This window comes from Candidatus Acidiferrales bacterium (genome assembly GCA_036514995.1).
GTDB lineage: Bacteria > Acidobacteriota > Terriglobia > Acidiferrales > DATBWB01 > DATBWB01.
Window position 1 is genome coordinate 1 of record DATBWB010000012.1, and the last position, 52,869, is coordinate 52,869.

The window sequence follows — 52,869 nt, forward strand, 5'->3', positions numbered from 1 at the left end:
GGCCTGGCCGACCCGGAGAAGTGGCTGGCCAAGGTGGCTGCGGTCGGGGTGGTGCTCGAGGCAGACGAGTTGCTCGACGCGGTGACCCTGCTTGAGGCGGCCGATGATCTTCGCCAGACTTTTCGCGAGGCGGCAAAGTCAGCGCCCCGGCTGGCGGAGTATTCCCGCCGCCTGGCCGATTTTCTTTCCGAGCGCAGCGCCATCCGCCGGGCGATCCTTCCGAACGGAGAAATCTCCGACGATGCCTCGCCGGAATTGAAGCGCCTCCGCGCGAGCATGGCGGCCACGCGCGAAAAAATCGAAAAAACGCTCAAGGCAATCCTCCGCGCCGCCGGGAGCGAGTTGCAGGACGAGTTCATTACCGTTCGCAATGATCGTTTTGTCATTCCGGTGCGGTCGAGCGCGCGGCGAAAAATCCCTGGTGTCATCCACGCCGCCAGCGCCACCGGTCGGACGCTTTATGTCGAGCCGCTCGCGACCGTCGAGCTGAACAACAGGCTGGTGCAGCTTGCCGAGCAGGAAGCGGCCGAGATCCATCGCATCCTCGAAGGACTGACCGGGCGACTGCGGGCCGTTCACGCGGCGCTTGAGCGGGCGGCGAGCATTGTGGCGGAAGTGGATCTGGGGTTCGCCCGCGGCCGCTTTGCCCGGGAATTTGATTGCTGCATTCCGCGCTTCAATTCCGAGAAGCATCTCCGGCTGCACGAGGTGCGCCACCCGCTGCTCGAAGAAACTCTGCGGGCAAACAGCGCGCAGCCCGTTCCGATCACGCTCCGGCTCGACCGCGAGAACCACATCATGGCCATCAGCGGGCCCAACACCGGCGGCAAAACCGTCGCGCTCAAGACGGTAGGCCTGGTGGCGCTGATGGCTCGCGCCGGAATTCCCGTGCCGGCAAGCGACGCGGAGGTGCCGCTCTTCGACCATGTGCTGGCCGACATCGGCGACGAGCAATCCATCCAGGCAAGCCTTTCCACCTTTTCGGCTCACATGGGGAACCTCCGGCAGATGGCCGGGGCGGCGACGGAGCAATCGCTGGTGCTGATTGATGAGATTGGGACGGGGACCGACCCGGCGGAAGGCTCGGCGCTGGCGGTAGCGCTGCTCGAACATTTCCGCGGGCGCGGCTCCATGACCATTGCGACCACGCACCATCAGCGGCTCAAGGCCTATGCGGCGGCAACGCCGGGAGTGGTCAACGCCGCCGTCGAATTCGACGAGGTAAACCTCCGCCCCACCTATCGCTTGCTCATGGGCGTGCCGGGAACTTCGAGCGGGATTGACATTGCCGCCCGGCTCGGCGTTCCTGAAGAAATTATCGCGAAAGCCCGTAGCCAGATCGAGGCGCCGGAGCGCGAAGCGGCGGAGCTGATCCGCTACCTCCACGCCAGCCGGGACGAAGTCGAAGCGCTCAAACGAAAGGCCCAGGCAGAACTGGCCGAACTGCAAGAAGAGCGGCAAAAGCTTTCAACCGAATGGGTCGAGCGCCAGCGAAAACGCCTGGCGGAGCTCGAGAAGCAGGTGCAGGAAATCGTGAAACGCTACGAAGCCGAACTGAGGCAGCTTGTCGCCGACGTGAAGGACAAAAAGATTCTGGCGAAACTGGAAAAGGCAGTGGGGCGGCGGGTGGCCGGCATTCGCGGTGATGCGAGGGAGGAATTCGACGCCACCGCGGTGGCGGCTTTGGCCGAAACGCAACAGGAGATCGTTCGAGCGGGCGGCCCGCTTCCCCGCGAAGCGTCGGAAGAAGTCCTCGAGCCGGTCTCGTTCGAGAATCTGAAGCCGGGAGTGATGCTGCGGCTCAAAGGAGTGACGCAACTTGCTCGCTTGCGCTCTTTCGATGGCCGCAAGGCCGAAGTCGAGCTGGGCCGCCTGCACATGAAAGTTCCGGTCGGCGACATACAGGGCGTTTCGCTTAAGCCCGTTTCACCCAAGCCTGTGCGCACGGCTGTCCATGCCGTCGCCCAAGAAGTCCCGAACGAAATCAACTTGATTGGCTTCACGGTGGAAGAGGCACGGGAAAAAGTGGACAAGGTCCTTGATTCTGCCGCGCTTGCCGGCAAGCCGCGCGTGCGCCTCATCCACGGCCACGGCACCGGCGCCCTCCGCCGCGGCTTGGCCGAGTTCCTTGCCACGCATCCGCTGGTGGAGAAGTTCTATGCGGAGGAAATGGACCGCGGTGGGGATGCGGTCACCGTAGTAGAATTGCGGAGCAGCGAGTAATGGGCACAACGAAACTCGAAATTCGAAATTCGAAACTCGCTTCCGATCAGCGGAAGCCGCTGAAAGATTTTACTGATCTGAATGCGTGGAAGCTGGCGCGAGAACTGCGAAAGAAAGTCTATGAGGTAACAAGAAAATCCCCCTCGGATGAGAAACACGTCCTCACGTCACAGGTCCGCCGTGCCGCTCTTTCTGTAACTGCTAACATTGCCGAGGGGTTCGGTAGATTTTCCTACCAGGAAAACATGCCGTTTTGTCGCCTGGCCAGTGGTTCTGCTTTTGAAGTGCGCGACCACCTCACGACTGCATTGGACGCCGGTTATCTGAGCCAACAAGATTGGCGCGAGATGGATGCACTGGCGCAGCGAGCCATTCAGGTCCTGAACGGCTATATTCGCTCGACGCGAGCGCTTCAGAAGCCGAAAGATACGTCGTAGCGCAGCGCGAGTTTCGAATTTCGATTTTCGAGTTTCGTTCTCTATGGCTGAAGCCGGTTCATTTGCCGATCGCGTCAAGTCCCAAGCGGACATTGTCCGCATTGTGGGCGACTACGTGCGCCTGAAGAAGGCCGGACAAAACTTCATGGGTCTTTGCCCGTTCCACTCGGAAAAGACGCCGTCGTTTGCCGTGCATCCGGTGCGGCAGATTTTCCACTGTTTCGGCTGCGGCGTTGGCGGCGATGTCTTCAATTTTGTGATGGACATGGAAAAGTGCGCCTTTCCGGAGGCCGTACGCATCGTTGCCGAGAAGTGCGGCATCCCGATTCCCAGGCAGCGACCGCCGAGCGCCGAACAAGAGCAGGCCACGCGGCAGAAGGCGGCGCTTATGGAGATGCACCGGCTGGCGGCGGAGTTCTTTCAAGAAAATCTGAACGCGCCGGAGCCCGGCCACGGCGGGACGGGCGAAGGTGCGGTGGTGAGGGCTTATCTCGAAGACCGGGGACTCGCTGCCGCGACCATCCAGGAGTTCGGCATAGGCTATGCGCCGGCCGGAGGCGATGCGCTGCTGCGGGCGCTCCGGGCCAAGTTTGCCGACAACTTGCTCGAGGCCTCGGGGTTGGTCATCCGGGACGAGGCGGGACGGCTTTACGACCGGTTTCGCCGCCGGGTGATATTCCCGATTGCCAATGAGTCAGGCAAAGTGATTGCGTTTGGCGGCCGGGCCATGGGCGATGAAATGCCGAAGTATCTGAATTCGCCCGAGACGCCGATTTATTCCAAGAGCCGGGTGCTTTACAACCTCCACCGCGCCAAGAACGCCATCCGGCAGAGCGATTTCGCCGTCCTGGTCGAAGGCTATATGGATACAATCGCGGTGGCAACCGCCGGGGTAGCCAACGTGGTCGCTTCCTGCGGCACCAGCCTGACCGAGACGCAGGCCAAAATGCTTTACCGCTTCAGCCGTCACGCGGTCGTGAGCTTTGATCCCGATTCGGCCGGCGTCGCGGCCACGGAGCGTTCGCTCAGCCTGCTGCTCGAGCAAGGCTTTGACGTGCGGGTGCTGGTCCTGCCCTCCGGGCAAGACCCGGACCTTTTCATTCGCAAGCAGGGTGCCGAGGCCTACCGGCAGAAGGTGGCCCAGGCACCGCCTTATCTCGACTACGTCGTCGGGCGCGCCCGGTCGGCGGCTGGCGGTAGCGGTCTTTCCGCTGCCTCCGGCGGGGCGGAGCGGAAGCTCGCCGCGCTGAACTTCGTGCTCCCTTACATCGCTCGGATTCCCGACCGCATCCTGCGCTCGGAATGGGCCAGCCGCGTGGCCCACGAATTGCAAATTGACGAACCGATCTTGCGGCAGGAGCTCAGGAAATCGGCCGCTGACCGCCGGACAAATATTCAGCCCAGGAAGGAATTTCTACCGGGCGGGGTCAAGCTGGCCGAGCGCCGGCTGGTGCATATCCTCATCGAAAGCGAAGAACACCGTGGCCAACTGGCTGAAGAACTGGCCAAACGGGGCGTCCATCGCGGAACGGAGACCGAAGCTGTTTTGGAGGGGCTGATTGGCGCGGTGCGTGCGGGAAAATCCCTGGATCCTACGGCGGTGGCTGAGACCCTTCCCGAGGTTGACCGGCGAAGGCTCTTCGAGATTGTGTTTGAACCTTCTGCGCCAGCGACGTGGCCGGAGGTGGCGAGCTGCCTCGAAGCGCTGGAGCATCGTCAGGCCGAGCTCGAACTGGGCGAGATGCAGCGCCAAATTGAAGAGGCGAGCCGGCGGAAAGATTCGGTCCGGGTGCGAGAGTTGCTCGAGCGCAAGCAGCAGTTGAGAAAACGGTTGACAGCCGCCGCCGAATAGGCTTATTTTTGATGGGTTTTGGGGAAACCGTCCGCAGCGTCACGGCATCCAATAACTGTGACGGGCGCTCCAACCTGCCAAGCAGGCCCCGATTCTATCGGGGCAGGCGTGAAGTTACGTACAAGACCTTCCCAGGCAAGCAGTTGCGTGCCCCTCGTTTCAGTTCGCATGCACCCCAGCGGGAGTTCATAGATCGTGGGCATTGAGGAAAAATACGATTCTGTCAGGCAGTTGATCATCATGGGCAAGGAGCGGGGCTACCTGCTCTACGACGAGGTCAACGATCTCCTGCCGCAGGAGATCCATTCTTCCGAGGACATTGACGACCTGCTTTCCACTTTTGACAGCCACGGCATTGAGGTGTTGGAAGAAGTGCCCAAGCTGGTCTCGACCGGTCGGGAAGAAAAGGCCGAGCTCGAGACAGAAAAGCCGGAAGAGCCCGCCGAAGAAGTGGAGCTCGACCTGACTCCGGGGGCGCTCGAAAAAACCAACGATCCGGTGCGGATGTACCTGCGCGAGATGGGCACCGTGCCGCTGCTCACCCGCGAGGGTGAAGTGGTAATCGCCAAGCGCATCGAGCGCGGCCAGGTGCGCGTTCTGAAAGCCATGTCGCGCTCGCCGATCGTCATCAACGAGATTCTTTCCCTCGCCGTGTCGCTCCGTGAAGGCTCGAAGTCGGTCAAAGAAATCGTGCAGTTTGACGACGACGAGCTGACCGAAGAAAGGGTGGAGGAGAAAACCGAACAGACGATCGAGCAGATTGAAGCGATCGGAAACCTCTACAAGAGGAGCCAGCAACTCGCCGAAAAGTTTGCTGAAGTGCCCAAGAGCAAGAGGCCGCGCGAGTGGCGGCGGGCCCGCCGTCGTCTGGCCCGGGTGAGGGTCGAAATCAGCCGGAACATCCGGGCGATGGAGTGGAGCCCGTTTGAGCGGAAACGGTTGATTGACCGCATCCGGCAGACGGTGGAGCGGGCGCAACAGCTCGAGCGCGAAATCCACAAACTCGAGCGGCGGGTGGAGCAATCGAAGGCCGAGGTTCAGGCCGAGGCTCGCCGGGAACTCCGCGCGCGCCGCAAGGAATTGAACGATCTGGAAGGGCTGGCGCAAACCAGCGCCATCGAGCTGCGCCGGACCATTCAGGTGATCGCCCGCGGCGATGCCGAAGCCGAGCAGGCCAAGAAAGAATTGATCGAGGCGAACCTCCGCCTGGTGGTTTCCATCGCCAAGAAATACACCAACCGCGGATTGCAATTCCTCGACCTGATTCAGGAAGGGAATATCGGCTTGATGAAGGCGGTGGACAAATTCGAGTGGCGGCGGGGCTACAAGTTTTCGACGTACGCCACCTGGTGGATCCGCCAGGCCATCACCCGCGCCATTGCCGATCAGGCGCGCACCATCCGCATCCCGGTGCACATGATCGAGACGATCAACAAGCTCATCCGCACCAGCCGGCAACTGGTGCAGGAACTCGGCCGCGAGCCGACATCGGAAGAGATCGCCAAGCGGATGGATATTCCGGTGGCGAAGGTGCGGAAGATTTTGAAGATCGCCCAGGAGCCGATTTCGCTCGAAACGCCCATCGGCGAGGAAGAGGATTCGCATCTCGGCGATTTCATCGAGGACAAGGCGGTGGTCTCGCCCTCGGATGCCGTCATCAACCTCAACCTGAAAGAACAGACTTCTTCCGTGTTGAAGACCCTGACGCCGCGTGAAGAAAAAGTGATCAAGATGCGCTTCGGGCTTGACGACGGCAGCGAGCATACCCTCGAAGAAGTCGGCCAGTCCTTTGCCGTCACCCGCGAACGCATCCGCCAGATCGAAGCCAAGGCGCTCCGCAAACTGCGTCACCCCTCCCGCTCCCGCAAGCTCCGTGCCTTCCTGGAAGGTCCGGCGAGGGATTAGTTCCGGCCCGGGCGTTCGAAACTCGAAAACCGAAAATCGTCTCGCCGGCGGCCCGCTTTCCGTCGTTCGGGAACCGAGCCGCCGGTCGTGTTTTATGCAACCTGAGCGACGAACTAAGTCCGACTGGCGAGGAATTGGACCAGTTTTTCGAGGCGGGCGACAACGCGCTCCTTGCCGAGGGTGACCATCGTTTCAAAGAGCGGCGGGGCAACCGCGCGGCCGGTCAGGCCGACGCGGGCGGCGTTGATCAGAAGCGCGGCCTTGACCCCTTCGCGTTCGGCGAGCCCGCGCAAAACGGCTTCGGCGGTGTCGTGCCGGAAGTCGGCGAGCGCCGCGAGCCCGTCGGTCAGAGCCTTCATCAGGCCGGGAAGTTTGGGATCCTTCAAGAATTTGTCCACGGCTGCCTGGTCATAAGAGAAATCGTCCGTCCAAAAGGCGCGGCCCCAGGCGGAGAAATCTTTCAGGCTGCGGGTGCGCGGGCGAAGCAGGTCCACCGTTTTTTCAAACCATGCCCGGCGCGGGCCGAAAAATTCCCCCTGCCAGAGACTGCACGCGCGCAGCTCTTTCTCGACCGCCCGGGCGACGCGCTCGATGGGCATCTGCTGCAAGTATTGTGAGTTGAACCACTCCAGCTTTTCCCGGTTGAAGACGGCGTTGGTGCGGCTGACGGCCGAGAGAGAAAAGCGCCGGATCAACTCATCGGTCGAAAGCATTTCGGTATTGTCGCCAGGCGACCAGCCCAGCAACGCCAGAAAATTGCAAAACGCTTCCGGAAGGAATCCTTCCTCCCTGTAGGACGTGAGGGAAGTAGCCCCGTGGCGCTTGCTGAGCCGCGTGCGATCAGGGCCGAGGATGAGCGGCACGTGGGCGAAGATCGGCGCCGCTTCGCCGAGCGCCCGGTACATCAGCGCCTGCTTGGGGGTGTTGGAGATGTGGTCGGCGCCCCGAATGACGTGAGTGATCTTCATGGCAAGGTCGTCCGCCACCACACCCAGGTGGTAGGTGGGCAGTCCATCCGAGCGCAGAAGAACAAAATCTTCGATTTCGCTGTGGTCCACCTCGACCTGGCCATAAACGAGGTCTTCGAACGAAGTCTTCCCTTCCTCGGGCACGCGGAAGCGGACCGCCCGCTCTCTTCCCATGGACTGGAGCTGTTTCTGTTGCTCGGAACCTAGCCTTCGACACGTGCGGTCGTATTTCCACGGCCGGCCAGACATTTCGGCTGTCTTTCTTTTGGCCTCGATCTCGTCCCGAGTGCAGTAGCAATAGTAAGCGTGGCCGGAGTCGAGAAGCCGTTGGGCCAAGCTGCGGTAGCTCGATAGTCGTTCGGACTGATAGTAAGGACCCTCGTCCCAGTCGAGTCCCAACCATTTCAGGCTATCTAGAATCCCTTCAACAAGTTCCGGACGATTTCGGTCCATGTCAGTGTCTTCAACGCGGAGCACGAAAACGCCCTTTTCGTGCCTGGCAAAGAGCCAATTGAAAAGGGCAGTGCGAGCGCCGCCCACGTGCAGGTAGCCGGTCGGTGAGGGAGCAAATCGAACGCGGACGGTCAAGGGATCAACTCCTGTCCCGCACAGCGGGAGGCTTTAGCCATGAACCGAAACGCCGCATGATAGCCCAATGGGCTCCTAAAAGCGACCCCGTGGCTCCGGGGGGGCGAGAAGTACCCTGGTACCATTGCCTGGGCGAAGCCACAAGACTATTATGGGCGGACGTTTAGGAGGGGAGTGTACCGTTCCCTGAAGGGAACGAGATTGCCCCAGGGAGCTGTTTGGCAAAGCCCGGCCACGGGCTGCGTCCCGCTCCGTCCTGTCCCAGCATTTTTCTGGACCGGGACGGAAGAAGTGAGCCACAAAGCTCGAGTCGATCCCGAAGGTCTGCGCTCGGGTGAGGCGTCCGGATCGCGAAGCTTCGGGAGAGGGTTTTACTAAAGGACCGAAGGCGCAGTGGCGACAGAACACGCGATGACGGCACTGGTACTGGTGGCCGCGACCACCACTGTCTCCGGTTTTTTCTTCCTCGTCTATCGCCTCAAGCGACAGCCGTATCTTCTCTGGTGGACGCTGGGTTGGTTTCTGCTCGCGTTGCACTACGGCGGCGCCTACCTCTACCAGAGCGCCGGTGAGCAACGCCTTTGGGCGCTGGCGGCGAGCCGGTGGCTGCTGGGGCTGGCCGTCTTGCTCCTGCTTGCGTCGGTGCGCATGTTTGCCCGACTGGGGAACTGGCCGCTCGGTTACTTGATCTTTGGGCTGGTCTTCGGCACCTGGTCGTTCCTGCAGACAGCGCCGGTGAGCTGGCACCTGCCGCTTAATCCGGAGGTGGGCGCGGCAGCGGTGAACCTTTACATCGCCTGGCTGTTTTGGCGGGAAAGCCGGCGGCGCGATTCCTTCGCTGAGGCTTTGCTTGCTTGCGCCTTCGGGCTGTGGGCGCTGGCGCTGGCGGCGCAAGCCGCGTCGGCGTCGTTCATTGTGGATCCTTCCTATCGGTTGCTCAGCGCCAACCTGCCGCAACAACTGATCGCCGTGCTGATGGTGATGACGCAGTATGAGGATGAGAAACGCCGGGTGGAGCGCAACATGCTGGCGCTGTCCAGTTTGAACCTGGCCACCAGCAGCTTCGGCGCGGCCGGCGAAATGGACAGCATGATGCGGCAAGCGCTCGACCGCATCTTGAATGTCGTGCACGTGCAGGCGGGCTGCCTTTGGCTGCGGCACACGCCTCCCTTTCACGGCCGGGCTGCTTTCCTTGGGCTGACGGAGCGCTTCATCCGGGAGGTGCGTTCCGGCAGCCTCGACGGCTATCTGGTGGATACGGTGGCGCGCCTCGGGGGATTGATTGTCTTTCGCGATCTGACGCGGGATGAAAGTTGGAGCGCGCTCGAGCGCGAGCCTGAATTTGGACGCTTTGTCCAGGCGGCGCAGCGGGAAGGCTTGCGCAACGTGGTCGGGATCAGCCTGCAAGCGAAAGAACAGGTCTTTGGGCTGATGATGCTGGGCACCGGCGAGAGCCGCTGTTTTTCGCCAGCTGAGTTGCGCCTGCTGCTGGCGCTCGGTCACCAGATGGGAATTGCCGTGGAAAACAGTTGGCTCCTCCAGCAGACCACGCGCCGCACCGAGGAATTGAATGCCATGCGGGAGATTGGCCGCGTCTTAAGCTCCACGCTGGCGACCCCAAGGCTTCTGGAAACCATCTATTCCGAGATTCGCAAGCTCTTTTCCGTGGACAACTTCTACATCGCTTTCTACGACGCTGCTCAGGAGATGCTCCATTTCGCCTTCGAGGCGGTGGCCGGGGTGGTGCAACCCTCGCGCAGCCGGGCGGCTGGCAATCATCTGACCGAGTACATGTTGCGGACGCGGCAGCCGGTCCTCATCCGCGAACCCTTCGACGAAACCCTCGGCGAAATGGGCCAGGAGCCGGGCCGCTCCTTCCGGTCCTTCTGCGGGGTTCCCCTCGTGCTCTACAATCGGGCCATCGGCGCCATGGCCATCTACCACGAACAGGAGCGCCAGTTCGATCCGGGCCACCTGGATGTGTTGAAGATTCTCGCCAGCGAGGCGGCCATCGCGCTCGAAAACGCCCGCCTCTTTGCCGAGGAACAGAAGAGGTCGCGCCACCTGGCGGTGCTCAACAACATCTCCCGGCGGGCGATTACCACGCTCGAACCCGCTGCCATGCTGGCGGAGATCATGCAGGAGCTGAGCAGCGGACTGTCCTACGACCACATTGGCATCGGCATCCTCGACTACAACGCCAAAGAAGTTTCCCTGCAAGCGGAAGCGGGAACCCATCGTGGCGAGATTCGCCGCCGCGTGCCGATTGGTTCCGGCGTGATGGGAGAGGCGGCTCGCGACGGCAAAATGGTCATCGCCGAGAAAATCAAACCGGAAGAAAATCGCGCCCTGCTGCCTGACGCGCGCTCGGCGCTCGCCTCACCCATCGCCTACGCCGACCAGGTCATCGGGGTGCTCAACATTGAGCGGCGGCACCCGGGCGCCTTTTCCCCGGAAGAAATTCTCCTCTTCCAGACACTGGCCGATCAGCTTGCCGGCGCCCTGCACAACGCCTATATGTTCCAGAAGGCGCAAGAACAGGCGATCACCGACGGCCTCACCGCGGTCAAGACCCATCGCTACTTCATGGAGGCGTTGCAATCGGAGTGGAAGCGTTCGACCCGCACTTCCCGCTGCTTTTCCCTCGTGCTGCTGGACCTCGACCGCTTCAAATTCGTCAACGATTTCTACGGTCACCTTGAGGGCGACGTCGTCCTGCAACGGATTGGCCGCATCCTGGAGCAGAATTGCCGCCGCTCGGACGTGGTCGCCCGTTACGGCGGCGACGAGTTTGTCATCTTGATGCCGGAGAGTCCGGCCGAGCAGGCGCGGGGATTGGCCATCAAGCTGCGCGCCTGGATTGCCGCTGACCCGCTGCTCCACGAGAAAAACATCACCGCCAGCTTCGGCCTGGCGACCTTCCCCATGCACGGCAGCACGCCGCAGGAATTGATCCAGGTGGCCGACGCGAGCATGTACGTGGCCAAGCATCAAGGCGGCAATACCGTCAGCAGCACCGACCATCCCCGCTTCGGTCCAGCTCATCGCTGGAACAAGGACGTCGTCGAGGCTTACCTGGGGGTGACGCTCAAGCGCCTGTTTGCTACCGGCCCGGAGGCTTTCGACGAAGTCTACCAGCGCCTCCAAAAATTCATGGAAGGTCTGCCGGACGACAACGGATCCCATGGCGTGCCCGGGGCGGTCATTGACACCGTCACGTCGCTGGCCTTTGCCATTGACGCCAAGGACCATTACACCCAGGGCCATTCGCAGAAGGTGGCGGAGTACGGGGTCCGCCTGGGCCGGATGCTGGGGCTATCGGAGAAGGAAGTGGAGGAGATTCGCCTCGCCGGGTTCGTTCACGACGTCGGCAAGGTGGGCATCCCCGAACGCATCTTGCACAAGCCGGCGCGGCTTGACCCGGATGAGTGGGAAGTCATGAAGGCTCACGCTTATCTTGGGGCGAAAATTCTGGAGCCGCTCCGGGGCATCACCTGCATCCAGGGGATGGTGAAGCACCACCACGAATTTGTGGACGGCAGCGGCTATCCCGATGGCCTGCGCGGGACGGAGATTCCACTGGGCGCGCGCATCCTGGCGATTGCCGACGCCTACGATACGATGACCTCCGACCGCACCTACCGTCCGGCGCGCTCGCCGGAAGAAGGACTGGCCGAACTGGAACGCTGCGCCGGTTCCCAATTTGATGCCCACCTGGTGAGCCTGTTCGCTCAAGGTATTCGTTCGGAGCCCGCCGTGGAGGTTCCGGCGGCGACTCCCTCCGGCAAGGAAGAAATCCACTGACCGAAATGGAGCGGGCGTTGGTGGAGAGGATTTATTCTCACTCGCCGGCGCTGCCGACTGAGAAGCCCGGCTTGACGGTGGTCAGGACGCGCATGTTGACTTCCTTCCGGCAGAAGTCGCATTCGTCCGCATAGACGCGCTTCATGAGCAGTTCGAACATTTGGTCCGGTCCGGGATAGATGGTGTAAACACGCTTGCATTCCGGACATTCCACCTGTAGAAGGTTTCCGCTCACGCCTGGCTCCCTGGGAAGACCACCGGAAGCAGTCTAGGCGGCTCTTCGAAGCATTGTCAATGTTTGGCGCCGGGTAGCGCCGGTGGGCGTCCCGAAGGTTCGGGATTCACCCGGGCTACCACCAAACGGTGACCCAGGCCTGGAGGAACCATGCAAGAAGCGAGAGTTCGCTGGGTAGAGGACGACCGATTTCTGGCCACGACGCCGAGCGGCCACGCCGTGCCCTTCGATTCGAATCGCCAAACGAACCTGGCCCCCGGGCCCATGGAGATGCTGCTTGTTGCTCTGGGGGCCTGCACCGCGACCGACGTGGTCACCATCTTGAAGAAGAAACGGCAGCCTTTGGCCGGGCTGGAGGTTGCCGTGCGCGGCGAACGAGCTGCCACGCCGCCTACCGTGTGGACCAAACTCGAAATCCACTACCGCGTTCGCGGCCGCGGCCTGGACGAAAAAGCGGTGCGCGACGCCATCGAGCTCTCCGAAAACAAGTATTGCTCGGTCGCGGCCATGCTGAAGAAAACCGCCCCCATTCGCTTTGATTTCGAGATGACCGAGGCGTGAATTCCGAGCGAACAAGCAGGGCCGGCGGGCATTGACCAAACCGGCTGCCGGCGCTATTCTGGCGCGGTAAGTTACACTCCCTCTCCTGGAGGAACTCATGTTGCGCGGACAACAGATCGTCAAGAACCGCGAAGAGATCGTTCGACTGCTGAACCAGGCTATGGCAGCGGAAGGACTTGCCGCCTATCGCTATCTTTATCTTTCTCGATGGCTGAGCGGGCACGGCTCCCACGAAGCCGGCGAATTTTTTTCCAAGGCGGCTGCTGAAGAAAGCGGGCACGTCGCCCAGCTCATGGAGCGCATTATTCAACTCGGCGGCGTCCCGTTGACCACACCCTCGGAGTGGGAAAAACAGACCTACGCCAAGTACGTACCGCCGCCGAAGGATCCCACCAAGGTGGCCGAAGCCATCGAGCAGAGCATTGACGCCGAGCGCCAGGCTATCGATTTCTACAACAAACTTTGCGAAAAGGTACAGCACACCGACCACGTCACCTATCAACTGGCCGCGCAGCTTCTGGCCGACGAAGTCGAGGACGAGCATACGCTGGAGACTTTTCTCCGGTAGCCCGGCTGCGCCGCGCCACGTTTTTACCGCCGGTGCTTGATTTTGACGTTGTGCGGGCCGTAGAATTTCCGGTTCTCGATCTCTCGCTGCGATCAGCTTGGGTGCCTGGAAAGGACTCGGATGGCAAAGCGCATTCCGGCGAAGATTACCGGCGTCGCCAGCTACGTTCCGCCACGCCTGCTCACCAACGCTGACCTCGCAAAGATGGTGGAGACCTCGGACGACTGGATCCGCGAGCGCACCGGAATCCGCGAGCGCCATATGGTGGACGACGGCGTCGCTGCTTCGCACCTGGCTACCGCAGCGGCCAGGAAACTCCTGGCCCAGACCAACACTCCCCCCGAAGAAATTGAAATGATCATCGTGGCCTCGGTGACGCCGGACATGATGTTTCCGGCCACCGCGTGCCTGGTGCAAGATCGGCTGGGGGCAAAGAACGCCTGGGGATTCGACCTTTCCGGCGCGTGCGCCGGCTTTGTCTATGCCTTGACGGTGGGCGCTCAATTTGTGGGCGCCGGCAGCCACAAGAAAGTGTTGGTGATCGGCTCGGACGTCATGACCTCTATCCTTGATTTCACCGACCGCGCCACCTGCGTGCTCTTCGGCGACGGGGCGGGCGCCGTGCTGCTCGAACCAGCCAACGATGACCGCGAGGGGATCCTCGATTTCATGCACGATGTGGATGGTTCCGGCGGATGTTTTCTCTACATGCCGGGCGGGGGAAGCCTCCATCCGGCCACCCAGGAAACGGTGGAGAAGCGCATGCACTGTGTCCACCAGGAGGGGCAGCAGGTCTTCAAATACGCCGTCCGCCGCATGGCTGACGTTTCCGCCCAGCTCCTCGAACGCAACGGCTTCACGGCCAGCGACCTCAAGCTTGTGATTCCCCACCAGGCCAACGAGCGCATCATCCGCGCCATGATGGACCGCCTCGGGGTGGACGACTCGAAAGTCGTCATCAATATCACGAAGTACGGCAATACCACCGCCGGCACCATTCCTCTCGGCATGAGCGATGCTCTCGCGGAAGGCAGATTGAAGAAGGGTGATCTGGTTCTGTTGATCGCCGTCGGGGCCGGGTACACGACCGGGGGAGTGCTGCTTCGTTGGGCGTACTAGAGGGTGCTCCAAAAAGCCTGAACCAGCGATACCGATCCCCATCAGCCGCTATCTTGTGCTAGCCAGCCACGCCGCAATCTGCCTGCGGTCTTCCTCGGTGAGCTTGGGGAAAGATTCCGGCATGGGTTCTTTTAGGCCGTAGGCGCGCGGCCCCTCCAAAATTTTCACGATGTCGGCTTCGGTGCGGTTCGGCTTCAGGGTGATGCCGATCAGCGTGGGGCCGATATTTCCCTCGGCGTTGGGCCCGTGGCACATGGCGCAGGTCACCAGGAAGACCATTGGCGGGCCGCCCCGACCTGTCGGCACGCCGGCCGAGGTGACGGACACGGGAATGGGAGAGTCGAGCGCGCGCAGAAACTCAGCCAGCAAAACGCGGTCCTCTTCCGCCAACTGAGCGAACGCGGGCATCGAGTTGGGTGAAGGCTCGCCCCGATGCAATCGGGGCGAGCGCCCGTGGCCTTCCAGGAAGCGCACCAGGAATTCTTTGCTTCGCCCCCGGCGCCGCGCCAGGCCGGCCAGGGCTGGCCCCAAGGGACCGCCGCGCGCATCGGCACCGTGGCAGTTCGCGCAGTTGGCAAAGTAGAGGCGCAGCGACCGTGGCACCGCCGCAACCGGGTTCATCGCCATCGGAGCTTCCATCGGAACCGTCCGGCCAAGCTGCTGGGGTTCAAAAGGCGCGCGGGCGAAAGCCCTGGCGTCTCTTGCCTGCTGCTCGAGCTTGGCGCGCAGGGAAGGGTCCCGGCGGTCTTCAACCTTGGCCAGGGCAATGAGGCTGGCGGCAAGGGCCAGCGTCCCCGCCAGCAGGATCGTCGCAACGGGGCGGCGCAAGGGATGGCGCTCGCTCTTTCGATCGAAGAATGGCAGCAGGATGAGCGCCGCGAACAGGATTCCAGGAAGGATCACCGAGGGAATCAGCGAGAGCTCTCCGGGAAAATATTTGAGCAATTCAAAGAGCGGCAAGAAATACCACGCCGGGCGAGCGAGGTAGTCGCTGGTCGGGTCGGCCAGCGGGCCGAGCGGGACGGGCATGGCAACGGCCAGCGCCGAAAGCAGAACAAACAGCGCAAACACAAAGGCGGTGTCATAGAAGAATTGCTTGGGATAGAACCGCCCCGTTTTCGGGTCGTGTTCATGGTAGCTGCCGGCCGGGCCGGCTTTGCGGAACAAGAACAGATGAGCCACCACGAAAATCAGGATCAGCCCGGGGACGAAGAGGATATGAAGCACAAAAAAACGCGAAAGGCTGATCGTCGTCAGCTCCCTCCCGCCGAGCAGAAGCCGAGCGAGCCATGGGCCTACTACCGGAACTTCGGCGGCGATGTTGGCCCCGACCTTCGTTCCAAAATAGGCTTCCTGGTCCCACGGCAGCAGGTAGCCGGTGAAACCCAAAAGGAGAACGAGCGGCAGCAAAATCAATCCGGAAATCCAGTTCAGTTCGCGCCGGCCCTTATAGGCGCCAAAGAGAAGCGTCTGCGCCAGGTGGAGCGCCAGCACAAGGATCATGGCGCTGGCGCCGTAGTAGTGGAGGCCGCGAAGAAAACTCCCGCCGGCAACCGCCTTCTCGATGTAAGCGACGCTCGAGTGAGCATGGTCGGAGCTGGGGACGTAATACATGACCAGAAAAGCGCCGGTCACCGCCTGGAGCAGAAAAAGGAAAAGCAAACCGCCGCCGAAGACGTAGGCCCAGCGCGGCCCGCCCGGGATGGGCTCGTCCGAGACAGCGCGGATCAACCGGCCGAGCCCGGTGCGCTCCTCGAACCAGCCGGAGACGGACCTCAGCTTAGGCGCCACGTCTCCACCTCAGGCAACGGCAATCTTTTCCTCGATGCTGGGTTTGAAGTATTGATAGCGAACATAGACCACTCCCTCGCGCACCTCATATTCCAGCGCATCCAGTCCACGCCGTGCTGGCCCGCCGATGCGATCGCCTTCTGCGTTCCAGGCGCTTCCGTGGCACGGGCAGAGGAACCCGTTCGGCGCCGCGTTCACGGTGCAGCCGAGATGCGGGCACGTGGCCGAGAAGACCTCGAGCTTTTCTCCGCGGCGCACGATCCAGATCAACCGCTGCACGTTAAATTGTCCCCAGCCGGCGATTTGAGAGATCACGACGCTCCGCTTCACCGGCTGGCCGTCCGGGATGTCTTCGAGCAGGCCGGCATCCGTCCACGGCGTCCTGCCGCCCGGACCTTGCTCGAGTGCCGGGTGGAGCGTGTAGCGCCCGGCAGCAAAGGCCACCACCGCTGCCATGGCGCCCATCATCAGCCCGGCCAGCTTGCCCAGAAACGAGCGACGTTCAAGCGGGCCAGTCGCGCTTGGTGCGTTCATCTCCAGTGGACTCATTACGAGATTTCTCCCGGATGGCGCCGCCGGTGGGCGGCGATCCCGAACCTTCGGGACACCATCTTGAGCGAAAGCCGGATTTTTATTCTTGCCGGAGCAAAGGTCTCGAGTCAAATCCCCTGGCCCCGGCTACCCGGAGTTGAAAGAGGGTATGAGACGGGAAAAGGAAATGGCGGACGGTGAGCCATCGAACATGGATCCGAATATGGATCCGAACATGGATCAGGCGGAGCCGGGCACGCCCTGCCCCGGCGGAGGCGACCAATGCAATCCCCAGAAATTATCTTGTCCCATGATCTCGACTCCCATTTGCCAGGCCCGCGATGGCCAACTTTTCTTCCGCCACACGACGTGCGCCCGGGCGACCTGGCCACTGGCCACCATGGCCAGTTGGAACTCGTCGCCGATCATCAGATCCTGCCGGGAGACGACCATGGCGCCGTACCGGCTGATCACGCGGGTCTGCGCTTCTTCTTCCTCCAGCGCACCGCCTTTCTGCACGCGGATGTAGATGGGGATTTCGAGAAGAATGCGGTTGCTTCGCCGTTTCCGGGAATAGTCCATTGAAAAGCTCCCTGCGGAGGGGATGGCACCCTCTATTTTAGTGCATCGAGCCGAATAGTTCCCGACCAACTTGGCTTCTGTCAGTAATCAGTTACGTGCTCCCAATATTGCTGTGGCCCCGGCCTCTGCTCGGCCATCTTTCTCTCTGTTGTGCTTCCTGAACCTCCTCTGCTTTCCTGGTCGTTTCCTCGCGTTGACTCGGCTGCCGCGGCGTCCCGCTGTGAGCCCGCTCGCGCTCGAACCATGAACCTTCCGGGAGGGCTAGGCCGGGGGACTCCCATGCCTGCCCGGTCGCCCTGGTCGAGCCCCATCAGCCACGATTACGGTGCGAGGATTCGCCCAACCGGAGCTATTCGTGCGAGGTATGGCGCATGGTATCGCTCCCCTGGCCGAGCCCGCCCCGTAAAGCGGGCTCTCCTAACCTGTGGCAAGCGATTGAATAATAAGGACTTCTTTTGATCTAGGAGCGATCCCCGAAGGCATTTGCCAAATTGTTCCGCGAGGCAGCGGATTTGCTCCCTGTGGGGGGTTGTCTGTATATTTGAGCTGATGCCGATGCTGGCCGCGCTATACCGGGGCAGCCCGCAACTCACTATAGAAGACTGGCCCCGACCCGTGCCCGGGCCGGGCGAGCTGCTCGTGCGAGTAGCCGCTTGCGGTATCTGCCATACCGACCTCCACTATCTCGACCACGGCGTGCCTACCTTCAAAAAGCCTCCTCTCGTTCTCGGCCATGAAATCAGCGGCACGGTGGCCGGAGCGGCGGCCGGGGTAAAAAATTTTCGCGAAGGTGATCGCGTCCTGATCCCAGCCGTTCTGACTTGCGGGCAATGTCACCTGTGCCGGAGCGGCCGCGAGAACATTTGCGAAGCGATGCGCATGCTCGGCAACCACGTGGATGGGGGTTTTGCCGAATGGGTGGTGGCGCCAGCCAAGGACTGCTTTCCGGTGCCGAATGAAATCCCGCTGGACGATGCGAGCATCATCGCCGACGCTGTCTCCACGCCCTATCATGCCGTCAAGCATCGCGCGCAAGTCCGCACCGGCAGCGTAGTGGCTGTTTTTGGTTGCGGCGGGGTAGGGATGAACGTGGTGCAATGCGCGGTGGCCGCCGGCGGGCGAGTGATTGCCGTGGACCTCGATCCGAAGAAGCTCGAACTGGCTGGGAAGCTGGGCGCGGCCTTGACCGTGAATCCCAAAGATGTGGAACGAGTGGACAAAGAGTTGAAGAAAATCACCGGCGGCGGCTGCGACATCGCCATCGAGGCCATCGGCAAACCGGAGACCATTCGCCTGGCGTATGAGTCGGTGCGTCGCGGCGGGCGGGTTTGCGTGATCGGCTATAGCGCCGAAGAGGTGACGCTGGCCGTCTCCAAACTGATGTTCTACGAGCTCGAGATGGTGGGCAGCCTGGGATGTCGCCCGGTGGACTATCCCGAAATTATCGAGCTGGTGCGGATCGGGCGATTGCAGCTTGCGCCGATCATTACGGGGCGGATTCCGCTCGAGCGGATCAACGATGGCTTTGACGCGCTCCGGCAGGGCTGTGCGCTCCGAACCATCGTTCTGCCGGCCCCGGCTTCTTAGGCGGGCCCCTTGAGGCTTGCCTGCATTCGGTCTTGTCCGGATTCGGACGTGGCCGGCAACTGATTTCTTAACGCGAATCTACTCGAGGAGGAGGCACGATGGCGAAAGCTGCTCCTGCGCCCCGGCCGGAGAACTTTCAATTCATCCTTTATGAGAAGAAAGAATGGGTGGCGCGGGTGACGATCAATCGCCCGGAAGTGTATAACGCCTATAACACGCCCTGCCTGGCCGAGATGCATGCCGCCTTCCGCGACGCCGCCTGGGACGATACGGTCGCCGTGGTTGTGCTCACCGGGGCTGGCCGCGATGCCTTCTGCACCGGTGGCGACGTCAAGGAGTACGCTGATCTCTACACCCGCAAGCCGCGCGATTACTGGAAGTATATGAGCCTCTTCCAGGAATGCCACGACGCGCTGCGGAACATAGGCAAACCGACGATCGCCCGGTTGAACGGCATGGTCGTAGGCGGCGGCAATGAGTTCAACCTTGCCTGCGATCTGGCCGTTGCCGCCGACCACGTGGTCATCCGCCAGGTCGGCACGCGAGTGGGCAGCGTGGCCGCCGGCGGCGCGACGCAGTGGCTTCCCATCGTGATCGGCGACCGCCGCGCCAGGGAAATGTTGTTCCTGTGCGAAGAGGTCCCGGCCAGCAAGGCGCTCGAGTGGGGATTGGTGAATCAGGTGGTGCCCTACGACCAGCTTGATGGCGCGGTGGATGCCCTGGCCCAAAAGCTCATCGACAAATTTCCCGAATGTACCCGCTACACGAAAACGCAGGTGAATTTCTGGAAAGATTTCGCGTGGCACGCCACCATCGGCCATGCCCGCGACTGGCTCGCCCTCCATTTTGCTTCGCTCGAGCCCCTTGAGGGGATGAAGGCTTTTGTCGAGAAGCGCAAGCCGAGGTACCGCGAACTGCGTCAGAAGGCTGCGAGCGGTGGGTCGAGCGAATTTCTCTGGGGACCCTATACGCGGACCTGTCCCAAATGCGGCGCCAAGGGGTTGCCAGAAGACTTCAAGTTCTGCGGCGAGTGCGGCGCGCCGCTGGACAAAACTTAGTGCCGCACCAACAGGATCGGATACCTACCCGACCCGAGTGATGGTCGGGATGGCGGATGGTCGCTTTCCTTTCTGGTCAGAGACATGAGCGGGAACGGCACTAAGCTCGGACGCGTTGTGCTCATCACCGGCGGCATGTCGGGCATTGGCCTGGCTACTGCCCGGCGCTTTGCCGAGGCGAACGATGTGGTTTCGGTGATTGATCGAAAAGCAACCGCAGAAGGCAAGGCCATTGTCGAGCGTAGCGGCGGCCGGGTTTTCGAGGCCGATGTCTCGGATTTTGCCCGCGCCGAACAGATCGTGATGGAAGTCACTGCCCGGCACGGCCGGCTGGATGTACTCATCAACAATGCTGGCATCGCCCGCGACCACGTGCTGTGGAAGATGACCGAAGCGGAATGGGACCAGGTCGTGGCCGTTCACCTGAAGGGGTCTTTCAATTATCTGCGGGCGGCTTCGGAAATTTTTCGCAAGCAGAATGCGGGTCGGGTGGTGAACATTTCCTCCATCAACGCGCTGCGAGGGCGCTGGGGGCTGGCGAACTATGCTGCCGCCAAGGCGGGCATCATCGGCCTGACGCGCTCGGCGGCGCGCGAGTTGGGCAAGTACAACGTGACGGTCAATGCGGTGGCGCCGGGGCTGATTGACACGCCGCTTGTCGCCGGCCTTGGCGAGGAAGAGCGCCAGCGGGCGAAGAGGGAATCGGCGCTGGGCCGGATTGGAACCCCCGGCGACGTCGCCGCGCTGATCTTTTTCCTTTGTTCCGAGGGCGCTGGTTTCATCACCGGCCAGGTGATCGCGGTGGACGGCGGGCAGACCGCGTGAGCGATGGGAGGCGCGTGCGCCCCGACTTCAGTCGGGGCGAGGGGGCTATGCAACTCGAGGGAATTCTCGAACAGTGCCGGCGGTTGGTGGAAGATGTTTCCTTCCGCAGCGTGGCGGAGTGGAAGAAGGCTCACCCCGGCAGCAAGGTGATTGGCTGTTTTCCGGTCTATGTGCCGACGGAACTGATCGCCGCAGCGGGAATGTTGCCGGTGGCCATCTTTGGCGCGGGCGGCAAGATTGAGATTGACCACGCCGACTCGCGCATCCAATCCTTTATCTGTTCGATTGCCCGCAGCACGCTCGAACTTGGCCTTGCCGGCTATCTCAAGGATTTCGACGGCTTGATCTTCCCTTCGATCTGCGACGTGGCGCGGAATCTTTCCGGCATCGCGCAGCGCAATTTTCCCGGTCTGTGGGTGGAATATCTCCACCTGCCGCAAAACGTCAACTCGCCGGCGGCGGTGAGCTACTACCGCGGCGAGCTCGAGCGGGTCCGAGCAAAACTCGAGCGAATGAGCGGCAAGGCGATACCTTCCCACTCGTTGCGCGCGGCCATCCACGAGTTCAACGAAAATCGCAGCCTGATGCGCCGGCTCTACGCCATGCGGGCGGCGGCCCCGGGGAAACTCAAGAGCAGCGAACTCTATCTTCTGGTGCGGGCCGGGGCGCTGCTCCCGAAATCGGAACACAATGCCCTGCTTAAACTGGTCCTGCCGCTCATCGAAGGGCGCCAGGAAAAACTCCGCGACAATATCCGCGTTATCGTCGAGGGCGCATTCTGCGAGCAGCCACCTCTCGAAATGCTCGAGGTGCTGGAAGAGGCTGGCTGCTATATGGTGGACGACGATTTCCTTCGCGGCCTGCGCTTTTTTTCCGGTGATATTTCCGAAGAGGGCGACCCGGTCGACGCGCTCGCTCGCGGCTACCTGGAGCAGAGCGTGGTTTCTTCGGTGATGCATCCGGGAAGCAGGGACCGCGGCCAAGCGCTGGTCGAACGGGTGCGCCGGCTCAAGGCGGACGGCGTGGTGTTCGCCTCGCCCAAGTTCTGCGAGCCGGCGCTCTATGACTACGTTTTGATGAAGGGCGCGCTCGAGCGAGAGCAGATTCCGTATCTCCAGTTCGAGTACGAGGAAAAGACGAGCGCGTTCGAGAACATCCGCTCCCAGATGGAGACCTTTATCGAGTCGATCTTGTTCTTTTCCGCCACCTAGCGCCGCAGGGAGAGGAATGAGCGGTTGCATCCCGGTGACTTGGGCGATCGGAGGGGTGATGGGATGATGGCAGCAGGGGAAATCGGTTAGAACGGATCGAGTGGAGGGAGGGATGGAAAACAAGTACCACCATCAGGGCGTTGGCCGGGAAATGCAGAAGGCTTTGCTCGGCCAGTGGTACGCCCGGCTTTCGCGGGCCAAACAGGAAAACATTCCGGTCGCCTACCTGTTCATCAGCGGAAACATAGGCGAGCTGCTCCGCTCCTTTGGCTTCGAGCTGGTTTTTCCGGAGGTCAATGCCCTCCAGTGCGGGATCAAGAAGGTTGCCGGCGAAATGATCTTGAAAGCCGAAGACACCGGCTACAGCTCGGACGTCTGCGGTTACGTCAAGAACGACATCGGTCTCGCGCTCTCGGGTAATGCCGGGCCGTTCGGGACCCTGGCCCCGCCGGACTTGCTGGTCTGTACCTACTCCGGCTGCAATACCTACATCAAGTGGTTTGAAGCGCTGGCCAGCCTCTTCAAGGCGCCGATCTTCATGCTCGATGTGCCCTACACCCGCGAAGGCCGGTTCCGCGAGGAAGACAAGCAGTACGTCATCGCCCAGCTCAAGGAGCTGATCACGGTATGCGAAAAGCTGACCGGGCGGGCGTTTGACGAGAAGAAGCTCAAAGAGCAGCTCAGGAACGCCGCCGAAGCCGAGGAAATCTGGGCTAAGATCTTGCAGTCGGCACGGCACCGCCCCTCGCCCATCGATGCCTTTTTTGAGGCTGTCTTCTTTATGGCGCCCATCTACGTTTTGCGCGGCACCCCCGAGTGCGTGCGCTATTACCGGGCGGCGTGGGAAGAGATCGAGGAACGTCTCGGCCATCGCCTCGGCCCGGTGAGCGAAGAACGCTTCCGGGTTGTGCTGGAAGGCCCGCCGCCCTGGCCCTACTTCCGCGCCTTCTGGGAGCTTTTCAAAAAGTGGAATGTTTGCGTGGTGGCTTCCACCTACTCGAAGGTGGGAGGCATTTGGGATTTTGGTTTTCGGCACGATCCCTCGCGGCCGCTCGAATCCATTGCCGAGTACGCCTTGAATTGCTACACCAACCTGAACTGGCCGATGCGGCAGGAGATGATCCGGAAGTACATTGAGGAATACGCTGCCGACGCCCTCGTCATCCATTCGGTCAAGAGTTGCCGGTCGTTTTCGGTGGGCCAGGCCGACGTGCGCGAGTACTTCACCAAGGAGCAGGGCTTGCCCACGCTCTTCTTGGAATCGGATCTGGTCGACTCCCGCTATTTTTCCGAGGCGCAAATGCGCAACCGCATTGACGCCTTCTTTGAGGCGCTCGAATCCCGCTTCCAGCGGGAGTCCCGCCGGGGCGGGGTGCCGGATCCGGCCCGGGCTTGAGGGGAGCAGAGAAGTTCAACCCGGTGGCCGGCCACCGGAGAATGCGATTGTTTCTGGAGATCGGGCATGCTGGTTGCCGGAGTGGACATGGGCTCAACGATGACGAAGGCGGTCATCGTGGATGAGAACCGAAATCTCATTGCCCAGGCCATGGTGTCCACCGGCGCCAACGTGGTGCGCGCCGCCGAGCGCAGTTTCCAGCAGGCGCTCAAGAATGCCAAGCTTGAAGAGTGGGACGTCGTGTTTGTGGCCGGCACCGGCTACGGCCGCTATCGCATCTCCTTTGGCGATACGCAGATGACGGAGATTGGCTGCCACGCCCGCGGCGCCAATTTCCTTTTCCCCGGCACACGGACGATCCTGGACATCGGCGGCCAGGACACGAAAGCCATCCGGGTAGGCGAGGGCGGCGAGGTGCTCGACTTCTGCATGAACGACAAGTGCGCTGCCGGCACCGGACGCTTTCTCGAGGCGGCCGGGCAGGTCATGGGCCTGTCGCTCGACCAGTTGGGGCCGCTCTCGCTCGAATCGCTCGAGCCGCTCAAGATCACCAACGTCTGCACCGTCTTTGTCGAATCGGAAATTGTTTCTCACCTGGCTCGCGGCCGCCGGGTGGACGACATCCTGCGCGGCGTCCACAACTCGATTGCCGGCCGAGCCATCTCGCTGCTGCGCCGCGTCGGCATCAACGAGGAGCTTACCTTCACCGGCGGCGTCGCCCACAACGTGGGCATGGTGAAGGCCATCGAAGAACGATTGCGGACGCAGCTCAATGTTTGCGCTCAGTCCCAATTCATCGGGGCCATCGGCGCGGCGCTGTTTGCGCTGGAGCGGGCCGAGGCGGGAGCGCGAAGGGGGAACCCAGGTGGCACTGGTAGCGGGCATTGACGTCGGCACACGCATGACCAAGGGCGTGCTGGTGGACTACCCCGGGCGGCTTCTGAGCCGCGTCGCCGTTCCGACGGGGGCGCGCCTGGAAGAAGCGGCGCGAGCTGCCCTCGAACAGTTGACCGCTGCGGCCGGGGTCATGACCTCGCGGGTGGAATACGTCGCCTCGACCGGCTACGGTCGCTACCAGGTTCCCTTCCGGCACGTGCAGATTACCGACGTCACCTGCCATGCCGTGGGAGCCCGCTATCTTTTTCCCGAGACCCGGAGCGTGCTGGATATCGGCGCCATGAACTCGCGGGCGATGCGCATTGCCGAGACCGGCCGCGTGGTCAGCTTTCGCATGAATGATCGCTGCGCTTCCGGCGCCGGGCGGTTTCTCGAGCGGGTGGCCAAGGCGCTGGAGGTGGAATTGACGGAGATCGGCGAACTTTCTGACCGCTCCGATGACCCGCAGCCGATCTCGAGTGTCTGCGCGGTGCTGGCGGAATCGGAAGTCATCAACCATGTCACCGCCGGCGCCAAGGTTGAGGACATCCTGCGCGGCGCGCACAATTCGATTGCCGAGCGCATCGTGGCGCTGCTCCGCCAGGTGGGCGTCGAGCCGGAAATCACCCTCACCGGCGGCGTCACCAAGAACAGCGGCATGGTGCGCGCTCTCGAGGAACGCTTGCAGGCGCGAGTCAACGTAAGCAAGGATGCGGAATTTGCCGGAGCGATTGGCGCCGCCCTTCTCGGCGGCTCGCGCCACGAACGCCTGGCCCGCCACGCCGCGAGCTAAATCCATCGCTATCGTCGGGCGCTGCTGCGCCGCGTTTCGAGATCGCTCGAAAAGGCCCCAAGAGCCGGGTAGCTGCGCTCCCGAAGCTTCCTGAAGCGCCCGGCCACGACTCTTTTTAGCCCTTACCCGGACTCGGGAAGACCTGCCATAGGCAGCAACGAAGGTGGTTTATGGAACTCCTCGCCCTTGGCGCGCTCTGGTACCTCGTGTTCTTGCTCTCGACGACATTTCACGAGGCGGCTCATGCCTACGTGGCCAAGCTCGGGGGTGACCCGACGGCTTTTCACGGCGGGCAGGTAACGCTCAATCCCATCCCCCACATGAGACGGGAGCCGATCGGAACCATCTTCGCGCCCATCATCTCCTATCTGGTCGGAGGCTGGATGATTGGTTGGGCGAGCGCGCCCTACGACCCGGACTGGCAGCGGCGTTATCCTCACCGGGCCGGCTGGATGGCGCTGGCTGGACCGGCGGCGAATCTTTCGCTCACGTTGCTTGCCGGGCTGATGATCCGGATGGGAATGGCGGGCGGTTTTTTCGCAGCTCCCGAGAAAGCTTCCTTCACCCGCATCGTTGAGGCCACGGGGTCAGGAGCAGCCGCCCTGGCGGCGACTTCTCTGAGCATCCTGCTGATGCTGAATCTTCTCCTGTTCGCCTTCAACCTCTTGCCGATTCCTCCTCTCGACGGCCACACAGGCATCACCTTGCTCATGAGCAAAGAGACGGCGGTGAAGTTCACGACGTTCAGCCGGAGTCCGATGTTCACATACATCGGATTGCTGGTTGCCTGGCAACTCTTCGGCCGCATCTTCGATCCGATCTTCAAGCTGGCGCTCAGGCTTCTCTATCCCGGGAGCGAATACCGCTAATGCCGTTCCAACTATTTGGGGCCACTTTCCGCAAGTCACACGGCATGCTTTATTGATCATATAGGATCGAGATGTATAGGCTCATCAAGTTGGAACGGCACTAGCGCAGGGCGTGGCAACCCGGTCGTGGGGCTCCGGGGGCGCCCCAACCGCCTTCGTTCGGCGGTGCCGTGCGGTCGCACTGGTAAATGAGCTTCTGGTTCGTGTAGAAGTGGCGCGTGGCGAAGCTATTCGATGGGTTCGCTGGTTGCTGTCGCGGCCGCACCATCGTTCCAACGGAGCAAATTGGATTCATCTACGAAGTAATATCTGGTCCCGCCGCTCCGTGGAGAAGCCGGTTCAGCGGTCGCATGCCACGTGTCGCGTCCGGCGGTGCTTATGTTGAAGATATATCCCCTTCTCGTAAAAGGGGAGACGGCCATGTTGGGGTTGGATAGGAAGGCCCCCATCGTGTTGCGATCGAAGGAGGCGGGGTAGCGGTTGTGGTCGGCTCGATAGGCTTCCATGGCGTCCCGCAACACGCGCAGATCGTTCACCGCCGAAGCCTGATTCGCTTGAATCCGTTGCTTCACCGCGTAAGGGACTGCGAAGGTGGCAAGGATCATGATAATGGCCACGACGATCAACAACTCAAGAAGCGTAAACCCCTTTTGCCTGTTTCGCATGGGGACCTCCTTCTGCTGGAAACAAGTCCGCCCCACCTGCGGTGCCAAACGGAGCGAATGCGAGACCTGGAGTTTGATTGGGCCGCTCGAAAGACTTACGTCGCCGCCGATAGTCTAAGCCTTTTGCCCTCATCGGACAAGATGGGACAGGCCCACGCCTCACCGCACCAGTGCCCGCTCGAGCTTGTTCAGGAATTCATCCACCTGCGCGGGCTCAACAATGTAGGGCGGCAAAAAGCGCAAAGTTCTCTCGTGAGCGCAATTGATGAGCAGTCCAAAGTCGCGTGCGCGATCCACGATCTTTTCGCCGGCGCAGTCCAGTTCCATCCCGAGCATCAAACCCGCCCCGCGCACCTCTTTGACGTACGAAAATTTCCTCCGGAGTTCATCGAGGCCGCTCAGGACGAGTTCTCCCATGCGGCGAATGTGTTCGAGCATCTTCCTCCGCCGCACGATGTTCAACACCTTGGTCGCCACGGCGCAGGCAAGCGGCCCGCCGCCAAATGTCGTGCCATGAATTCCGGGCGAAAAGACATTGGCCACTCTCTCCGAAGCGAGAAACGCTCCCAGGGGAAGGCCGCCGGCGAGTGGTTTGGCCACGGTGATGACGTCGGGGCGGCCGCCCAGTCGCTCGAAAGCAAAGTGTCGCCCGGTGCGGCTCAGGCCGCACTGGATTTCATCGGCAACCAACAGCGCGCCACGCTTGGCTGCCAGCCGCCGCGCCTCGCGATAAAATTCGGCGCTGATCGGCCGCACACCGGCTTCGCCCTGGATCGGCTCCAGGATGATGGCTGCTACCCGTGAATCAAATTTCCGTCGCAAGTCATCGAGATCGTTGAAGCGCACGAACCGCGCCCCGGCCAGCAGAGGAGCGTACGGCTTGCGATATTTCCCGGGAAACGTGATGGAGAGCGCGCCAAAGGTTCGGCCGTGGAAGGAATGCTCCACCGCCAGAAAATGCCCGGGTGGCCCCGCCCTGGCGGAGCGATGGGTTTTCCGCGCATAGAGCCGGGCGAGTTTGAGCGCGCCTTCGATCGCCTCCGTCCCGCTGTTCGTAAAGAATACCCGCTCCAGACCGGACATGGCGCAAAGCTGCCTGGCTGCCGATACTTGAAACTCGTTGGGATACAAATTGGAAAGATGAATGAGTCGAGCGGATTGGAACTGCAATACCGCCAGGATGCCCGGATGGGCGTACCCCAGTGCATTGACGCCAATCCCCGTGATGAAGTCCAGGTATCGCTTGCCCTGGTCGTCGAAGAGATAGCAGCCCCGGCCGCGGCGAAAATATACCGGCGCCCGCCGGTAGGTGGGGACCAAAAGGCGCGATTCTGCCCGACGCAGTTGAGCGAGATTCATGTCAAAACCGAAATTCGAAAACCGAAAAGCGAAAATCAGAAAACAAGAAAATGGAAAAGAGAAATTAGAAAATAGGCCTCTTTTCTCTATTTCTGTTTTCTAATTTCTTAGTCTACTCGAGTCCCGCAGGGTGCTTTCCGTAAAATCGTTCTTGTAAACCGCGCCGGCCTTCATCACGAAACGCACATTCTCCAGTCTCCGAACATCCTCGAGGGGATTACCTTCGACGGCGATCAGGTCGGCCAGCTTGCCGGCCTCAATGGTGCCGATTCGATCTTCGAGTCCGAGCAGACCAGCCGCGTTCAAGGTGGCAGTCTGGATCGCCGCCAGGGGCGTCATGCCAAGCCGCACCAGGACGGCAAACTCGCGCGCGTTCATGCCGTGGGGATAGACGGCTGCGTCGGTGCCAAACGCGATCTTCACGCCGCTACGAATGGCGCGGGCCACTCCCAGCTCATGCACCGGGCGAACAATTCTGAACTTCGCCCGGGCGTAGTCGGGCAGATTGATCTTGCTTTCGTTTTCTTTGATCCACTCCTCGAGAAAGATCGTCGGCACAAGATAGGTGCCGTGCTCGCGCATGAGCTGCGCCCCCTCGTCGTCAAGGAAGCTGCCGTGGTCAATCGAGTCCACTCCGGCGCGAACCGCGTCTTTGATCCCTTCGGCGCCGTGCGCGTGAGCCGCCACCTTGCGCTCGAGCTTGTGCGCCTCTTCAACGATGGCCTTCATTTCTTCCAGCGTGTATTGCTGCCCGCCGACCGAATCCCCCTTGGACATGACCCCGCCGGTGGCGCAGATCTTGATGAGATCGGCGCCGTACTTGACGTTTTCGCGCACTTTGGCGCGCGCTTCCCAGGGACCATTGGCCACACCGGCCGACTGGTGGCGGAATTCCAGGGCGAGGAGGTTGGAATCGCAGTGGCCGCCGGTAATGCCGAGCGAGGGCCCGGAGGCCAGAATGCGCGGGCCGGGAAGCAGCCCGTTGTTGACGGCATCGCGGAGGGCGACATCCGAGTATCCGTCGGCGCCCACGTTGCGCACCGTCGTGAATCCGGCAAGCAACGCAAGGCGAGCATTCTTGGCGCCGACGAGCGCTTCATAGGGGTGCGAGCGGCCGAGCGCTTGCCAACCGATGTCGCCCGGCTCATACGTCAAGTGCGTGTGCGCATCAATCAGGCCCGGCAGCACCGTTGCCTGGCTCAGGTCCACCAGCGTGGCGCCATCCGGAAGGACGACGTTTGGTCCTACCGCTTGGATCGTGTCGCCTTCAATGAGAATGGTTTGCCGCTCGAGCATCCGGCCTGATCTCACGTCGAGCATCTTGCCGGCTTTGATGGCGATTCGTTTCAGCGCTTCCGGCTTCTTCTCTTGCTCCGCGCCGGATAGTACAGGGCTTGCCGCAAAAGCGACCGCCGCTACGGCCAGCAGGAATCCCCACCACAGAATGTGTCGCATGGAAGTCTCCCTCCGGCCCCACCGTGGCGGGGCCGGCTCGCCCGATTGGAGTGTCTTGCTCCGAACACGAGAACGAAGGACATCGGTTGTGCAGCAAAACTGGTGAAGATACCACTTTTTTATTTCGAGACAAAGCTGCCGGCATGGTTGAAATAGCCGATTCACCTTGGGCCATCCAGCGCCGTGGTTTCGAGGACTCGAATCAGCGCCTCCAGAGTGCTGTTGACCGGTGTCGGTACACCGTATTTCCTTCCTGTCTCGGCGATATAGCCATTGAGCGCCCCGATCTCCGTCCGTTTGCCGCGCAAGATATCCTGCAAGGTTGACGAGAGGGCGTCGCCCACGGACTGGGCAAAGTTTATGGTCGTCGAAACCAGGTCTCCCCCGGGCAGTTCGACGCCCGCGGCGCGGGCGACGGCCTCAGCCTCGCGCACGACTGCGGCCATGACCTCCCGGCCGAACGGGTGCCTTGAAACCTCACCATAGCTCGTCCGCGCCAGTGTGGTCACACCGTTCCCGGCCGCATTGAGGATGAGCTTGAGCCAGAGCTCGCCCCGGATATTTTGCGAAACGCGGCAAGGTACGTGAGCCGACTCAAAGAGAGCCGCGACGCGCTCCACCTCGCCGGTTCGCTTGCCCTCCAGGTCGCCCATCACAAGGTCGCCGCGCGCTTTGTGTCGCACGCGGCCCGGCCCCACCAGCTCCGCGGCGACATAGACCACCGCAGGAATCGTCCAGTGTCGGGTCACTGCCGAAACGATCTCAGCATTTTCGACGCCATTTTGCAGGCTGGCGACAAGCGTGTCGCGCCCGAGATGCGCCGCCATTTGACCCGCCACCCCCGCCGTGTCGTAGCTCTTTACGCAAAGCAGGACAAGATCGGCATCAGCGACGGCGGCGAGCTCCGTGGTCGCTTCAACGCGGATATTTTCTTGAAACCGGACCGAGTCCAGAAAAAGTCCGCCGGCGCGGATGGCTGCGACGTGGGCGTCGCGGCCGATGAGCACAACCTCGGTGCCGCTCCGGGCCAGCATCCCGCCAAAATAGCTTCCCACCGCGCCAGCGCCGGCCACGGCTACTTTGTGAAAAGCGGACCGAAGGGTCACCGCTCACTCCCCCAGCACCGCCAAGAGCCGGTCGATGTGGCGTTCCACGTTGTAAAGGTGCGGGCCGATGCGCAAACCATTCTCGCGCAAGCTGACGTAGATCTTTTGCTCCTGAAGTTTTTCCCAAAGCGCCTGCGTCTTTTCCGGGGAACGGCCAGCGACGGCGAGAAAATTCCCGCGTTGATTCGCATCCCTTGGGCTCTTGAGCGCGCAGCGATCGTGCGGCAAGTGCTCCACGAGATAATCGAGCAACGACCGGCAGTGCCGGTAGATTTTCTCGACGCCAACGCGAAGCAAAAATTCGACCGAGGCCTTCATGGCGGCAAGATTGAAAAAGTTCGCTGTCTCGGCGGAGTCCCAGCGCCGCGCGCCGGGAGCGAGCTGCCAACCCTCTCGCGGCAGGGTATTGAAGTTCCGCGCCCCTTCAATGGCCTGCCAGTAAACCTCGCGCAGGGGCAAACGCTCGATCCAATCTTCGCGGACCCAGAAGAAACCTGTGCCGTAGGGCGAGAGCAACCACTTGTAGCCGCAGCAGGTGAGGAAGTCACACTCCAGGTCGGCCACACCAAACGCGATCCCGCCCACCGCCTGGCTTGCGTCCACCAGGAGCCGGGCATCCGCGCGGCGGCATTCCCGGCCAATGCGGGCGATGTCGAGCCGGTTGCCGTTCGAGAAATGTACCCAGCTTAACGCGACGAGCCTGGTCTTGCCGGAGAGTTCGGCAAGGACGTCGTCGGCGGTCAGGAACTGCCCCCGCGCTCGCGCTCTTCGCACTCGAACGCCGCGCGCTTCCCAGTTTCGCCAGGTATAGTAGTTCGATGGGAATTCGCCTTCAGCAATGACGATTTCATCGCCGGGTGCCAGCGCCATGGACGCCGAGACGGCATTCGTTCCGTCTGAAGCTCCGTTGGTCAACGCGATTTCCTGCGGTTTGGCGCCGATCAACTCTGCCAACAAGCGGCGCACTTCGTCCGGAAAATCAAAATAGAAATCGTTGGTGAGGCGCTGGGGGAATTTCTTGAGTTCGAGCGCTTCCTGAACGGCCTTGACGCTCGCGCGCGGCATCGGTCCCTGGTTGGCGGCGTCGAGGTAAATCCAATCTTCAAAATCGTAGAATTCGGCTCGATAGTCAGCCATGGTCAAAAGTACCTGCTCAAGTGCCGGAAGCAGCGCACGACGATCAGTTTGCCTTCGCCGCTTCGCACCGCTTCCTGCTCAAAGTCCCACGGCATGGTGGAAGGGACGAACACGGCATTCAGTCCCGCGCGCAGGGCCGGGTTAATATCCGACCGCGGACTGTTCCCCACCATCCACCCGTGCCGTTTCAAGATGCGATAGCGGTCGATCATCTGCTTGAAGGCGCCAACACTTTTTTCGTTTGCGATTTCGACACCTTCAAAGAATGGCCGCAAGCCCGAGCGTTCAATTTTTTCCGTTTGCTCGGCCGATTCGCCTTTGGTGAAGAGGATGAGCCGGTGGCGCGAGGAAAGATAGGCGAGAGTTTCCGGCACGCCCTCAAAGATCTGCGTGGGCGCTGCCCCGAGCTCCTGACCGAGCCGAGCGATCTCGTCGAGGATGCTGCGGCGCCAGCGAGGGCCGGCCAGGGCCCGGTAGGCCTCCTCCATGGAGACAACAAAGCTGCGGGTGCCGTAGCCGTGCCGAGGAATGTTTTTCTTCTCGGTTTGGTCGAGCCGGGCCCGGACCGCTTCCCGCTCCAACCCCTCGCGTCCCATCAAGAGCAGGTAGCGGCCGATCGCATCCTCAAAAAAGCGGTTGTTCTCCCACAAGGTGTCATCGGCATCGACCAGTAGAGTTTCCCGGTGCATGGTTCGGGTGGTGGCAGAGCCTGCCAATATAGCACAGGCGCAAGAGAACTCCTCTGAACCTTGCCTTAGGCTTGCGGTTGCGTCGGCACGGGCAACGGACTAGACTGGGGCGAGCCTCCAGCCCAGCCTGAGAAATGGAATAGGCCGTGATAGGGCGCGATTTCGCCAGCCGTAAAGCGGCGCAAGCGAGCCCGCATTCGGTCGAGGAGGAAGGGAACCTTGGAAAATTTGCAAAACGCAAGTCGGCGCGCCAGGTCCGGGGTTGGCCGGGTGGTTTTGGCAGCGGTTGGCCTCTTCTTGCTTGGCTCGGTTTCGTTGATGGCCAAGGGAAAGGGCCGCCCGGCCTCGTTCTTGCCGGAAGAGCGTCAGATCATCATTGAATTTTTTCATGGCTACTCGAGTGGTTTACCGCCGGGACTCGCCAAGCGCGGCGGCAATCTCCCGCCCGGGCTCCAGAAGCACTTGCAGCGTAACGGCACGCTTCCGCCGGGCCTGCAAAAGCGCTTGCAACCCTTCCCGGTGGAGTTGGAGCGGCGCTTGCCGCGGCTTCCGCGGCTATGGGTGCGGGTGATTCTCGGAAGGCACGTGATCCTGCTCGAGCGGCGCACGAACCGGATTCTGGATCTGATTGAAATCAGCATCGCTGCTCGGTAGCCCCGAAGCTTCGGGATTGGCGGAGCCGCGTCGGTATGTCTCTGGAGCAGTCTATCCGGAGGAATGCGCCGATGTTCCAGCCCGGTCAGCGAGTCAGGGTGAACCTGTCCTCGATGCAGTTTGGCGCCGTTGGTTTTGGCGCGGCGGTCACCGACGCCGTCGGCACCATCGTCAGACAAACCTCGACCGACCCGCCGAAATATCTCGTCGAACTCATCTTCGCGTTCAAGGGGCTCAAAGAGGTCGAAGTCCCGGAGGAACGGATCAAGGCAGGGTAGAACTCCTCTCACAAGTGGTCAGATTTGGAGTGGGCCGGCTCGCCGCCACTTTCAGAAGGCGGGATCAAGCTCCCACTCTCCAAACCGATCAGCGCGAGTGGGTCAACACAAGCGGAATCGAACTACTGCTTGGGCTCTCCCACGGCAAGCTTTTCCAGAATCTGGCGCGCAATCTTTTGCGTCTCGCCGAAATGGGAGAGATAGTTTTGAAACTCCCGGTTCACTTCGAGCGCGCCGGCGGGATCGAGCTTGGTGCGCAGGATCATATCGCGGAGCTTGACCGGGTGCGGCAGCACGGCGTCCTCGTTGAGTTCATCGAGCGCGGCTCTGGGATCATAGCGGTCGCTCACGTTCCCTCCCTCGCTTCTCCGTGGGGCTATTGTACAACGTTTCCGGAGCCGCCAACCCGCCCGCCTCGGGGACGCAGGCGCCGCACAAAGGCCGAAAATCGAAACTCGATCCCGAAGCTTCCAAACGAAAAGTGAAATTCGCTATGCCCGAGAGGGGTTTCGATTTTCGGCTGTAGTTTCTGTCCTTTGCGTCGCTGCGGTGGAATATGCAGATGGGACGGACAAGTATGAGTTGAGAAACCGAAAGGGAGGCTATTCCATCGGCAGGAATTCGTACCGTTCGATGATAGCGGCCACGCCCACTTTCTTGTCAGCCTGGGGCTTTTCCACCCTTATGACCCGGCCCTGGCAGCGGATGTGGACATCGCCCGCCATGGTAATCTCTTTGGGCAAGGTGAGGACGAATTCGACCGGGGCGCCGGGGGCCAGCTCACGCTCAATCATGAAGTAGAGGCCACGGAAGCTGACGTCCCTGGTTTGGCACGTCTGTTCGTCTTTGGCGCCCTCTGGTTCGGGAAACCTGACCACGAGGGGCAGGTTCATCTGGAAACGCCGCGAAGTCCGTCGCTCAGCCACCGAGATTCCTCCTGAGCTGGGCCTGCCGGGCTGGTTACGAAAAAGTATCATGATTTACCCAAGGAAGCAATCGAGTTGGCGAAGCTTGTCGGTGAGGGGGCGGGAGGGTGCGGCCCGACCTTGTGCCTGCCATGAATTCTTGTTACTTTGCATTCTTGGGGCGTGCACGTTATGACTCGCCGAGTGCACCGGCGCCTGATTCCTGGTCCGGCAGGGTTCGAGATGGATCGCCATCAATCGGACTTCACTTCAGGGGGAGCCTTCAGTGCTCGCCCCGATTGGATCGGGGCAGGCAGCCGGGAGCGGAACCATGATCTGCTGTAATAATCTCGATCAAGCCCTCGACCTCGAAATTGTTGTGAAAACGGAAAAGCATCTTCTCCACGATGGCCGCATCTTGAACGACGTGGACAGCGAGTATTTCGTTCGCGCCTCTTACGGTAGCGACCGGTTCAACTACTTGGCAATCAACTATTGCCCCTTCTGCGGGCGGGTGCTCAGCCGCGGACTGTGGAATGCCGAAAAAAAGAAATAACCCACCGTCGGATGAATGGATTTATAGATTTGGGGCAGTTGCATCATGAAAGACAAAGCCCTCCGCATCCCCCGCGACCGGGTTCGGGCCGGGATCGCAAGGTGTCTAAGCAAGGCAGAAGTCCTGCTCGAAGACGCGAAGGTACTGCTGGGAAGCTCAGAATGAAATCGCGCATGCCGGGCTAGAAGCCCGACAACCCTAGACAGCGATGATTTTGCCTAAAGTGGTGAAATCAAAGTCGGGCTCGCGGGCGAGCAAGCGGAGCCAAATCTTGATGGCGTCGTCTGTGCGACCGGTGTGGAAGAGCGCCAGGGCAAAGTTGTGAAACAGGCAGGGCTCTTCGCGGTACATCAGCGCCTCTTCATAGTGCGGCACCGCCTGAGGAAAATTCAAAAACTTCAATGCCTGATGGCCCTGCTGGCAAAGCATTGCCCAGCGGCCAAGCGATTCCGGAACTTCCGTCTCGAACGGCACATCGCGCAACTGGCGCATCAGCTCGCGCACGCAGAAAGTCAATTCTTCGCGAGCGGGCGATTCGGGAAAGATGGCGATGGACTCGAGCAATTCTTTGAGCGCCAGCGCCGCATAGCTCGCCGGTGGTTGCTTGTCCTTGAGCAAGCGCAGCGCATCGCGGAAATGCTGGCGGCTTTCCATGAGCGACATCGCTCGCACCAGAAACTCTTCCGCCTTTTGGTGTGAGGGATCGAGCTCGAGCGTGCGCCGATAACAGCTTGCCGCCCGGTCAATGTCGCCGGAGCTGCCGACGGCCGAACCAAGCAGGTAATGCGCTTGGGCATTATCCGGCTCGACCGCCACCGCCTGCTCGAGCGTCTTCACCGCTTGCGGCAGATGGCCGGTTTCGAGATAGCAGACCCCAAGCTTCAAGAGCGCATCGGGAAAATCGGGGTGCTCTTTGGCGATGGCTTCGAGGTGCTCGAGGGCCTCAAGGAACTCAGCGCGGTCGAGCGCAGCCTGCGCTTCCGTCATGGCGTCTTGGAGTTGGTCAGCGTTCATCGTCGCTTTGGGGACTATCTGGCTTTCAAAGCATCTGAAAAGGTATCCCCGCCGAGCCCGGTGGCACCCGCCACCGGGTTCCATTTTCCTCCCCCAGGCAGGTGCCTGGGGGCTCGGCGCCCATAAGTTCACGTTGTCGAAAACAATTTCATCAAGTCCTCGCGGCTGGCGGGCGGGCGCTCGAGCAACGCCAGGTTTTCCGCCAGGTGGTCCGGGCTGGTCATGCCGACGAGCGCGGTGGCGATACCCGGGGTGGAGCGGACAAATTGGAGAGCGCGCTGGGCGTCCGTTTCGAGCCCGCCGAGCGCTGCGCCCACAAAATGGGGCAAGTTGCGCGTCACCTGACCCTGCATGATGGACGCGCTTGCCATAATCGTCACGTCGAGTGCCCGCGCGGCGTCGAGGATGGTGCGCGACTTCCCTGCCAAAGGCTGATTGGCCACGAGAAAGGCCTCCGGCATGGCGAGGTTGTAAGGAAGCTGCACCACGCGGAAATGATGCGCTTGGCCGGCGACGCTGCGGGCCACGTCGGCAATTTCTTCAAGCGAGAGATAATCGTGACTGCGCTCCGGCCGGCGGTAGCCGTCCCAGGTGGCGGTACCGTACATCCGTATCTTGCCCTGGGCGACGGCTTCTTCCAGAGCGGCGAACGCCGCCCGCAGCCGTGCGAGAAATTTTTCGCGCCCGATGAGGGGCAACTGCGTCTCCGGGTTGTGGACGTAGTAGATGTCAAGGCAGTCGAGGCCGAGGTTCCGCCGGCTCCGCTCGAGCTGATCCAGGAGATAGCGAGGGGCCATGCAATGCATCCCGCCGGCAATTTCCTCAACCGGCAGAATTCCGGGACGGATATAGTGCTGCTCGAAGTAGGCGGCGGGGTCAGCCGGCAACTCGCCATCGGGCGTCAAGAAACCGCCTTTGGTCGCCACGATCACCTCTTCACGGGAATAGCCGGCCGCAAAAAGTTCTTTGAGCGCGGCGCCGATCGAGCGCTCGCTTCGCTGGAAGCGATAATTGATGGCGCTGTCCACGACGTTGATGCCGCCTGCCACCGAACGGCAAACCGCTTTCCGGTAAGCCTCATCCGTGCTTGCGTCCGGCTCGCCGAGGTAGGTGCCTAGCCCAAGCGAGCTCATCCACAAACTTTGCTCCTGCCGGAAATGGCCCCGGGCCACGCTGCCCTCGAATCGCGCGGCGTACTTCCTGGTGCCAGCCGGTGTTGCATATCCTGGCTGCATGGAACTCCCCAAATTCAAGCGAAGGTGGAAAAGACACTATACCAGACTCTCAGACCACTTATACTCGACGGTGACAGTTGGGAGCGTTACGAGAGGCGGCCAGCCCATTCGTGCGAGATCTCCAAGTGATAGGGCGGGGCGGGAAAGAAAGGGGTTGGTGGTGCAAGAAATTGTGGGCTAGATAGAAGTCGCACCAATTGGGCAAATTGGGATCAAAAGCTACTCTTTTGAGCGAAAACCCCCGAGCTTCGTCCCTTGCTTGCACCAGCAACCTTGGATGACGTTCTCTGGTCGTTGCTTCAGAGAACGTGCCGGTTAAGGTGCTGGCGTCGCGGCAAGCGCCGCGTCGCCCTGGATCAGCCCCGCTCCAACCGGGTCACAGGCGAAGCTGCCGCACATCGTGTCCCAACTAGGGTTGAAGAAGCCCCCGACGAGGAAGGGCTCCAAGACGCCTACCCGGCTGTCGTTGGCAGCCATGGGAAGCGCAGTGGCCTTCAGGATATTTTCGACATCGGCCTGGGTCAGGTTCGGGTTCTTCTCGATCATGAGTGCCGCCACTCCAGCGGTCAGCGGCGATGAGAAGCTGGTTCCAGCCCAGAAGAAGAACCCAGAAGTTCCCATGGCTCCCCCCGGTGCTACCGTCCAAATGCCGGGGGCCAACACGTCCAATTCCTGCGGGTCCACACCAAAGGGAATGCTACGGGCAGGGATGGCCCGGCTGCTGAAGCCCGCCACATAGGACTGCAACTCCTCGGAGGTGCCGGAACCATCAGGGTCGTTGTCCACATCGCGTGTCCACCAGAAGGCTCGGTTCGGAGCGGCAGGCGTGCCCGGAAGGAACTGCTTAGTCCAGCCGACAGCGCCCACGGAGATGACCTCCGGGAACGCTCCCGGCCAGCTCATCCCGCGCTCACCTCCGTTGCCAGCGGAAACGACGATAATCAGGCCATTGGCGATGGCGTCCTGAATTGCTACCCGCTCCAGGAAAGTGGGTGAGCCGCCGCCGATGCTGATATTGACCGCGAGGGGGCCGACCACGCCGTTGACCTTCAACTCAGTCGCGTAAGCGATGGCGCCAATGATGCGCGAGCTCCAGGTGAAAGCTGCCCCGTTGGGGAATACTTTCAACGGGATGATCTTCGCGCCAGGAGCCACGCCGTCAACGACAAGTGGCGTCCCGAGTACGGTTCTTTTGAAACCGATAATGTGCGACGCGACGGCGATCCCGTGGCTGTTGGTGTCGCGTTCCCACAGATTCGTGGGATTCGAGATATTGAATTCATCGGGCGGCACAAAGTTCTCAGCCACTGCGCCGCCGCCCATGAAGGCCCTGGCGAGATCGGTCCGGACACGGCTTGGGATCAAGAAGTCGCGCCAGTTCTTGATCAAGCCGGTGTCGATCACGGCAACGTGCACACCCGCGCCAGTCTGAGCGATCTCGCGCGGGTCTGGATTCCCGATGCCGGCAAGCCCTGTACCTGACTCCTCGACATCGACGACATCAATGATGTCGCGGTCCCAACTGCCCACATCGGTGAGGTATCGGGGCTGATCGTTCTCCACTGACTTCACGAACGGAAGCCCTTCGATGGCCAGGCGGGCATTGATGCCAGACGGGGTGACGACTATGGTGTTGTAGCGGTAGATCACCCCGTGGACGGTGCCATAGTTGCGTAGCTCGGCCACCATGGCATCGGTCACCCGGCGATTCGCGACCACAATCAATCGGCCCCTTTGCTGGGCCGGTCCTTGGTTATCTTCGGTCAAGATCGGCTGGAAGCCCGCCACCTCGTCGGTTGCGCGCGACGGTAACTGGCCGAGCATGACCTGCGCAAACACGACGATGGTAACGAAGACGACCGCCAGTCCAAATCCCACTCGAGAAAGAACCCATTTGCTCATGATTCGCCCCCCTCTCTACTCATAGGGACATTCTTGATTATGGACTTGCCTGCGGGACAACAACGATACATCACTTGGACGACCGCAACCAGTCCTTTTCGCCGTTCAAGCCCTGCCAGCGGTCGAGCTTTCACATAGCAGTCGGTGTTGCATATCCTGGCTGCATAGGACTCCTAGGACTTGTGGAAACGTGGAATCCACACTATACAACAGAATAACGGACCGCAGGCAATCCCCCGCAAGTTGAAAGATTACCCGGGCCAAGGAGCGATCCCGCTTCCGCTTGACAATGAGAAGAACTGCAGTATGCTATGGAATACCTCGACACTCCGCAGTGGAATCCTGGGGGCACTATGTGCCCAAGTCAACTTATGCCTAGGGAGGCAACCAAGATGATTTTCTCACTCAAGCGATGCGGTAATTTTCTCCTGTTCAGCTTGCTCGTCGTTTGTGTTGCTGTGGCAAGCCAGGCGGCGGCTGCCGAAAACGATGCAGAGGCCGCGGCCGAGCCATCGCTCGAGATGCCTGCGTTGTGGTTCGTGGAGTTGCAAAGCGCACCGGTGGCGGAAGCCAGCGCCAACGATGAAGCAAAGTACCGGGCTAAGCTCCAGCAAGAAAAGCAGGCCTTTCGCGCTGCCGCCGCTGCTGCCGGAATCCAGTTCAAGGAGCGGTATGCCTACGATGTGTTGTGGAACGGGTTATCGGTGGAGATCGCGCCGCGCGACCTTTTGGCTCTCTCGCGGGTTCCCGGCGTGGCTACTGTCTATCCAGTCGAAACCGTAGCGATTCCTGACCCGCCGGTAGCCATGGATCCGGGCGAGAGCGCACCGGAACTCTTAACGGCCATCAAGATGACCGGGGCTGATGACGCTCACGCTGCGGGCATCACCGGAACAGGCGTCAACGTGGCGGTGATGGATACCGGCATTGATTATAACCATCCCGATTTGGGCGGTGGCTTTGGGCCCGGCTTCCGCGTCGCGGGAGGCTTTGACTTTGTGGGCGATGCTTTCAATTCCTCTGGCACAACCCCTGGAGAACTCACTCCAGTGCCGGACCCTGACCCAATGGATTGCAATGGCCACGGAACTCACGTTTCCGGCATCGTAGGGGCCAACGGCACAGTGAAGGGCGTGGCTCCGAACGTCATTTTCCGGGTGTACAAGGTTTTTGGCTGCACGGGAACTACCACGGCTGACATTATGCTGGCCGCGATGGAGCGCGCGCTGGCTGATGGCAACCAGATACTCAACATGAGCATTGGTGCGGCATTCCAGTGGCCGCAATATCCCACCGCGCGCGGCGGCGATAACCTTGTGAACCGCGGAGTGGTGGTGGTGGCATCGGCCGGCAACAGCGGTGCCAATGGGCTCTACTCGATGAGCGCTCCTGGGGTGGGCAAGAAAGTAATCGGCGTGGGTTCGGTGGACAACACCCACCTGAACGCGCTCGCGTTCCGGCTCGCCACGGGCGAACTGGTTGGCTATATCCAAATGAGCAACGCCAATCCGCCTGCGCTCTCCGGCACAGAAGCAATTGTCAACGCTGGCCGGGCCTGCAATGTCGATCTGCCTCTCCCACCCGCTGTGGCAGGCAAGGTAGCACTGATTACCCGTGGACTCTGCACCTTCCGGGAGAAAGCACTCAACGCTCGAGCGGCTGGAGCCACCGCGGCATTGATCTACAATAATGCGCCCGGTATTTTCCAAGGCACGGTGGGAACGCCGCCGTTGGCTTTTCCCGTCGCCAGCCTGTCCCAAGCAGATGGTCTTTTGATTCTGGGCAAGTTACCCACAACGATAACTTGGACGAACCAATTGGTTAGTCTTCCCAATGCCAGCGGCGGACTTTCGTCCAGTTTCACCTCGTACGGGGTCAGCCCCGACCTGGTGCTGAAGCCGGACATCACCGCGCCAGGCGGCTTGATCTTTTCTACGATCCCGCTCGCTCAGGGTACCTACGGACTGAATAGCGGCACCTCGATGTCATCGCCGCATGTGGCTGGCACGGTCGCGCTCCTGCTCGAAGCGCATCCAAATACACCCAGCCAGGTAGTTCGCGACATCCTGCAGAACAGCGGCGTGCCTCGGCTCTGGTGGGGCAATCCCGGGCTCGGGTTGTTCGACAACACCCACCGCCAGGGGGCGGGCCTGGTGGAGATCGACGCAGCCATCAACGCCACCACCAAGGTGACCCCTGGCAAACATTCGCTCGGCGAAACGGAAGGGCTTCCGGTGACGCGCACCTTGCACTTGGAGAACAACGGCATTGGCGGGGTCACCTACGATCTCTCCCACCAGCCGGCGCAGGCAACAGGGCCGAACACCTTCTCGGTCGCCTTCTTCAACGCGCCCGCGACGGTGGCCTTTAGCAGTCCGAGTGTCTTCGTGTCGGCGGGGGGGACGGCCAACGTGAACATGACCTTCACCGAACCGGCCGGGCTGGCCAACCGGGGTCTGTTTGGCGGGTTCATCGTTCTGACTCCGCAGGGCGGCGGCCGGGCGCTGCGTGTGCCATACTCGGGCTTCAAGGGTGATTACCAGTCAATTCTCGTCCTGAATCCGGCGGCCTCCAGCTTCGGTAATCCGCTCCTGCGTCCATCGCCAATGTTTGGGGCAAGCGGGCCGATCACCATCAACCTGACGAACGCCTCGACGGCCGATGACCTGGCGTTCATATTGGTCCACCTCGACCACCAAGTGCGGCGCGTGCGCTTGGAGATTTTCGATGCTAGCACCGGACGGGCTTTTGGTCGTGTGGGTGAATTCAATTATGTCGGACGTAACAGCTTGGCAACCAGTTTCTTCCTGTTCACCTGGAGCGCAACCGACCGCTTTGGCGCGCCGGTGCCCAGCGGCACCTACGTCATCAAATTGTCGGTTCAGAAGGCGCTGGGGGATGATGGCAATCCAGCCCATTGGGAAACTTGGACGTCGCCCGTTGTGACAGTGATTCGTTAGCGGGCAGGCAACTTTGGTCATAACTCTGGGTGCCCTGGCCTGTGCGTCGGCCAGGGCACTTTTCTTATGGGACGGCCTAGCGCCCCGCAGGATGGCCACGCCCCTAATTTCCGCGGGAGTGGGGCGCCGCGGTTTCTGACGGGGCTGGCCGCTAACCAGTTGATGTTGCTTACAAAATCGCGGGCCAATGCTGGCCGGACAGTACTATTCACAGAAAGCATCCTGTGTGCTAGCCTGGCTTGGCTTCAGCGAGTACTCCCAGCCAGAATCCAACCCAGCCCAAAAGTGACGGAACCATGAACCATGTGAAGCAGCGTCGCTATCCCCGCGTTCGTTTCCCGGAGGGATTGCTTTTGGCTTGGCGATCTTGCGGCCGCCAGGAGGTTTCTCGGGCCACCGTATTGAGCGCGGGCGGGATGTTTGTTCCCACCCGCCAACCGGCACCGGTGGGCAGCATCGCGCAGATCATCCTCAAATTGCCCAAAGACGATGTGCGCATGCTGGCCGCGGTGCGCAACGTTCCCGACGGGCATGGGATGGGAATGGAAATTATTTCGATGCAGCCGGTAGCCCGAGGCCGCCTCAAGAAGTTCGTGGAGGCGCAGCGGGAAATGTTGCCCACCCTGAGCACTCTGGCAAGGAACCAGGGTTCGCCCTGAAGGGCTAGTCGCGAAAGCTCGGGAATGGGCTGCGAGACAAGGCAGCGGAAAGCTTCCCGACCAAGGCCGCAGGATCAATTGGCTTGCATGCCGGCTGCGGCCACGCCGGCTTCCGAGAGAACCTGACGGCCTTCCGGCGAATCGGCCGCCAGGCCCTTGAACTGCATCGGCGCCTCATCCACGCCGAAGTTGATCCGGTACCGCTCTTCGACTCGCTCGAAATCTTGACGTGTCAAATCGGCTTTGTCCGGCGCGGCGGCAAATTCCGCCAGTTGCTCCTCGTTGTAAATATTGGGAACCACCGACGCCACCAGCGGCTCGCCCAAGATGAACTTGATGGCTGCCTGGCCGAGGGTCATGCCGCGCCCCTCATGGAGAAACTTCAGGGTATCAATCTTTTTCAAGCCATTGGTCAGCCAACTCTGGGGCCGATGGCTCCGATGATCGGTTTCTGAAAACTTGGTGTCGGCGGTGTACTTGCCTTCCAGCATGCCGGAACTGTGCGGGACACGAATGAGGAACGAGGTGCCGACCGGGCGGCCGGCGGCAATGAGTTGCCGGCCCGGGTTCTGCTCGAGCAGGTTATAGATCATGTGCATGACACCGATGTTTCGCTCGCGGATAGCGGCCACGCCCTCCACCAGCCAGCCAATCGCCGGCCCCAGGGCCACCCCTCCGGCGCGAATTTTTCCTTCGCGTTTCAGCTCGTCGAGCGCCGCAAAAAGCTCGTCGTTGCGGATATCCGCCAGGCGGGGGTTGTGCGCGAGATAGACATCAATGTAGTCGGTCGCGAGTCGTTCGAGCGATTGCTCGCAAGCGAATTTGATGAATTTCCTGGAGAAGTCGTGGGGCAACTCCTGCTGGCCGCGGCGCTCGCCCGGCTGGGAATAGAAATCGTAGCCAAACTTGTCCACAATGGCGATTTTTTGGCGGACGTCGCGGAGGGCCGCGGCAACCAGGGTTTCGCCGCGCCCGTTGGCGTAGGCGTCGGCCGTGTCGAACAAGGTCACTCCGAGGGAGTAGGCGCGCCGCAGGAGCTGAACCGCCGCCTCGTCGGTGAATTCACCCCACCATCCGGTGGAAACCGTCCAAACCCCAAAGCCTACCTCGGATACAGCGACATCCGTCCCCGGAATCTTGCGATAGCGCATGGCCTCTGCCTCGTGCGTGCTGAATTGCCCGAATGCGGGCTTGCCCACCATCAAGCTAGGCGGGCTTGCCTTGACCGGAAGGGGAGATTTTAGCACAGGGCGAACCATCCCTTCCGGGTGAAACCCTCCGGGAGAACCCAGCCGGGACCACGGTGCCACCCAGCCGGAGGTCATGGGTCACAGTTGGATAGCGTGCCCCGATCCCCAGGGGCCACACCAACTACCTTCTTGAAAGGTGAGCGGACGTTTGACCTGACCCCCGAAAGCCCGTCGAACCAAAATGTAGCTCCTCCGGGTATACTACCGCTGGAAAGCGCAGTACGGCGGGCTGGAAGTGAACGAGGCGCGGCAGCTGCGGCATCTCGAAGAGGAGAACTGGCGGTTGAAGCAGATGGTGGCCAATCTGACGCTGGACAATTAGGCGTTCAAGGCGGTGCTGGGAAAAAAGTTCTGACGCCCGCGGCTCGGCGCGCCACGGTCGAAGAGGTGCGCGAGAAGTTTCCATTGAGCGAGCGGCGGGCCTCTGGGGTGGTAGGAGTCAGGTGATCGAGCATACGCTATCGCCGGCGCCGGAGCGGATTTCTTCCCGGCCAGCGGCGTTCTGAACGGCCTTGAAACCTCAGTAGGGATCGTAATCTATTTGAAGTAGTGCCTACCCGGGGGCGACGCCAACATTAAGGTCGTTTGCTTAGGCTTCGCAGGGAAGCCGAGAGCAGAATGTACTTGACCTCAGTTACCGGTTCTGATGGCGGCGATGGGGAGGGTCTGAGATGAAAATGGCAAGCGTTCTTCTCACTTGGATTGGACTTCTTGGAATCTCGGCCGCGCAGGCGCAAGAGCCGAAGCAAGAAGTCGCTTTGTCTGGAGCTCCGGAGGAGCGCACCCTGTTCCCCAAGAACTTCGCCCGCGGCTTTATTGATTTTTCGTTGGCGCCCCCCCACAACGAACCCGATCTGGGCCGCTGCGCCGGGCCGTTCGGCCCGCAGGGAGGAGCCAGCGCGCCTTGCACCGCCTTCGCTCGTTATGTCTGGAGCGGCTATCTAGAACTCCAGCCCGTGGGGCGGGGCCCCCTGCGTCACGTCTTTCTGTTCCTTGAACCGAAGTTTTTCTTCGGGAACAACGTCCCGCAGTACAAATACACCGCGTCGTCCGCGCCGATTGCATTTGAACGAGCCATCGGGGTTGGCCTGAAGTTGCCGAAGAACTTCGAACTCCGGGTCACGCAACACCGGGTGGAATGGCTGGGGCGCTTCGGCCAAGATTTGGGATCCGCCGACCTGAACACGGACGGCCCCTATGGCCTCTATGCCACGGTCGGAGTGCGCTGGTATTTCGGCGGTTGGGGTGGCAGCCGTGGGGGAGCGTGGTAGGGAGCAAAGCGCTTTGGATCATCAGATGACTGCCCCAAAATGGTGCATCCCGGAAGCGTCGGCCCGCATCGAATAAAGCAGATACCATAGACTTGACCGAGGCTCCGTCCCGAAGCGTCGGGATGGAGGAACACAGGGTCCGGCGGCGCTCCCGGGGCAACCTACCCAAACGGAAACCTAGCCCCCGCCGCTGGGCCCTTTCTTTTGCCCGCCCGTTGCTTGCCTCTGCCCTTGCTCCTGGCTAAAACATCGTGCATCCATGCGCCATGCAGGTGGATGTGCTGTTTGAGTTAGACGAGCCCCGATTCTATCGGGGTGAGCGCGAGGCCCGGTTCTCCCCCCAGCCGGGCGGCCAACTCCCGCTTCCGCCTCTCACTCATGCACAAAAACTTCGCCAGGGGGATACGATGTGAGTAGGCTATTCCACGGTCCGGTAAGACTAGTGCCCCCGGCCGTTTTGTGCTATTTTGGCATCTCCCCTCCAAATTCGGCACGGAACTCAAAGCCAGGGAGGTAGCCGTGAGGACCATCCGAAATATCTTGGAGAACCGCGAGATCTTCTCTCTTTCACCAACCATGAGCGCTGAGGAAGCGGCCCGCTACATGGCTGAACGCAACGTTGGCGCAGCCATCGTCCTGGAGCGGGGGCAACTGGTGGGTCTGCTTTCCGAACGCGACATCCTGACCAAAGTGGCGGCCACGGGTCGCGACCCGAAGAAAACCCGGGTCAGCGAAATCATGGCGGAAAATCTGGTCATGGTGGAGGCTGATCGAACCTACGAAGATTGCCTGGCGCTCATGAAGCGGAACGGGATTCGCCACCTCCCGGTCGTGGACAGCGGCAGGCTGCTGGGCCTGGTTTCCCTCCGCGATCTCCTCCAGGTGGACGTGAGCGAAAAGGAAGACGAGATCAAGATGATGCGCGCCTACATCCACGGCGTCCCGCCCGGCAGCCAATAGTCCGCCAATGCGCGCCGGAAGCAATATTGCCCTCAAAGAATGGGCCAGCGTGGTCGCGGCGCTCGCCCGCGGCCAACAGATCTTCCTCCTGCGCAAGGGAGGGATTGCCGAAGAAAGCGGCGAGTTTCACGTCCAGCATCGCGAGTTCTTCCTTTATCCCACCTACGAGCACCAGCACCAGAACCTGCTCCAGCCCGAGTATTGCACCAGTTTGCGCGAGATTTTGGACACCAGCTCGCCCACAGCCGAGTTGGCGGTGGCGTGCTACGGGATCGTCCAGGAATTTCTTGTGGCCGACAGCGAGGAGCGCTTCCTCGAGTTGCGCGAGCACTACATCTGGAACCAGTCGTACATCAAGATGCGCTTCCACTACAAACCCCACCTTCCCCTCTATGTGATCTTTCTTCGCGCCTACCGACTCCCCCAGCCATGGAAGGTTCCGATTCTCCCGCGTTACGCTGGCTGCAAATCCTGGGTCGAGTTGGATCAGGAGCTGTCCACGGCCGGCGCCACCCCGGTGCTGGCCGACGACGACTTCCTGCAGCGGAAGGAAGCGTTGAAAAAGTTTCTTGCCGGAAAAGAGTAGTTGCCTGCCTTGCGGTTGCTCGCCGACGGAACCGATCTAAGGGTGCGCTGCCGCGGTATCGGAGAAGGAACAGCCGACGCGAAACTCCTTCTCGCCGCTCGGCACCCGGTAGATGCGCCGCAGAAAGACCCGCGCCTCGGGCAGGATGGGGACGTGCAACTCGGCGTGGAACCTCTCGGGGAGCTCGATGCCGTCAGTCACCGACAGGGCCAGCCCGCCACGACTCAGATCCAGGACGGCCAGCTTGACCTCGGGGGCGGGAGGAAGAAGCAAAGCGAAGGAGGAGGATTGGCCGAGGGAGATGCGCTCATGGCGCCGTTGTTCTTTGGCCCCTTCAGCGGGCTCTTCCGGCGCCATCATCTCGGGGGGAATGCCCACGCCCGTGCGGACGGCCTCCTTGAGTTGATAGAGGCGCGTGTCGGCCTGCTGGAGCAGCGCCTCCTCGGTCTGGCCTACTTCGGGAAAGGTAGCGATCCCAAAGTCCAAAGAAACCGGAAGATCCAGGCCGAAGGGGCGCGCGGCAGCTTCGAAGTTGGAACGGACGCGTCGAGCCAGGATATTGGCCTGCTCCAAATCCGCCTCCGGCAGCAACAAAGCAAACTCATCCCCGCCGATGCGAAAGGCAGAGTCAGAACTACGTACGGATTTCAGCAACGTGCCGGCGGCGGCCTTGAGAACCTTGTCGCCCATCATGTGGCCATAGCGATCGTTGACCTCTTTGAACCGGTGCAGATCAAGCAACACAAGCGAGAGTTGGGCGCTGTAACGCTTGGCGCGGTTCAATTCCTTGGAGAAATTTTCGCCAAAAAGCCGGCGGTTGTACAGGCCCGTCAAATCATCGGTAGCGGCGTTGATCTGAAGCCGTTTGAGATCTTCCCACTCCACCAGGATCGGCTTGCGGATGAGATTGGCGCGAGTAAGAACGTCGAGCACCACCATACGCAGCGATACCGGGGCTTTGAGCTCTTCCACCAGTGCGCGCCGCCGCTCGACAGTTTCATCCCAGAATTTCTGGCACTGCTGCTCAGAGAGTTCAATATGAACCAGCGCCTTGAAAAAGCGGTGCAGGAAAGGAGCAGCAACATCCGGCGCCGACCCGGCGAGCGTCTCGATCAAGAGTTCGACCAGAGGGGCTTCCGGATAAACTTCACTCCAAGGATATTCAGTTCCCTTTTCAGGCATAATGGCCTAGCAGCCTGCTGAATCAGCCGGAGATGGCGAGTGGCGGGTGGATCGGGATGGAACTCAGTGATTGGTTTGTTCCCGCTCGCCTTGCGGGAGGCCAGTTCAAACCGCCGTCCCGGAGCTTCTTGACTGCCAGCGCGCTTTTTTGTGCACCCTGCTAGGAGATCCCGACGGGCGCTTCACACACCCCCGCCTCTCGTTGCAAGCAAAAGCCATTCCAAGCGGCCAGCGAGATAACTTCAATGGGATGCTAGAGAAGGGCAAGAGGCGTGTCAATCGAAAGAGGCGGGTGAGAAAGGAGCGGGATAAGAGAGGCAAACTATTGCGCAAGCATCTCCTGGCGTACTGAAAGTTCCATATCCTCAAGCGATCGGAGGAATTGCACAGCAAGGAGATGGAATCCTTCGAGCATTCCTGAGCGCTTTACGCGGGCGCGCAGGGTGGGGTTCCCTTCGCTTCCCGGCCACTGCGGCCCAGACGGCACGGGAACCGTCACGTAGAGAAGCGCCTCCAGGGGCACGGGGTGAGAGGAAACAATCAGTGCCCCGATGGAACTAATGTTGAAGGTCTTCTGCAATTCCATGAACTCCTGTCCGTAGGCATCAGTACCCCGAATAAAGACAGGAATCTGTAAGCGAAGCCGCGAGGCGGCGCGCCGTTCATGCTCAAACGCTCCCATAGCCCTCTCCAACCAACCGGGCAAGGGATACTAATGCTCCTAGTACCACCAACCCAACACATAACGGTTTGCAATCACTTGGCCAGTAAGGGCCCGCTGCCGCAGGTCAAGCCTACGTCACGCCAATTCAATGAGATCGGGGAATTGCTCCCCGTCCAAGAAATCACTTCCGGGTACTATAGTGTTGAAGATTTCTGCGTACTAAGGGAACCTGTGTAGCTTTTTGCCTTCAAGCCGCAGAGAATTTCTTGACAAAGGGAAGAACGATACCTATAGTGCTTGCCACAGCCTAGGTTTCTCCGCAGTTCTTACATCCCTGACTTCTGTGGGCGGGATAGGGCAAGTGTCTTTCGCCGCAACGATGATGAGCAGTAGCGTCCAAACCAGCGAAGCGAATGCCCTTCTAAGCGTATTGGGAGAATTTTGGAATTGCCCGGTAATGATCTTGGATTTGGAAGGCAAGGTACTGGCCTATGACCAGACAGCAGCCGATTTCCTGCCTAAGCCGGCTGAGCAAACGACGGGGCGGTGCCTGCTCGGGGAGGGCTTCGGGTTTGACTCGCGTGCCAGCCAGCAGTACCTGGCAGAAGCGCAGGCAACCGGCCACTGCCAACTCCCGTTATTCGGGACGCCGTCGGGCGATATCAGGGTCGAGTTGCGGTCGTCACCGCGAGCCGGCTTCATCCTGGCGCTTTTCCAGAAGTCTCGGCCGGCAGAAGAGGCGGAGGATCCGCAAGTGGTGCGGGCCCGGCTTCGCGAGGCGTTGCAGGAACGCGATATTGCCTACCGGAATCTGCTCTCTGCTTACTTGCGTTTGCAGGAACTGGACCGCCAACGGACGGTCTTCCTCGGCTCCGCCGCCCATGAACTCAAGACCCCTCTTTCGGTGGTCAAAGGCTATCTTGACCTCTTGCTCAGCAGCTCGTTGGGTCCCCTCACCAAGCAGCAAACGCAGATTCTTTCTGAGTCCAAGGAAAGTTGCGAGCGCTTGATCCGCCTGGTCTCAATGTTCCTGAACTACTCGGCGCTACAGAGTGGCCGGCTGGCGCTTAATCTTCAGACCAATGACCTGGAAGATTGCATGGCCGAGCTGGTGGCTCGCTGGCAGACGGCCTTTGCCCGCCAGCAAGTTCACCTGGAAACTCGCAGCACGGACGCCCTTCCTCTGTTTCCCTTTGATTGGCAGAAAGTGCAGCAGGTGGTAGGCAACCTGCTTGACAATGCCCTCCGCCACGGCCCGAGCGGGGGCAAAGTCGTGCTCGCGCTGGAACCGTACTTTTGGGAACGACGCGTTGGGGTAGTGGCGAGGCATCAGGAACGGCGGCAACGAGTTTCCGAGCAGACAAACTCGGCTCACATCTCGGTGAGCGATGTCGGGCAGGGAATCGCCGCTGAATACCACCAAGAAATCTTTGAGGAGTTCGTCAAACTTCACACCGCCAGTGCGATGGGCATGGGACTGGGATTGGCGATTGCCAAGCGTCTGGTGCAGGCCCATCGCGGCAAAATCTGGGTGGAAAGTGAGCCCGGGCGGGGCTGCCGGTTTTCCGTGCTCCTGCCTTTCCGCGCCGAGTAGATCACTGGGGGAGAAGCAGAATCAAGGAGAGATTCATGGCGACCAAGGGAACGGTGCTGGTAGTGGACGATGAACCCAGCATTCGGCGCTATCTTCAGACTTTGCTCGAGGTGGAAGGCTATTCGGTCCTTGCCGCGGCCAGCGGGCGGGAGGCGTTGGAAATCGCTCAAGGAGAGCAGCGGCCTGACCTCGTCATTCTGGACGTGCTCATGCCCGAAATGGACGGGCTGGAGACCCTCCGCAGCTTGATGCAGGTGGACGGCAGCCTGAGGGTGGTGATGCTTTCCTGCTCGGGCGAGGTGGCCACCGTCGTCGAAGCCATCAAGTTGGGAGCCCAGGACTATCTCACCAAACCGTTTGAGAAGAGCGAGCTGGACGCCGCCCTCCTCAAATGCAAGAAACGCTCCGAGCTCGAGAGTGAGAAGGAACGGCTGGAAGAATATTGTGAGCAGATTACCAAGGATCTTTCCTTCATCGCCTCCAGCGCACAGATGATTCGAATCCGCGAGCAGGTTCTCCAGATTGCTCCGGTGGACGTGCCCGTTTTTCTCTATGGTGAAAGCGGCGTGGGCAAGGAAGTGATCGCCCGCATGATCCATCTGCGCTCGTCGCGCGCCAACCAACCCTTCATCAAGGTCAATTGTGCGGCCCTGCCTTCGGAGTTGCTGGAGAGCGAGCTGTTTGGGTATGAACCGGGCGCTTTCACGGGCGCCACCCGCTCCAAACCCGGCAAGTTCGAACTGGCCAACCACGGCACCATCTTGCTCGATGAAATTGCCGAGATGAGCACTCACTTGCAGGCGAAGCTCTTGCACGTCTTGCAGGACCAGCAGTATTCCCGTCTGGGGGGGCGGTCGCTGGTGACTCTGGACGTTCGCGTCATCGCCGCGACGAACACCGATGTTCACGAAGCGATACGTTCCGGCCGTTTCCGGGAAGACCTCTACTATCGGCTTAACGTCTTTACTGTCCATGTTCCGCCGCTGCGCGAGCGCACCCGGGAGATTCCGATCTTGCTGACCCATTTTGTTACCAAGTACAGCAAAAAACTCCAGAAGCATGCGCCGCCTATCTCCGGCCAACTTATTGAAGCCACCATCAATTACAACTGGCCGGGAAACCTGCGCGAACTGGAAAACTTTGCCAAGCGCTACGTCATCCTCGAGGACAGCGAGGCCATGATTCGGGAATTGACCGTGCTGCGCGCTCGGGAAGAGGCTGCCGAACCAGCACCCACGGACGCCAACTCCGTCCGTCCGCCACAAGGGTTGAAGTCGCTGGTGCGCAGCTTGAAAGATCAGGCCGAGATGCAGGCCATCGCTCAAGCTCTGGATCAAACCAATTGGAATCGGAAGGAAGCAGCCAGGCTTCTTTATATTAGCTACAAAGCTTTGCTATACAAAATCCGTCAATTCAACCTCGACCCGGGGCGAACGCCTCGTTCGCGCGGCCCCCGCCCCTCGGTCGAAAAGCTGGCCGAATAGCCGAGCAGTAGTATTACGGTGAGGACTGCCGCGGAGGTTGACTCCCCGGCAAGGTTTTGCAGCTTTTGGTCAGCTTGGGGCGTGGGTCGAGACCCATCGGGGAAGGAACTGCTTCCAGACTTGGCGGGCGTCCCTCTTGCTTCTTCCCTTCTGTTTCCCTGTCATCAAGTTGCAAACAGTGGCTTGCCGCTCGGCCGTTGCTTTTGCCCACCTTCCTTTGGCAAGATAAGTGCAACCCTGTATGCCGATTAGGTGTGTGTCCAGGGCCCTGACGAATCTAGTTCTGGGAGGCATGGCATGAACGAGCGGCGCAACACTCGGCGCTACGAGCTGGCATTTCCGATCAGGCTCCGCCTCGGCCAGGGAGCCCCGCTGCAACCTCGGGAAGGTGTGACACGAGATGTCAGCGCCCGTGGATTGTTCTTCGTGGTGGATGCCGACCTGGCGGTGGGCAGCAATCTTGAATTTATCCTTACCTTGCCGACCAGTGTGACCCAGTCCACCGACGTGCAGGTCCGTGCCAGGGGCAAAGTGGTTCGCATCGAGCGACCCCGGCTGGAAACGGAAGAGGTGAGGGTCGGAGTCGCCGCCGTGATTGAAAGCTACGACATTATTCGCGCCGAGGGATAGTGCCGTCCCAGCCGCGACCAGTCGGAGTGTTTTTTTTCCTCTGCACCGCGGCGGTTTTTCTGCGTTGCTTGACCGGCCGACAGCCTGAATCTTTCCTACCCATCCTGCATCCATAGAAGTGAGGCGATGGGGAGGGAAAAGTGCTCGTCGGAGTACTCATCGGAGCGGTAGGGTTGTTGTTCGTGGTCAGCCTGCTGGATCAGAGCGAGTTCCGCGCCTGAGGCGGGAAGTTCGATTGCCGCGCTTGGCCTTTCTCTCGCCCAGCCGTTCTTAGGGCAACCTGTTCACCTCCGAACAAGATTTCGACATCTCTTCTTGCTGCCCATGGGTTTACGACGCAATCCGGCAGGTCGGAGCCTTCCTTCGTTCGGAAGACTGAAGGGTAGGTTTTCTGTGTTTCCGGTGGCGTGTCGCTATAACGCGAGAAGGTAATGGCAGCGCCGAGAGAAAGTGTTTGCGTTGAGAGCGACAATTTGTCTTCGAATCATGTGCCCAGTCAGAATAACAGACAAATTTTCCGAAGAGGCAGCCCACCAGGAGCACCCGGGTATCCTTGCAATCTATTGAAAAGCCAAGGACTAATTCAGCCTCGGCCGGACCGACCTTTGGCAGCCTTTGTGCTCGACTCATGGCGGAGAAGGAAGCACTGGTTTACGATTACTGGTTGATCTGGACCAGAAGGACTTCTCCAGGGGCCGTTGTGGACGAAAAGGGCGCGGCGACACAACGGCCCTTAATTATTTGTTGTTGATGCGGCGCGCCGAACTTAACGCTCGTCCCAAGCGCGGAAGCCCGTGGGCTGAGCGACGCGATATCGTTCCAGTCGGTGAATTCAGACGTTCCACCCCTCTGCTTGCTTCCGCTTTCGTTCCTTGGCTATTCGTATCTCTCTCGC

General features: G+C 61.0%; 46 protein-coding genes. 27 read left to right on the forward strand and 19 right to left on the reverse strand.

Features of this window, described 5'->3' with window-relative positions; all coding sequences use genetic code 11:
- The 4 genes from VIH17_00650 to rpoD all read left to right on the forward strand — a co-directional run.
- On the forward strand, window positions 1–2,223 hold a 2,223-nt coding region (locus VIH17_00650), incomplete at its 5' end, for an endonuclease MutS2 (GenBank protein HEY4681741.1).
- The gene (locus tag VIH17_00655; protein HEY4681742.1) at window positions 2,223–2,660 is read left to right on the forward strand and encodes a four helix bundle protein; all 438 of its coding nucleotides are present in this window, start codon (window positions 2,223–2,225) and stop codon (window positions 2,658–2,660) included. The genes VIH17_00650 and VIH17_00655, both read left to right, overlap by 1 nt.
- A gap of 43 nt (window positions 2,661–2,703) precedes the next feature.
- Complete coding sequence (gene dnaG / locus VIH17_00660) at window positions 2,704–4,512, forward strand: DNA primase (protein ID HEY4681743.1); 1,809 nt, start codon at window positions 2,704–2,706, stop codon at window positions 4,510–4,512.
- A 195-nt stretch (window positions 4,513–4,707) separates the two neighbouring features.
- Window positions 4,708–6,417, forward strand: coding sequence for an RNA polymerase sigma factor RpoD (gene rpoD, locus VIH17_00665; GenBank protein HEY4681744.1), 1,710 nt, complete (start codon window positions 4,708–4,710; stop codon window positions 6,415–6,417).
- A gap of 113 nt (window positions 6,418–6,530) precedes the next feature.
- Here rpoD and gltX read toward each other — a convergent pair whose 3' ends face one another.
- A complete protein-coding gene (gltX, locus tag VIH17_00670) occupies window positions 6,531–7,973 on the reverse strand; it encodes a glutamate--tRNA ligase (protein ID HEY4681745.1) in 1,443 nt (480 codons plus the stop codon).
- 411 nt (window positions 7,974–8,384) lie between these two features.
- On the opposite strand from gltX, the gene VIH17_00675 reads away from it, so the two are divergent.
- A complete protein-coding gene (locus VIH17_00675; protein HEY4681746.1) occupies window positions 8,385–11,777 on the forward strand; it encodes a diguanylate cyclase in 3,393 nt (1,130 codons plus the stop codon).
- Between the two features lie 37 nt (window positions 11,778–11,814).
- Here the strand turns inward: VIH17_00675 and VIH17_00680 are convergent, their stop codons facing one another.
- A complete protein-coding gene (locus tag VIH17_00680) occupies window positions 11,815–12,012 on the reverse strand; it encodes a hypothetical protein (protein HEY4681747.1) in 198 nt (65 codons plus the stop codon).
- A 150-nt stretch (window positions 12,013–12,162) separates the two neighbouring features.
- Here VIH17_00680 and VIH17_00685 point away from each other — a divergent pair, with 150 nt between their 5' ends.
- The 3 genes from VIH17_00685 (at window position 12,163) to VIH17_00695 (ending at window position 14,260) form a co-directional block, all read left to right on the forward strand.
- The gene (locus VIH17_00685; GenBank protein ID HEY4681748.1) at window positions 12,163–12,573 is read left to right on the forward strand and encodes an OsmC family protein; all 411 of its coding nucleotides are present in this window, start codon (window positions 12,163–12,165) and stop codon (window positions 12,571–12,573) included.
- Between the two features lie 97 nt (window positions 12,574–12,670).
- A complete protein-coding gene (locus VIH17_00690; protein ID HEY4681749.1) occupies window positions 12,671–13,141 on the forward strand; it encodes a ferritin-like domain-containing protein in 471 nt (156 codons plus the stop codon).
- 120 nt (window positions 13,142–13,261) lie between these two features.
- On the forward strand, window positions 13,262–14,260 hold the full coding sequence (locus VIH17_00695; GenBank protein ID HEY4681750.1) for a beta-ketoacyl-ACP synthase III: 999 nt from the start codon (window positions 13,262–13,264) through the stop codon (window positions 14,258–14,260).
- Window positions 14,261–14,308: 48 nt separating this feature from the next.
- Here the strand turns inward: VIH17_00695 and VIH17_00700 are convergent, their stop codons facing one another.
- From VIH17_00700 to VIH17_00710, 3 genes are all read right to left on the reverse strand, one after another.
- Window positions 14,309–16,051, reverse strand: coding sequence for a cytochrome b N-terminal domain-containing protein (locus tag VIH17_00700; GenBank protein HEY4681751.1), 1,743 nt, complete (start codon window positions 16,049–16,051; stop codon window positions 14,309–14,311).
- A 9-nt stretch (window positions 16,052–16,060) separates the two neighbouring features.
- Window positions 16,061–16,585 (reverse strand): Rieske 2Fe-2S domain-containing protein, encoded by a 525-nt coding sequence (locus tag VIH17_00705; GenBank protein ID HEY4681752.1) that lies wholly within the window; start codon window positions 16,583–16,585, stop codon window positions 16,061–16,063.
- A 237-nt stretch (window positions 16,586–16,822) separates the two neighbouring features.
- Window positions 16,823–17,164, reverse strand: a complete 342-nt coding sequence (locus VIH17_00710; GenBank protein ID HEY4681753.1) for a PilZ domain-containing protein — start codon at window positions 17,162–17,164, stop codon at window positions 16,823–16,825.
- Between the two features lie 555 nt (window positions 17,165–17,719).
- On the opposite strand from VIH17_00710, the gene VIH17_00715 reads away from it, so the two are divergent.
- The 8 genes from VIH17_00715 to VIH17_00750 all read left to right on the forward strand — a co-directional run bounded on the left by VIH17_00715 (window position 17,720) and on the right by VIH17_00750 (window position 25,779).
- Complete coding sequence (locus VIH17_00715) at window positions 17,720–18,751, forward strand: zinc-binding dehydrogenase (protein HEY4681754.1); 1,032 nt, start codon at window positions 17,720–17,722, stop codon at window positions 18,749–18,751.
- A 98-nt stretch (window positions 18,752–18,849) separates the two neighbouring features.
- Window positions 18,850–19,809, forward strand: coding sequence for an enoyl-CoA hydratase-related protein (locus VIH17_00720; GenBank protein HEY4681755.1), 960 nt, complete (start codon window positions 18,850–18,852; stop codon window positions 19,807–19,809).
- A gap of 84 nt (window positions 19,810–19,893) precedes the next feature.
- Window positions 19,894–20,634 (forward strand): SDR family NAD(P)-dependent oxidoreductase, encoded by a 741-nt coding sequence (locus VIH17_00725; GenBank protein ID HEY4681756.1) that lies wholly within the window; start codon window positions 19,894–19,896, stop codon window positions 20,632–20,634.
- A gap of 47 nt (window positions 20,635–20,681) precedes the next feature.
- Window positions 20,682–21,845 carry a 2-hydroxyacyl-CoA dehydratase gene (locus VIH17_00730; protein ID HEY4681757.1) on the forward strand — a complete coding sequence of 388 codons (1,164 nt, stop codon included), beginning with the start codon at window positions 20,682–20,684 and terminating at the stop codon, window positions 21,843–21,845.
- 112 nt (window positions 21,846–21,957) lie between these two features.
- Window positions 21,958–23,241, forward strand: a complete 1,284-nt coding sequence (locus tag VIH17_00735) for a 2-hydroxyacyl-CoA dehydratase family protein (protein ID HEY4681758.1) — start codon at window positions 21,958–21,960, stop codon at window positions 23,239–23,241.
- Between the two features lie 66 nt (window positions 23,242–23,307).
- Window positions 23,308–24,129 (forward strand): acyl-CoA dehydratase activase, encoded by an 822-nt coding sequence (locus VIH17_00740; GenBank protein ID HEY4681759.1) that lies wholly within the window; start codon window positions 23,308–23,310, stop codon window positions 24,127–24,129.
- Window positions 24,107–24,910: an acyl-CoA dehydratase activase gene (locus VIH17_00745; protein ID HEY4681760.1), complete on the forward strand. Its 804-nt coding sequence runs from the start codon at window positions 24,107–24,109 to the stop codon at window positions 24,908–24,910. Before VIH17_00740 ends, VIH17_00745 begins: the two co-directional genes overlap by 23 nt.
- 170 nt (window positions 24,911–25,080) lie before the next feature.
- A complete protein-coding gene (locus tag VIH17_00750) occupies window positions 25,081–25,779 on the forward strand; it encodes a site-2 protease family protein (GenBank protein HEY4681761.1) in 699 nt (232 codons plus the stop codon).
- A gap of 227 nt (window positions 25,780–26,006) precedes the next feature.
- Here the strand turns inward: VIH17_00750 and VIH17_00755 are convergent, their stop codons facing one another.
- The 6 genes from VIH17_00755 to VIH17_00780 all read right to left on the reverse strand — a co-directional run bounded on the left by VIH17_00755 (window position 26,007) and on the right by VIH17_00780 (window position 32,190).
- Window positions 26,007–26,444, reverse strand: coding sequence for a type II secretion system protein (locus VIH17_00755; GenBank protein HEY4681762.1), 438 nt, complete (start codon window positions 26,442–26,444; stop codon window positions 26,007–26,009).
- Window positions 26,445–26,603: 159 nt separating this feature from the next.
- Complete coding sequence (locus VIH17_00760; GenBank protein HEY4681763.1) at window positions 26,604–27,803, reverse strand: aspartate aminotransferase family protein; 1,200 nt, start codon at window positions 27,801–27,803, stop codon at window positions 26,604–26,606.
- Between the two features lie 99 nt (window positions 27,804–27,902).
- Complete coding sequence (locus VIH17_00765) at window positions 27,903–29,258, reverse strand: amidohydrolase family protein (GenBank protein ID HEY4681764.1); 1,356 nt, start codon at window positions 29,256–29,258, stop codon at window positions 27,903–27,905.
- A 161-nt stretch (window positions 29,259–29,419) separates the two neighbouring features.
- Window positions 29,420–30,364, reverse strand: coding sequence for a 2-dehydropantoate 2-reductase (locus VIH17_00770; GenBank protein ID HEY4681765.1), 945 nt, complete (start codon window positions 30,362–30,364; stop codon window positions 29,420–29,422).
- A 3-nt stretch (window positions 30,365–30,367) separates the two neighbouring features.
- Window positions 30,368–31,501, reverse strand: a complete 1,134-nt coding sequence (locus VIH17_00775; GenBank protein HEY4681766.1) for an aminotransferase class V-fold PLP-dependent enzyme — start codon at window positions 31,499–31,501, stop codon at window positions 30,368–30,370.
- A 2-nt stretch (window positions 31,502–31,503) separates the two neighbouring features.
- Entirely contained in the window at window positions 31,504–32,190 is a 687-nt protein-coding gene (locus VIH17_00780; GenBank protein ID HEY4681767.1) for an HAD family hydrolase, read from the reverse strand.
- 219 nt (window positions 32,191–32,409) lie between these two features.
- Here VIH17_00780 and VIH17_00785 point away from each other — a divergent pair, with 219 nt between their 5' ends.
- Together VIH17_00785 and VIH17_00790 are read left to right on the forward strand one after the other, a co-directional pair.
- Window positions 32,410–32,844, forward strand: coding sequence for a hypothetical protein (locus VIH17_00785; GenBank protein HEY4681768.1), 435 nt, complete (start codon window positions 32,410–32,412; stop codon window positions 32,842–32,844).
- A 71-nt stretch (window positions 32,845–32,915) separates the two neighbouring features.
- Window positions 32,916–33,122 (forward strand): hypothetical protein, encoded by a 207-nt coding sequence (locus VIH17_00790; GenBank protein ID HEY4681769.1) that lies wholly within the window; start codon window positions 32,916–32,918, stop codon window positions 33,120–33,122.
- 122 nt (window positions 33,123–33,244) lie between these two features.
- Here VIH17_00790 and VIH17_00795 read toward each other — a convergent pair whose 3' ends face one another.
- Both VIH17_00795 and VIH17_00800 read right to left on the reverse strand, forming a co-directional pair.
- Window positions 33,245–33,472, reverse strand: coding sequence for a hypothetical protein (locus VIH17_00795; GenBank protein HEY4681770.1), 228 nt, complete (start codon window positions 33,470–33,472; stop codon window positions 33,245–33,247).
- A 252-nt stretch (window positions 33,473–33,724) separates the two neighbouring features.
- Window positions 33,725–34,048: a PilZ domain-containing protein gene (locus VIH17_00800; GenBank protein HEY4681771.1), complete on the reverse strand. Its 324-nt coding sequence runs from the start codon at window positions 34,046–34,048 to the stop codon at window positions 33,725–33,727.
- 310 nt (window positions 34,049–34,358) lie between these two features.
- Between VIH17_00800 and VIH17_00805 the strand changes: the two genes are divergently transcribed.
- Window positions 34,359–34,583 (forward strand): hypothetical protein, encoded by a 225-nt coding sequence (locus tag VIH17_00805; protein HEY4681772.1) that lies wholly within the window; start codon window positions 34,359–34,361, stop codon window positions 34,581–34,583.
- A gap of 198 nt (window positions 34,584–34,781) precedes the next feature.
- Here VIH17_00805 and VIH17_00810 read toward each other — a convergent pair whose 3' ends face one another.
- The 3 genes from VIH17_00810 to VIH17_00820 form a co-directional block, all read right to left on the reverse strand.
- Window positions 34,782–35,597, reverse strand: coding sequence for a tetratricopeptide repeat protein (locus tag VIH17_00810; protein ID HEY4681773.1), 816 nt, complete (start codon window positions 35,595–35,597; stop codon window positions 34,782–34,784).
- A 128-nt stretch (window positions 35,598–35,725) separates the two neighbouring features.
- Complete coding sequence (locus VIH17_00815; protein HEY4681774.1) at window positions 35,726–36,730, reverse strand: aldo/keto reductase; 1,005 nt, start codon at window positions 36,728–36,730, stop codon at window positions 35,726–35,728.
- A 417-nt stretch (window positions 36,731–37,147) separates the two neighbouring features.
- Window positions 37,148–38,734, reverse strand: coding sequence for a S8 family serine peptidase (locus tag VIH17_00820; GenBank protein ID HEY4681775.1), 1,587 nt, complete (start codon window positions 38,732–38,734; stop codon window positions 37,148–37,150).
- Between the two features lie 392 nt (window positions 38,735–39,126).
- Here VIH17_00820 and VIH17_00825 point away from each other — a divergent pair, with 392 nt between their 5' ends.
- Both VIH17_00825 and VIH17_00830 read left to right on the forward strand, forming a co-directional pair.
- Complete coding sequence (locus tag VIH17_00825; GenBank protein HEY4681776.1) at window positions 39,127–41,694, forward strand: S8 family serine peptidase; 2,568 nt, start codon at window positions 39,127–39,129, stop codon at window positions 41,692–41,694.
- Window positions 41,695–41,990: 296 nt separating this feature from the next.
- Complete coding sequence (locus VIH17_00830) at window positions 41,991–42,353, forward strand: PilZ domain-containing protein (GenBank protein HEY4681777.1); 363 nt, start codon at window positions 41,991–41,993, stop codon at window positions 42,351–42,353.
- A 74-nt stretch (window positions 42,354–42,427) separates the two neighbouring features.
- Here the strand turns inward: VIH17_00830 and VIH17_00835 are convergent, their stop codons facing one another.
- Window positions 42,428–43,612 (reverse strand): aldo/keto reductase, encoded by a 1,185-nt coding sequence (locus VIH17_00835; protein ID HEY4681778.1) that lies wholly within the window; start codon window positions 43,610–43,612, stop codon window positions 42,428–42,430.
- A 749-nt stretch (window positions 43,613–44,361) separates the two neighbouring features.
- Between VIH17_00835 and VIH17_00840 the strand changes: the two genes are divergently transcribed.
- From VIH17_00840 to VIH17_00850, 3 genes are all read left to right on the forward strand, one after another.
- Window positions 44,362–44,874 (forward strand): hypothetical protein, encoded by a 513-nt coding sequence (locus tag VIH17_00840; GenBank protein HEY4681779.1) that lies wholly within the window; start codon window positions 44,362–44,364, stop codon window positions 44,872–44,874.
- Between the two features lie 519 nt (window positions 44,875–45,393).
- Complete coding sequence (locus tag VIH17_00845) at window positions 45,394–45,834, forward strand: CBS domain-containing protein (GenBank protein HEY4681780.1); 441 nt, start codon at window positions 45,394–45,396, stop codon at window positions 45,832–45,834.
- A gap of 7 nt (window positions 45,835–45,841) precedes the next feature.
- Window positions 45,842–46,420: a DUF1802 family protein gene (locus VIH17_00850; GenBank protein ID HEY4681781.1), complete on the forward strand. Its 579-nt coding sequence runs from the start codon at window positions 45,842–45,844 to the stop codon at window positions 46,418–46,420.
- 36 nt (window positions 46,421–46,456) lie between these two features.
- Here the strand turns inward: VIH17_00850 and VIH17_00855 are convergent, their stop codons facing one another.
- Window positions 46,457–47,602 carry a diguanylate cyclase gene (locus tag VIH17_00855; protein HEY4681782.1) on the reverse strand — a complete coding sequence of 382 codons (1,146 nt, stop codon included), beginning with the start codon at window positions 47,600–47,602 and terminating at the stop codon, window positions 46,457–46,459.
- Window positions 47,603–47,924: 322 nt separating this feature from the next.
- Window positions 47,925–48,284: a PilZ domain-containing protein gene (locus VIH17_00860; GenBank protein ID HEY4681783.1), complete on the reverse strand. Its 360-nt coding sequence runs from the start codon at window positions 48,282–48,284 to the stop codon at window positions 47,925–47,927.
- A 439-nt stretch (window positions 48,285–48,723) separates the two neighbouring features.
- Between VIH17_00860 and VIH17_00865 the strand changes: the two genes are divergently transcribed.
- The 3 genes from VIH17_00865 to VIH17_00875 all read left to right on the forward strand — a co-directional run bounded on the left by VIH17_00865 (window position 48,724) and on the right by VIH17_00875 (window position 51,974).
- Window positions 48,724–49,860 (forward strand): HAMP domain-containing sensor histidine kinase, encoded by a 1,137-nt coding sequence (locus tag VIH17_00865; protein HEY4681784.1) that lies wholly within the window; start codon window positions 48,724–48,726, stop codon window positions 49,858–49,860.
- A 35-nt stretch (window positions 49,861–49,895) separates the two neighbouring features.
- On the forward strand, window positions 49,896–51,344 hold the full coding sequence (locus VIH17_00870) for a sigma-54 dependent transcriptional regulator (GenBank protein HEY4681785.1): 1,449 nt from the start codon (window positions 49,896–49,898) through the stop codon (window positions 51,342–51,344).
- Window positions 51,345–51,641: 297 nt separating this feature from the next.
- Window positions 51,642–51,974: a PilZ domain-containing protein gene (locus tag VIH17_00875; protein ID HEY4681786.1), complete on the forward strand. Its 333-nt coding sequence runs from the start codon at window positions 51,642–51,644 to the stop codon at window positions 51,972–51,974.
- Window positions 51,975–52,869 lie beyond the last annotated feature (895 nt).

Bases quoted from the DNA above. Each gene is read 5' to 3' on its own strand.
- VIH17_00835 (HEY4681778.1), bottom strand. From the start codon at position 43,612: ATGGTTCGCCCTGTGCTAAAATCTCCCCTTCCGGTCAAGGCAAGCCCG.
- VIH17_00750 (HEY4681761.1), top strand. From the start codon at position 25,081: ATGGAACTCCTCGCCCTTGGCGCGCTCTGGTACCTCGTGTTCTTGCTC.
- VIH17_00775 (HEY4681766.1), bottom strand. From the start codon at position 31,501: ATGGCTGACTATCGAGCCGAATTCTACGATTTTGAAGATTGGATTTAC.
- VIH17_00675 (HEY4681746.1), top strand. From the start codon at position 8,385: ATGACGGCACTGGTACTGGTGGCCGCGACCACCACTGTCTCCGGTTTT.
- VIH17_00730 (HEY4681757.1), top strand. From the start codon at position 20,682: ATGCAACTCGAGGGAATTCTCGAACAGTGCCGGCGGTTGGTGGAAGAT.
- VIH17_00805 (HEY4681772.1), top strand. From the start codon at position 34,359: ATGATCTGCTGTAATAATCTCGATCAAGCCCTCGACCTCGAAATTGTT.
- VIH17_00760 (HEY4681763.1), bottom strand. From the start codon at position 27,803: ATGAATCTCGCTCAACTGCGTCGGGCAGAATCGCGCCTTTTGGTCCCC.
- VIH17_00810 (HEY4681773.1), bottom strand. From the start codon at position 35,597: ATGAACGCTGACCAACTCCAAGACGCCATGACGGAAGCGCAGGCTGCG.
- VIH17_00765 (HEY4681764.1), bottom strand. From the start codon at position 29,258: ATGCGACACATTCTGTGGTGGGGATTCCTGCTGGCCGTAGCGGCGGTC.
- VIH17_00790 (HEY4681769.1), top strand. From the start codon at position 32,916: ATGTTCCAGCCCGGTCAGCGAGTCAGGGTGAACCTGTCCTCGATGCAG.
- VIH17_00780 (HEY4681767.1), bottom strand. From the start codon at position 32,190: ATGCACCGGGAAACTCTACTGGTCGATGCCGATGACACCTTGTGGGAG.
- VIH17_00825 (HEY4681776.1), top strand. From the start codon at position 39,127: ATGATTTTCTCACTCAAGCGATGCGGTAATTTTCTCCTGTTCAGCTTG.
- VIH17_00705 (HEY4681752.1), bottom strand. From the start codon at position 16,585: ATGAACGCACCAAGCGCGACTGGCCCGCTTGAACGTCGCTCGTTTCTG.
- VIH17_00755 (HEY4681762.1), bottom strand. From the start codon at position 26,444: ATGCGAAACAGGCAAAAGGGGTTTACGCTTCTTGAGTTGTTGATCGTC.
- VIH17_00710 (HEY4681753.1), bottom strand. From the start codon at position 17,164: ATGGACTATTCCCGGAAACGGCGAAGCAACCGCATTCTTCTCGAAATC.
- VIH17_00735 (HEY4681758.1), top strand. From the start codon at position 21,958: ATGGAAAACAAGTACCACCATCAGGGCGTTGGCCGGGAAATGCAGAAG.
- VIH17_00685 (HEY4681748.1), top strand. From the start codon at position 12,163: ATGCAAGAAGCGAGAGTTCGCTGGGTAGAGGACGACCGATTTCTGGCC.
- VIH17_00830 (HEY4681777.1), top strand. From the start codon at position 41,991: ATGAACCATGTGAAGCAGCGTCGCTATCCCCGCGTTCGTTTCCCGGAG.
- VIH17_00855 (HEY4681782.1), bottom strand. From the start codon at position 47,602: ATGCCTGAAAAGGGAACTGAATATCCTTGGAGTGAAGTTTATCCGGAA.
- VIH17_00860 (HEY4681783.1), bottom strand. From the start codon at position 48,284: ATGGGAGCGTTTGAGCATGAACGGCGCGCCGCCTCGCGGCTTCGCTTA.
- VIH17_00815 (HEY4681774.1), bottom strand. From the start codon at position 36,730: ATGAGCTCGCTTGGGCTAGGCACCTACCTCGGCGAGCCGGACGCAAGC.
- VIH17_00715 (HEY4681754.1), top strand. From the start codon at position 17,720: ATGCTGGCCGCGCTATACCGGGGCAGCCCGCAACTCACTATAGAAGAC.
- VIH17_00725 (HEY4681756.1), top strand. From the start codon at position 19,894: ATGAGCGGGAACGGCACTAAGCTCGGACGCGTTGTGCTCATCACCGGC.
- VIH17_00865 (HEY4681784.1), top strand. From the start codon at position 48,724: ATGATCTTGGATTTGGAAGGCAAGGTACTGGCCTATGACCAGACAGCA.
- VIH17_00690 (HEY4681749.1), top strand. From the start codon at position 12,671: ATGTTGCGCGGACAACAGATCGTCAAGAACCGCGAAGAGATCGTTCGA.
- dnaG (HEY4681743.1), top strand. From the start codon at position 2,704: ATGGCTGAAGCCGGTTCATTTGCCGATCGCGTCAAGTCCCAAGCGGAC.
- VIH17_00655 (HEY4681742.1), top strand. From the start codon at position 2,223: ATGGGCACAACGAAACTCGAAATTCGAAATTCGAAACTCGCTTCCGAT.
- VIH17_00740 (HEY4681759.1), top strand. From the start codon at position 23,308: ATGCTGGTTGCCGGAGTGGACATGGGCTCAACGATGACGAAGGCGGTC.
- VIH17_00870 (HEY4681785.1), top strand. From the start codon at position 49,896: ATGGCGACCAAGGGAACGGTGCTGGTAGTGGACGATGAACCCAGCATT.
- VIH17_00875 (HEY4681786.1), top strand. From the start codon at position 51,642: ATGAACGAGCGGCGCAACACTCGGCGCTACGAGCTGGCATTTCCGATC.
- VIH17_00820 (HEY4681775.1), bottom strand. From the start codon at position 38,734: ATGAGCAAATGGGTTCTTTCTCGAGTGGGATTTGGACTGGCGGTCGTC.
- VIH17_00850 (HEY4681781.1), top strand. From the start codon at position 45,842: ATGCGCGCCGGAAGCAATATTGCCCTCAAAGAATGGGCCAGCGTGGTC.
- VIH17_00720 (HEY4681755.1), top strand. From the start codon at position 18,850: ATGGCGAAAGCTGCTCCTGCGCCCCGGCCGGAGAACTTTCAATTCATC.
- VIH17_00695 (HEY4681750.1), top strand. From the start codon at position 13,262: ATGGCAAAGCGCATTCCGGCGAAGATTACCGGCGTCGCCAGCTACGTT.